At 73.9% G+C, this 57,505-nt stretch carries 46 protein-coding genes (2 of these 46 only partly in view); 18 read left to right on the top strand and 28 right to left on the bottom strand.

The annotated features are described in order from the left end of the window. The 4 genes from ACWERV_RS06650 to ACWERV_RS06635 all read right to left on the bottom strand — a co-directional run. Positions 1 to 312 carry the 5' end (the start) of an MFS transporter gene (locus ACWERV_RS06650; protein ID WP_452929591.1) on the bottom strand. It extends 933 nt beyond the left edge of the window, so only the first 312 of its 1,245 coding nucleotides appear in the window; its start codon is at positions 310 to 312; the stop codon falls past the left edge of the window. 144 nt (positions 313 to 456) lie between these two features. Next, entirely contained in the window at positions 457 to 981 is a 525-nt protein-coding gene (locus tag ACWERV_RS06645) for a GNAT family N-acetyltransferase (RefSeq protein WP_452929589.1), read from the bottom strand. A 22-nt stretch (positions 982 to 1,003) separates the two neighbouring features. Next, positions 1,004 to 1,594, bottom strand: coding sequence for a GNAT family N-acetyltransferase (locus tag ACWERV_RS06640; protein ID WP_452929587.1), 591 nt, complete (start codon positions 1,592 to 1,594; stop codon positions 1,004 to 1,006). A gap of 63 nt (positions 1,595 to 1,657) precedes the next feature. Beyond that, positions 1,658 to 2,965 carry an MFS transporter gene (locus tag ACWERV_RS06635; protein WP_452929584.1) on the bottom strand — a complete coding sequence of 436 codons (1,308 nt, stop codon included), beginning with the start codon at positions 2,963 to 2,965 and terminating at the stop codon, positions 1,658 to 1,660. Between the two features lie 151 nt (positions 2,966 to 3,116). Here ACWERV_RS06635 and ACWERV_RS06630 point away from each other — a divergent pair, with 151 nt between their 5' ends. After that, the gene (locus tag ACWERV_RS06630) at positions 3,117 to 3,896 is read left to right on the top strand and encodes an AraC family transcriptional regulator (RefSeq protein WP_452929583.1); all 780 of its coding nucleotides are present in this window, start codon (positions 3,117 to 3,119) and stop codon (positions 3,894 to 3,896) included. Here ACWERV_RS06630 and ACWERV_RS06625 read toward each other — a convergent pair. After that, positions 3,838 to 4,704, bottom strand: coding sequence for a helix-turn-helix domain-containing protein (locus tag ACWERV_RS06625; RefSeq protein WP_452929580.1), 867 nt, complete (start codon positions 4,702 to 4,704; stop codon positions 3,838 to 3,840). The genes ACWERV_RS06630 and ACWERV_RS06625 overlap by 59 nt on opposite strands. A 473-nt stretch (positions 4,705 to 5,177) precedes the next feature. Here ACWERV_RS06625 and ACWERV_RS06620 point away from each other — a divergent pair, with 473 nt between their 5' ends. After that, positions 5,178 to 9,272 carry a DUF7507 domain-containing protein gene (locus tag ACWERV_RS06620; protein WP_452929577.1) on the top strand — a complete coding sequence of 1,365 codons (4,095 nt, stop codon included), beginning with the start codon at positions 5,178 to 5,180 and terminating at the stop codon, positions 9,270 to 9,272. Between the two features lie 65 nt (positions 9,273 to 9,337). Here the strand turns inward: ACWERV_RS06620 and ACWERV_RS06615 are convergent, their stop codons facing one another. Both ACWERV_RS06615 and ACWERV_RS06610 read right to left on the bottom strand, forming a co-directional pair. Beyond that, positions 9,338 to 10,084 carry a dienelactone hydrolase family protein gene (locus ACWERV_RS06615; RefSeq protein WP_452929576.1) on the bottom strand — a complete coding sequence of 249 codons (747 nt, stop codon included), beginning with the start codon at positions 10,082 to 10,084 and terminating at the stop codon, positions 9,338 to 9,340. Positions 10,085 to 10,295: 211 nt separating this feature from the next. Further along, a complete protein-coding gene (locus ACWERV_RS06610; RefSeq protein ID WP_452929574.1) occupies positions 10,296 to 10,799 on the bottom strand; it encodes a DinB family protein in 504 nt (167 codons plus the stop codon). A gap of 137 nt (positions 10,800 to 10,936) precedes the next feature. On the opposite strand from ACWERV_RS06610, the gene ACWERV_RS06605 reads away from it, so the two are divergent. Beyond that, positions 10,937 to 12,181, top strand: coding sequence for a DUF4032 domain-containing protein (locus ACWERV_RS06605; protein ID WP_452929571.1), 1,245 nt, complete (start codon positions 10,937 to 10,939; stop codon positions 12,179 to 12,181). A gap of 9 nt (positions 12,182 to 12,190) precedes the next feature. Here ACWERV_RS06605 and ACWERV_RS06600 read toward each other — a convergent pair whose 3' ends face one another. Beyond that, positions 12,191 to 13,396: a Gfo/Idh/MocA family protein gene (locus ACWERV_RS06600; RefSeq protein ID WP_452929568.1), complete on the bottom strand. Its 1,206-nt coding sequence runs from the start codon at positions 13,394 to 13,396 to the stop codon at positions 12,191 to 12,193. Between the two features lie 193 nt (positions 13,397 to 13,589). On the opposite strand from ACWERV_RS06600, the gene ACWERV_RS06595 reads away from it, so the two are divergent. Continuing rightward, the gene (locus tag ACWERV_RS06595) at positions 13,590 to 14,597 is read left to right on the top strand and encodes a LuxR C-terminal-related transcriptional regulator (RefSeq protein WP_398183202.1); all 1,008 of its coding nucleotides are present in this window, start codon (positions 13,590 to 13,592) and stop codon (positions 14,595 to 14,597) included. Positions 14,598 to 14,701: 104 nt separating this feature from the next. On the opposite strand, the gene ACWERV_RS06590 is transcribed toward ACWERV_RS06595, so the two are convergent. The 4 genes from ACWERV_RS06590 to ACWERV_RS06575 all read right to left on the bottom strand — a co-directional run bounded on the left by ACWERV_RS06590 (position 14,702) and on the right by ACWERV_RS06575 (position 17,152). Further along, on the bottom strand, positions 14,702 to 15,133 hold the full coding sequence (locus tag ACWERV_RS06590; RefSeq protein WP_398183199.1) for a hypothetical protein: 432 nt from the start codon (positions 15,131 to 15,133) through the stop codon (positions 14,702 to 14,704). A gap of 168 nt (positions 15,134 to 15,301) precedes the next feature. Next, entirely contained in the window at positions 15,302 to 15,505 is a 204-nt protein-coding gene (locus ACWERV_RS06585) for a hypothetical protein (protein WP_452929565.1), read from the bottom strand. A 418-nt stretch (positions 15,506 to 15,923) separates the two neighbouring features. After that, positions 15,924 to 16,415, bottom strand: a complete 492-nt coding sequence (locus tag ACWERV_RS06580; protein WP_452929564.1) for a glutathione peroxidase — start codon at positions 16,413 to 16,415, stop codon at positions 15,924 to 15,926. Then, the gene (locus ACWERV_RS06575) at positions 16,412 to 17,152 is read right to left on the bottom strand and encodes a pentapeptide repeat-containing protein (RefSeq protein ID WP_398183190.1); all 741 of its coding nucleotides are present in this window, start codon (positions 17,150 to 17,152) and stop codon (positions 16,412 to 16,414) included. Before ACWERV_RS06575 ends, ACWERV_RS06580 begins: the two co-directional genes overlap by 4 nt. Positions 17,153 to 17,516: 364 nt before the next feature. Between ACWERV_RS06575 and ACWERV_RS06570 the strand changes: the two genes are divergently transcribed. Next, positions 17,517 to 18,947 carry an FtsW/RodA/SpoVE family cell cycle protein gene (locus tag ACWERV_RS06570; protein ID WP_452929561.1) on the top strand — a complete coding sequence of 477 codons (1,431 nt, stop codon included), beginning with the start codon at positions 17,517 to 17,519 and terminating at the stop codon, positions 18,945 to 18,947. Beyond that, a complete protein-coding gene (locus ACWERV_RS06565; RefSeq protein ID WP_452929558.1) occupies positions 18,944 to 20,419 on the top strand; it encodes a penicillin-binding transpeptidase domain-containing protein in 1,476 nt (491 codons plus the stop codon). The genes ACWERV_RS06570 and ACWERV_RS06565 overlap by 4 nt, the downstream gene beginning before the upstream one ends. A 46-nt stretch (positions 20,420 to 20,465) precedes the next feature. Here ACWERV_RS06565 and ACWERV_RS06560 read toward each other — a convergent pair whose 3' ends face one another. The 3 genes from ACWERV_RS06560 to ACWERV_RS06550 form a co-directional block, all read right to left on the bottom strand. Continuing rightward, complete coding sequence (locus ACWERV_RS06560; protein ID WP_452929556.1) at positions 20,466 to 21,371, bottom strand: polysaccharide deacetylase family protein; 906 nt, start codon at positions 21,369 to 21,371, stop codon at positions 20,466 to 20,468. 231 nt (positions 21,372 to 21,602) lie between these two features. Beyond that, complete coding sequence (locus ACWERV_RS06555; RefSeq protein ID WP_452929553.1) at positions 21,603 to 22,781, bottom strand: CapA family protein; 1,179 nt, start codon at positions 22,779 to 22,781, stop codon at positions 21,603 to 21,605. Positions 22,782 to 22,798: 17 nt separating this feature from the next. Then, positions 22,799 to 23,911 carry a ferritin-like domain-containing protein gene (locus tag ACWERV_RS06550; protein ID WP_452929550.1) on the bottom strand — a complete coding sequence of 371 codons (1,113 nt, stop codon included), beginning with the start codon at positions 23,909 to 23,911 and terminating at the stop codon, positions 22,799 to 22,801. A gap of 124 nt (positions 23,912 to 24,035) precedes the next feature. Here ACWERV_RS06550 and ACWERV_RS06545 point away from each other — a divergent pair, with 124 nt between their 5' ends. Beyond that, the gene (locus ACWERV_RS06545) at positions 24,036 to 24,932 is read left to right on the top strand and encodes an AurF N-oxygenase family protein (RefSeq protein WP_452929547.1); all 897 of its coding nucleotides are present in this window, start codon (positions 24,036 to 24,038) and stop codon (positions 24,930 to 24,932) included. Positions 24,933 to 24,947: 15 nt separating this feature from the next. Here the strand turns inward: ACWERV_RS06545 and ACWERV_RS06540 are convergent, their stop codons facing one another. Continuing rightward, the gene (locus ACWERV_RS06540; protein ID WP_398183440.1) at positions 24,948 to 25,646 is read right to left on the bottom strand and encodes a TetR/AcrR family transcriptional regulator; all 699 of its coding nucleotides are present in this window, start codon (positions 25,644 to 25,646) and stop codon (positions 24,948 to 24,950) included. Between the two features lie 82 nt (positions 25,647 to 25,728). Here ACWERV_RS06540 and ACWERV_RS06535 point away from each other — a divergent pair, with 82 nt between their 5' ends. The 3 genes from ACWERV_RS06535 to ACWERV_RS06525 all read left to right on the top strand — a co-directional run bounded on the left by ACWERV_RS06535 (position 25,729) and on the right by ACWERV_RS06525 (position 29,390). After that, positions 25,729 to 25,968: a hypothetical protein gene (locus ACWERV_RS06535; RefSeq protein WP_452929545.1), complete on the top strand. Its 240-nt coding sequence runs from the start codon at positions 25,729 to 25,731 to the stop codon at positions 25,966 to 25,968. Between the two features lie 134 nt (positions 25,969 to 26,102). Next, positions 26,103 to 27,743 (top strand): chitinase, encoded by a 1,641-nt coding sequence (locus ACWERV_RS06530; RefSeq protein ID WP_452929543.1) that lies wholly within the window; start codon positions 26,103 to 26,105, stop codon positions 27,741 to 27,743. Positions 27,744 to 28,028: 285 nt separating this feature from the next. Next, complete coding sequence (locus ACWERV_RS06525; RefSeq protein WP_452929540.1) at positions 28,029 to 29,390, top strand: NlpC/P60 family protein; 1,362 nt, start codon at positions 28,029 to 28,031, stop codon at positions 29,388 to 29,390. Between the two features lie 22 nt (positions 29,391 to 29,412). On the opposite strand, the gene ACWERV_RS06520 is transcribed toward ACWERV_RS06525, so the two are convergent. From ACWERV_RS06520 to ACWERV_RS06505, 4 genes are read right to left on the bottom strand one after another with little or no spacing between them, the layout of a single operon-like run. Next, complete coding sequence (locus ACWERV_RS06520) at positions 29,413 to 30,021, bottom strand: GTP-binding protein (RefSeq protein WP_398183151.1); 609 nt, start codon at positions 30,019 to 30,021, stop codon at positions 29,413 to 29,415. After that, the gene (locus tag ACWERV_RS06515) at positions 30,002 to 30,337 is read right to left on the bottom strand and encodes a hypothetical protein (RefSeq protein ID WP_398183147.1); all 336 of its coding nucleotides are present in this window, start codon (positions 30,335 to 30,337) and stop codon (positions 30,002 to 30,004) included. Before ACWERV_RS06515 ends, ACWERV_RS06520 begins: the two co-directional genes overlap by 20 nt. After that, positions 30,337 to 30,819, bottom strand: a complete 483-nt coding sequence (locus tag ACWERV_RS06510; protein WP_452929653.1) for a roadblock/LC7 domain-containing protein — start codon at positions 30,817 to 30,819, stop codon at positions 30,337 to 30,339. The genes ACWERV_RS06515 and ACWERV_RS06510 overlap by 1 nt, the downstream gene beginning before the upstream one ends. A gap of 14 nt (positions 30,820 to 30,833) precedes the next feature. Beyond that, entirely contained in the window at positions 30,834 to 33,455 is a 2,622-nt protein-coding gene (locus ACWERV_RS06505; protein ID WP_452929536.1) for a nitrate- and nitrite sensing domain-containing protein, read from the bottom strand. Between the two features lie 481 nt (positions 33,456 to 33,936). Between ACWERV_RS06505 and ACWERV_RS06500 the strand changes: the two genes are divergently transcribed. Beyond that, positions 33,937 to 34,707: a hypothetical protein gene (locus tag ACWERV_RS06500; protein WP_452929534.1), complete on the top strand. Its 771-nt coding sequence runs from the start codon at positions 33,937 to 33,939 to the stop codon at positions 34,705 to 34,707. Between the two features lie 39 nt (positions 34,708 to 34,746). On the opposite strand, the gene ACWERV_RS06495 is transcribed toward ACWERV_RS06500, so the two are convergent. Beyond that, positions 34,747 to 35,229 carry a MarR family winged helix-turn-helix transcriptional regulator gene (locus tag ACWERV_RS06495; RefSeq protein ID WP_398183137.1) on the bottom strand — a complete coding sequence of 161 codons (483 nt, stop codon included), beginning with the start codon at positions 35,227 to 35,229 and terminating at the stop codon, positions 34,747 to 34,749. A gap of 152 nt (positions 35,230 to 35,381) precedes the next feature. Here ACWERV_RS06495 and ACWERV_RS06490 point away from each other — a divergent pair, with 152 nt between their 5' ends. Beyond that, entirely contained in the window at positions 35,382 to 36,248 is an 867-nt protein-coding gene (locus ACWERV_RS06490) for a lysozyme (protein WP_452929531.1), read from the top strand. 79 nt (positions 36,249 to 36,327) lie between these two features. Here ACWERV_RS06490 and lon read toward each other — a convergent pair whose 3' ends face one another. After that, a complete protein-coding gene (lon, locus tag ACWERV_RS06485) occupies positions 36,328 to 38,760 on the bottom strand; it encodes an endopeptidase La (protein WP_452929528.1) in 2,433 nt (810 codons plus the stop codon). A gap of 161 nt (positions 38,761 to 38,921) precedes the next feature. Between lon and ACWERV_RS06480 the strand changes: the two genes are divergently transcribed. The 6 genes from ACWERV_RS06480 to ACWERV_RS06455 all read left to right on the top strand — a co-directional run bounded on the left by ACWERV_RS06480 (position 38,922) and on the right by ACWERV_RS06455 (position 49,170). After that, positions 38,922 to 39,746, top strand: a complete 825-nt coding sequence (locus tag ACWERV_RS06480; RefSeq protein WP_452929525.1) for a nucleotidyltransferase domain-containing protein — start codon at positions 38,922 to 38,924, stop codon at positions 39,744 to 39,746. 557 nt (positions 39,747 to 40,303) lie between these two features. Beyond that, positions 40,304 to 42,499 (top strand): RNA polymerase recycling motor ATPase HelR, encoded by a 2,196-nt coding sequence (gene helR / locus ACWERV_RS06475; protein WP_452929522.1) that lies wholly within the window; start codon positions 40,304 to 40,306, stop codon positions 42,497 to 42,499. Between the two features lie 9 nt (positions 42,500 to 42,508). Next, on the top strand, positions 42,509 to 43,186 hold the full coding sequence (locus ACWERV_RS06470; RefSeq protein WP_452929519.1) for a spermidine synthase: 678 nt from the start codon (positions 42,509 to 42,511) through the stop codon (positions 43,184 to 43,186). A 68-nt stretch (positions 43,187 to 43,254) separates the two neighbouring features. Beyond that, positions 43,255 to 43,980, top strand: a complete 726-nt coding sequence (locus ACWERV_RS06465; RefSeq protein ID WP_031522433.1) for a response regulator transcription factor — start codon at positions 43,255 to 43,257, stop codon at positions 43,978 to 43,980. 56 nt (positions 43,981 to 44,036) lie between these two features. Then, a complete protein-coding gene (locus ACWERV_RS06460) occupies positions 44,037 to 45,110 on the top strand; it encodes a HAMP domain-containing sensor histidine kinase (RefSeq protein WP_398183434.1) in 1,074 nt (357 codons plus the stop codon). A gap of 238 nt (positions 45,111 to 45,348) precedes the next feature. Then, a complete protein-coding gene (locus tag ACWERV_RS06455) occupies positions 45,349 to 49,170 on the top strand; it encodes a multifunctional oxoglutarate decarboxylase/oxoglutarate dehydrogenase thiamine pyrophosphate-binding subunit/dihydrolipoyllysine-residue succinyltransferase subunit (protein ID WP_452929515.1) in 3,822 nt (1,273 codons plus the stop codon). 89 nt (positions 49,171 to 49,259) lie between these two features. Here the strand turns inward: ACWERV_RS06455 and fxsT (ACWERV_RS06450) are convergent, their stop codons facing one another. The 6 genes from fxsT (ACWERV_RS06450) to fxsT (ACWERV_RS06425) all read right to left on the bottom strand — a co-directional run. Beyond that, positions 49,260 to 52,223: an FxSxx-COOH system tetratricopeptide repeat protein gene (fxsT, locus tag ACWERV_RS06450; protein WP_452929651.1), complete on the bottom strand. Its 2,964-nt coding sequence runs from the start codon at positions 52,221 to 52,223 to the stop codon at positions 49,260 to 49,262. 551 nt (positions 52,224 to 52,774) lie between these two features. Continuing rightward, positions 52,775 to 54,151, bottom strand: a complete 1,377-nt coding sequence (locus ACWERV_RS06445; RefSeq protein ID WP_452929512.1) for a CHAT domain-containing protein — start codon at positions 54,149 to 54,151, stop codon at positions 52,775 to 52,777. A gap of 119 nt (positions 54,152 to 54,270) precedes the next feature. Then, complete coding sequence (locus tag ACWERV_RS06440; RefSeq protein ID WP_452929510.1) at positions 54,271 to 56,103, bottom strand: magnesium chelatase; 1,833 nt, start codon at positions 56,101 to 56,103, stop codon at positions 54,271 to 54,273. Then, on the bottom strand, positions 56,100 to 57,053 hold the full coding sequence (locus ACWERV_RS06435; RefSeq protein WP_452929507.1) for an AAA family ATPase: 954 nt from the start codon (positions 57,051 to 57,053) through the stop codon (positions 56,100 to 56,102). The genes ACWERV_RS06440 and ACWERV_RS06435 overlap by 4 nt, the downstream gene beginning before the upstream one ends. Further along, entirely contained in the window at positions 57,050 to 57,421 is a 372-nt protein-coding gene (locus tag ACWERV_RS06430) for a CU044_2847 family protein (RefSeq protein ID WP_452929505.1), read from the bottom strand. Before ACWERV_RS06430 ends, ACWERV_RS06435 begins: the two co-directional genes overlap by 4 nt. Before the next feature lie 81 nt (positions 57,422 to 57,502). Next, positions 57,503 to 57,505, bottom strand: partial view of an FxSxx-COOH system tetratricopeptide repeat protein gene (gene fxsT, locus ACWERV_RS06425; protein WP_452929503.1) — the 3' end only. It continues 3,000 nt past the right edge of the window; only the last 3 of its 3,003 coding nucleotides appear in the window; the start codon falls outside the window, past its right edge; its stop codon occupies positions 57,503 to 57,505.

The following is a 57,505-nucleotide window of genomic DNA, read 5'->3' as shown; positions in this document are numbered from 1 at the left end:
CAGGAACACGAACACGCCCAGCATCAGCCGCCGGTCCACCCGCGCCGTCGCCACGGTGACGACCGGCGCCGAAAGGGCCGCGAGGAACCCGGGCACGGTCATCATGAGCCCCGCCGTGCCGTCGGAGAGGGCGAAGCTGGAGCCGATGTCGGTGAGCAGACCGATCGGCAGGATCTCGGTCGTGACGATCGAGAAGATTCCCAGCGTCACCGACACCACGGCCAGCCACCCCAACGCCGGGGTGGTCGTGGTGGTCGGGATGGTCTCGGGGATCTCGGCGCGTGTCGAGGTCTCAGTGGGTGTCGAGGCCATGGGGTCCGTCCTGTGAGGAGCCTGCCGTCTCGTGACGAGTGCAGCAGGACCCGCACGCGGAAGGCTGGCAGGTCGGCGACATCACCCTCGTGCGGCGACGGTGATGTCGCGGAACCGCCGACCCTGCCCCGGGGCGGACGGCCTTTACGCGCCGCCGGCGCTCAGGTCCTTCTCCAGGAGCGTGAACGACTTCGGCTCGGCGCCCGGCTGGGGCTTGCCCGCCTTGCGGCCCACCACCTGGTAGCCGTCGGCGGCGTAGTAGGCGGTCAGGCGGGCGTTGGAGGCCAGGCAGTCGAGGCGGACGAGGGAGCGTCCGGCCTCGGTCACCCGGCGCTCGGCGGCGCGCAGCAGGTGGCGGCCCGTGCCGGGGCGGGCGGCCGCGCGGTCGACCATGAGCCGGTGGACGTACCCGGCGACCGGGGGCTGCGGGCCCCAGGCGGCCTCGTCCTGCCACCACAGTTCCCACGCGCCCGCCGGGCGGCCGCCGGACTCGGCGAGCCAGACCTCGCCGTGCGACATGACGCGGCGGAAGTGGTCCTCGTCCAGCTCGCCGGGACGCCACTGGCCGGTGACGCCACGGGTGAGCATCCAGCGGGCGGCGTCGTCACGCAGCCGGACGAGGGTGGGCAGGTCGGAGGCGTCGGCACGGCGGAAGCGCAGGGCGGTCACGCCGTGATCCTCGCACGCGCGTTCAGCCGGACGGCGGGGTCCAGACCCCGAGCCACTGCTCCGCGCCGTACTCGGGGAAGCGCTCCACCTCCGCGAAGCCGAGCTTCTCCGCGACGCGCAGGGAGCGGACGTTGGCGGTCTGGGCGGTGAGGAGGACGGGCTCACCGGGGTGGGCCGCGGCGAACCACGCGAGGGCCGCGGCGCAGGCCTCGGTGGCGTAGCCGCGGCCCCAGGCGTGGGGCAGGAACATGTAGCCCAGCTCGTGCTCGCCGCGTTCGGGGCGGACGTGGCCGGGGCGGGCGGGGTCGCGGACGTCGAGGGTCGTCATGCCGATCGTCTCTCCGTCCAGCTCGGCCACGAAGAAGCCGGGCCGCCTGCCGGGCACCTCGGGCATGGTGCGCTCCAGCTCCGCGCGCGGCTGCGCACCGCCGACGTACGTGCCGACCTCCGGCGAGGCGAACAGCTCGACGAAGGCGGCCCGGTCGCGCGCCTCGGAGGCACGCAGGACGAGCCGCGCGGTACGGATCGGACCGGGCGGCCACGCGACGCCCCCGCCCGCTCCCCCGTCTCCCCCCGCTCCCCGGACGCCCGCGGACTCCCTGGCTTCGCTCATGGCGGGCAACCTAGCGCACACCCACGGAAGCCGGGGAGCGTTCGTACGAGCCCGGGGCCGCAGCTACGGCTGGGTGGGGAGGGCGGGTTCGGGGAGGGGGCGGGTGAGGAGCCAGCCGAGGGCGGGGAGGGCGATCAGGGGGAGGAGGGCCGTGCGCAGGGACGTCGCGTCGGCCAGGGCGCCCACCGCGGGGCTCAGGACGCCGCCGACGCTCACCGCAAGGCCCAGCGTCACGCCGCTGGCGGTGCCGACGCGGGAGGGGAGGTAGTCCTGGCCCAGGGTCACCTGGAGGGAGAAGGGGACGTAGAGGCCCGCGGAGGCGAGGGCGACGAAGAGGTAGATCGCCGGGCCCGGGACGAGGACGACGCCCGCGACCGCCGCGATGCTCGCGACGTACGACCAGCGCACGACCCGGACCCGGGTCCAGCGGGCGGCGAGCGAGCTGCCCAGCACCGTGCCGACCGCGCCGCCGAGGTAGAGCAGGAAGAGGGCCGCGGCCCCGGCCGCCGTGCCGCCGCCGGTGCGCTGGCGCGCGTAGAGCGAGATGAAGCTGCCGAGGACGACGAAGACGACCGACCGGCACACGATCGCGAGCGTCAGGCGGACGAAGGAGCGGCGGTCGTCGGGGCGCTCGTCGGCCTTCGCCGTACGCGTCCCGCGCCCCTCCGCGGCGGCCGACCCACGGCGTACGGCCATCAGCGCGAGCGCCGCGCCCAGCGCTGCGGGCAGCACCAGTACGGGTGTGGCCCCCAGGCCGCCCGCCCCGATCACGGGCGTGACCAGCAGCGGGGCGAGCGCGAAGCCGATGTTGCCGCCGAGCGAGAACCAGCCCATCGCGGTGTGGCTGCCGCGGCTCGCGATCCGCGCGACCCGCGCCGACTCCGGGTGGTACGCGGCGATCCCGACGCCCGCGATCGCGACGCACAGCAGCGTCAGCGCGTACGAGTTGCCGACGCCGCTGAACGCGATGCCGATCCCGCACAGGGCGGTGCTCAGCGGCAGCAGCCACGGCATGCTCCGCCGGTCGGTGAGCGCGCCGAACGCGGGCTGCACGAGGGAGGAGAGCAGCGAGGCGGCGAGCACGACGCCGGACGCGGCGGCGTAGGTGTAGTCGCGGTCCGCGACGAAGAAGGGGACGAGCGCGGACACGGCCCCCTGGTAGATGTCCACGCACGCGTGCCCGACGGAGAGGGTGAGGATCGCCCGCCGCTGCTTGTCGCCCGCGGGCGGCTTGTCGACCGCGGGCAGCTTGTCGCCCGCGGGCGGCGGCGGTTCGGGCGGGGCGCCCCCGGCGGGGCCTGTGACGAGTGCCGGGGCGGGGCCGGTGGCGAGCGGTTCGGGGGGCGGGCCGACAGGCCGTGAGGTGGTCATGACGTCGATCGTGGCCCGCGGGCCGAGGTCACCGCTTCCGGCAGAATGCCGGATGCTGTCGAAAAACCGCCAGGGGTGGGACGGGCCCCGCCCGGCACCCGCGAGCCGCCGCTCCAGGGGACCCGCCCGCCGCGCCGCGTACAGTGCGGCCGTGCCGAGAACACCCCGCCCGCCCGCGGCGACGCCGCCGCCGCCCGAGACGACGGTCGCGCCGCCCACCTCGGTCCGGCCGCTCATCGCCGGGGAGGGGATCGACGCGCATGTGCACCGGGCGCACCAGATCCATTACGCGGGGCGCGGTGTCCTCACCGTGACCACGGACGCGGGGACGTGGATCGCGCCCGGCAACCGGGCGCTGTGGGTCCCGGCGGGGACCGCGCACTCGCACCGCGCGCACGGGCGGCTCGACCTGCACACCATCGGGCTGCCCGCGTCCGTCAACCCGCTGGGCCTGGACGCGCCCGCGGCCCTCACCGTGGGGCCGCTGCTGCGGGAGCTGATCCTCGCCTACACGCGGGAGGACGAGCCGGTCACGGGGGCCGAGCGGCGGCGGATGCGGGCGGTGCTGCTGGACCAGTTGCGCGCCTCGCCGCAGCAGCCGATGCACCTGCCGATGCCGTCCGACCCGCGGCTGGCCGCGGTCTGCGCGCTGCTCCAGCGCGATCCGGCGGACGGCCGCTCGCTCGCCGGGTTCGGTGCCGCGGCCGGTGCCGGGGAGCGCACGCTGAGCCGGCTCTTCCGGGACGAGCTGGGCATGACCTTCCCGCAGTGGCGCACCCAGCTACGGCTCTACCACGCCCTGGTGCTGCTCAGCGAGGGTGAGCCGGTCACGGCCGTCGCCGCGCGCTGCGGCTGGTCCTCGCCGAGCGCCTTCATCGACGTCTTCCGGCGGGCGTTCGGCCGGACGCCGGGGAGCCGCCCGCGCGAATGAGCCGCGCCCACACGGCGGTTGTGGCCGGGTCCGGCTCGGGACTGAGGACGACGACGCGGTGGTGCGGGTCGCCCGGCAGGTCGAGGTTCTCGTAGTGCAGGTGCAGCACGCCGTAGTCGGGGTGGTGCACGATCTTGGTCCCGGAGGCGCGCAACTCCACGTCGCCCGCGGACCAGTACGTCCGGAAGGCGGGGCTTCCCGCGTCCAACTCCGCCATGAGCGCGGCCAGTTCCGCGTCCTCGGGCAACAGGGCGCGTACGAAACGGAGTTGGGCGGCGGTGACGGCGGCGACCTCGTCCCAGTCGAGGTAGAAGTCCGCGGCGGACGGGTCGAGGAAGATGTGCCGCGCCAGGTTCGGCATCGCGCCGGGCGCCGCGCTGGGGCTCGTCAGCACCGGCGCGAAGAGCAGGGCGCCGAGCGCGTTCGCGGCGACGACGTCGAAGTGGTCGTCCACGACCGCGGCGCCGACCTGCCCCATGTGGTCGATCATGCGCCGCAGTTCGGGCCGCAGCTCGGCGGGCGCGGCGGCCTCGGTACGGCGCGGCGGGCGCGCGAGGGCCAGCAGGTGGGCGCGCTCGACCGCGTCCAGCCGCAGCACCCGCGCGAGAGCGTCCAGCACCTCCGGCGAGGGCGCGGCGGACCGGCCCTGCTCCAGCCGCTGGTAGTACTCGACGCTGATCCCGGCGAGCTGCGCGACCTCTTCGCGGCGCAGCCCCGGCACCCGCCGCCGGGCGCCCGACGTCAGCCCGGCCGACTCGGGGGCGACCCGGGCCCGGCGCGACCGCAGAAAATCCCCCAGGTCCTCCATGGCGTCCAGTATGGCGGCCCAGGGTGGCCCTCGCAGTACCCGTACAGGCAGGGCCTGGGCCGTCACCCCGCCGCACCCCAGACTTTCCGGGTGGTGCGGGACGCACGGGCCGGGGGGGCTCGTGCGCAGCGCGCGGGCCGGGCACGGGGGACGCGTCCGGCCGTACCGGGCCGGGCAGGCGCGGGGAGGCGCTCCGGGCCACGCCGCCGTCCCCGGGCCGCGCGGGACGGCGCCGAAACCGCCCCGCCCCTCCGCCGCCGCCGAGCCACCGACCGGCCCGGCGGCGGCAGGAGTCCGCCAGTCCACACGGCCCGCTCAGCCCCGCCCTTCCCCCACCCGGCCGCCCGCCCACTCGCCTCTTCGGGCGGAATTGCCGCGAATTCACCGGATAGGCCGTACCCGGCTCCCGCACCCCCCGCCCGCGCCCTGCTCTCCTCGTAGCGACCCGTCACCGTTCGCACAGGGAGTTGTTGATGAGACGTCAGTTGTGGCCGGGCAAGGGGTGGGACGGACCGCGCTCCGGCCGGATCGCGCGGCGCCGGGCCCCGGTCTGGGTGGCGGCCTCGGCCGTGTCGCTGGTCCTGACGGCCGGTCAGGGCCTGGCCCTGGCCGCCCCCGCCGCCACCCCGGGCGGCACGACGGGCGGCGCCGCCGACCGGGCTGCCGCCGCCGCGGCCGCGCTCCCCGCGTGGAACTGCCCGGACCGCTTCGCGGGCTACACCTTCGACAGCGTGTCGATCATCAGCCGCGCCCTGATCCAGATCCAGCGCGTCGACCCGGCCACCGGTGCCGTGTCCGGCGCCGGGGTGACCTCGGTCCCGCTCGACGCGGTGGGCTACAACACCCTCGACGACTACTTCTACGGCGTCACCCCGGGAACGGGCACCGTCTACCGGATCGGCCAGGACGGCGCCCTCGCGACCATCGGCGTGACGCTGCCGCTCTCCCCCGTGGCGGGCGACATCGACCCCGACGGGCACTGGTGGGTCGTGGACGCGACCGGCCGCGTCGCCGAGGTCGATCTCGCGCCCGGCTCGGGCACGTACGGCCAGATCCTGCGGCAGGGCGCCTTCGACACCTCCGCGCTCCAGGTCCCCGGCGACTGGTCGTACCTGGAGAACGGGCCCGCGGGCACCGGCCTGTACGGGCTCAGCCGTACGACCGGCGCGGGTCAGCCCGCGCACCTGGTGTTCGTCGACACCGGCAACCTCACCGACCACGACCTCGGCCCGGTGAGCGGCGGCTACTCCGCCGCGCCCTTCGCCGCCACCTTCACCGACGGCACCTTCCTCTACGCCTCCGCGGACGACGAGGTCTACCGCGTCGACCTGAACGCGCGCAGCGCCCAGCCGGTCGCCAGGGTCAACCCGGCCCCCGCGGACGGCGCGCAGTGCGCACGCCTGGGGACGCCGACCCGGCTGTCGGTCGTCAAGACCGTGGACCGGCGCAACGATCCGGGCGACCAGTTCAAGATCGGCGTCTTCGACGAGGACGGCAACCTGCTGACCTCGGCGACCACACAGGACGGCGAGGACAGCGTCGCCACCCCGCCGGTGGACGTGGTGCCCGGCCGGACGTACCACCTCTTCGACCACCTGACGAACGACTACCTGCCGCCGCGCCCGGAGTTCTACCACTCCGACGCCTTCTGCACGGACGCCGAGGGCAACCCGGTGCCGTTGCGGGGCGGGTCCGGCGACTGGTCGTTCCAGGCGGTGCGCTCCGGCGAGATCCGCTGCGACATCAAGAACGTCGGCGTGGGCCACACCGACCTGAAACTGGACAAGGAGGTGGTGGGCAACCCCGGCGGCACCGTGGGCGACCCCGTCCATTACCGCTTCCACGTGATCAACACCGGCACCACCACGCTCCAGCACGTCACCGTGGACGACCCGCGGCTCGGCGCGCACTTCGACTGCGGCGGCCCGCTGCCCGCGGGTGCCGCGTTCTTCTGCGGCGACTTCGTCTACGTGATCTCCCCCTCGGACGCCGCCGACGGCATCATCGTCAACACCGCGCACGCGCACGGCGAGGACGCCTTCGGCAACCCGGCGGACGCGGAGGCGAGCGCGGCCGTCCCGGTCTACCGCCCGACGCCGGGGCTGAGCATCACCAAGAGCGCCGAGCCGACCGACATCGACACGGCCGGCGACCGGGTGACGTACCACTTCGAGGTGCGGAACACCGGGCAGGCCGTGCTGCACGACGTGAAGGTCACCGACGGGTACTTCAGCGGCACCGGCGGCTTCCCCGCCGTCCAGTGCCCGACCGGTACGCTCCCGCCGGGCGACGTCATGGACTGCACGGCCGACTACACGGCCACGCAGGAGGACATCGACTCCGGGCGGATCGTCAACACCGCGGGCGCCACCGCCGTCAGCGAGCTGGGCGACCATGTCGAGGCGGGCCCCGCCGAGGCCGAGGTGGCGACCCACCCGCGGCCGGGCGTGAGCATCACCAAGACCGCCGAGCCCGGCACGGTCGACCACGCGGGCCAGCCCGTCCGCTACACCTACACCGTCGAGAACACCGGCACCACCACGCTCCACGGTGTGGAGGTCACCGACCCCGGCTTCGACGGCCACGGCGCCCTCGAACCGCTGGACTGCGGCGCCTGGGACCACACCCTGCTGCCCGGCGAGCCGGTCACCTGCACCGCGCTGTACGAGGTCACGCAGGAGGACGTGGACGCGGGCGCGATCCACAACACCGGGCAGGTCACGGCCTACGCGCCGGACGGCACCGAGCTGACGGACACCGACGCGCAGACCGTGCGGGCCACCCGCACCGGGGGCCTGAGCCTGGTGAAGTCCGCAGAGCCGGACGCGCCCGAGGACTTCACCGCCGGGCAGGAGATCACGTACTTCTACGAGGTCGTCAACACCGGCAACACCACGGCGGACGACATCGCGATCGACGAGACCCGGTTCACCGGCAACGGCACCAAGGGCGACGTGACGTGCCCGGAGGCGTCACTGCCGCCGGGCGGGCGCGAGGTCTGCCGCGCCACGTACACGCTGACGGCCGAGGACGTCGCGCAGGGCAGCGTCGCCAATACCGCGCACGCCACCGGCACCGGTCCGGCCGGGGCGCTCACCTCCGAGGACAGCTCGGTCGTCCTGGAGGGCCCGCCCGCCAACCCCGGCCTGGAGCTGGAGAAGTCGGTCAGCCCGGCCACCGTCGGCGCCGCCGGGCAGCAGGTCACCTACCGCTTCCACGTCACCAACACCGGCAACACCGCGCTGCACGGGCTGCACATCACCGAGAACCACTTCGGCGGCACCGGCGGCCCGCTCGACATCAGCTGCCCGGCCGGCACGCTCGGCGCCGGGGACGACACCACCTGCACCGCCACGTACACCGTGACGCAGGAGGACATCGACGCGGGCACGGTGGACAACACCGCGAGCGCCGACGCCCTCGACCCGGCCGGAGCCGACGTCGGCTCCGGGCAGAGCAGCGCCGAGCTGACCACCACCGGCACGGGCGCGCTGCGCCTGGCCAAGACCGCCGCGCCCACCCGGGTGTGGGCGGCGGGCGAGCAGGTGGGCTACGAGTTCACCCTCACCAACACCGGCACCGCCACGCTGCTGGCCCCGGCCGTCGTCGAGACGTCCTTCAGCGGCAGCGGCGACCCGCTCGACGCGTCCTGCCCCGAGGAGCCGATCGCTCCCGGCGACAGCGTCCTGTGCACCGCGTCCTACACCGTCACCGACGCCGACGTCACGGCCGGGCGGATCACCAACACCGCCCGCGCCACGGCCGCCCGCGCCGACGACGGCACCGCCGTCACCTCGAACGAGGACAGCGCGACGGTGACCGTGAACCGCTCCGGGCTGAGCATCGACAAGAGCGTCAGCCCGGCGCTGGCCGCCGCGGGCGACACCGTGACCTACTCCTTCAAGGTCACCAACACCGGCAACACGCCCGTGCACGACCTGGCGATCGCCGACGACGCCTTCGGCGGCAGCACCGGCCTGCCGCCCGCCGCCTGCCCGGTGGACGAGCTCGCGGCCGGCGCCACGACCACCTGCACCGCGCGCTACACGGTGACCGCCGAGGACGCCACGGCCGGGCACATCGACAACACCGCGCACGCCACCGCCGTCAACGGCTCCGGCGCCCCGGTCGCCTCCGGCACCGACTCCGCCCGCCTCACCGTCACCTCCGAGCCGCAGACCGGCTCGCTGAAGCTGGTGAAGAAGGCGGAGGTCGAGCACAAGGGCGGCGCCGGGTACGGAGCGGGCGGCTCCGGTGACACGGCCCGCCCCGGCGACGTCATCCACTGGACGCTGACCGTCACCAACACCGGCGGCAGCACGCTGCACGACGTCACGGTCGACGACCCGACCGCGGGCGAGGTCAGCTGCCCGAAGTCGACGCTCGCCCCCGGTGAGTCCATGACGTGCACGGCGCCCCCGTACACCGTCACCGAGCAGGACGCGCTGCGCGGCTGCGTCTCCGACACCGCCACCGCCACCGGGCTGACCCCCGACGGCACGAAGGTCACCTCCCCGAAGGCCACCGCCTCGGTCACCGTGACCTCCTCGGGCGGCAAGGACTGGTAACCCCGCGCACCCTCCGCACGACCGGACGGCCCGCCCCCCACCGGGGGGCGGGCCGTCCGCCGTCGTCAGACCAGGTGGCGGGCCAGGAAGCGGGCCGCGTCCGCCGGTTCGTCCGCCGGGAGCGGCGTGGAGTGCGGACCGGGGTGGGCGTGCAGGGACTTGTCCGCCGCGCCGAACGCGTCGAAGAGGGCCAGCCCCTCTGCCCGCGGGATCCGCTCGTCGTCCCACGCCAGCAGGAACCGTACGGGGACGGTGATCCGCGCCGCCGCGTCCGCCAGCGCCCGCGCCCCGCTCAGCCCCAGCACGGCCGCCCGCACCCGGGGTTCGGCGGCGGCGAAGGGCACGCCGAGCCCGCAGCCCAGCGACACCCCCCAGTAGCCGACCGGCCCCGCCCCGACGTCCGGCAGCCCCTGGAGGGCGTCCAGCACCGCCCGCCACTCCGGCACGGTGCGGCGGGCGACGAGCGCCTGGAAGTCCGCGATCAGCGGGTACGGCTGCGCGCCCGCCGCGATCCGCTGCCCGTTCGCGGTGGCGAGCGCGTCCAGTTCCGGGTCGGTGGGCCGGTCCCCGTGCCCCGGCACGTCCACGGCGGCGGCCGCGAAGCCGCACTCCCGCACGAAGTGCTCCGCGCGGGCGGTCACCAGCGGGGCCAGCTTGTGCTGCCCGCCCCCGTGCCCGACGAGCACGAGCGGCCGGGTGCCCGGTGCCGCCCCGTCCGGGGTCCACAGGACGCCGGGGATCTCACCGAGAGAGAAATGCCTGCTCCGGACGCCGTCGGCGACCGACGAATCCGGGCGGAGAGTGAAACGCATGGCGTTCACGCCTTTCGGGATGCCTCACGCGCGTCGCGCGTGCGCGGGCGCTCCCTCAGCCATGCGCGAGGAGAGGGCGGGCCCGACCTGTCAGTACGCTGATCGGTCTCACCTCCTCCGGTCGTCATCGATGCACGGCGCCGCCGACGCTAGCACGCGGTTCCCCGCCGGGTCACCGGGCCGCGTCACCGAGCCGGATCACCGAGCCGGGTCACTGGCCCGTCGTGCCGTCGGCCAGTTCGCGCAGGATGTCGAGGTGGCCGTTGTGGCGGGCGGTCTCCTCGACGAGGTGCATCAGGACCCAGCGCAGGTTGACATGGCTGCCGTCCCGGATCGGGCGGCGGGCGAGGTCGTCGAGGGAGTGGGCGGCGGCCGTCGCGCGGTGGCGCTCGGCGTCGGCGGCGTAGGCGGCGAGGACGTCGGCGAGGGGGAGGCCGAGGTCCACGGTGAACTCGCGGTCGGGGTCCTCGTCCGTCCACGGGCCGCGGTCCTCCTCGCCGAGGAAGATCACGTCGAACCACCAGTGCTCCACCCAGCGCAGGTGGTTGATCACACCGGACAGCGTCATGAGCGGGGAGCCGGGCAGCGGGGCGCCGCGGCCGTGCTCGTCGGTGGCGCCCTCGCACTTCTCCCGGGCGGTGTCGCGGGCGTAGTCGAGGAAGGTCGTGAGCGTGGTGCGCTCGTCGCCGGTGGGCGGCAGGTCTGTTCTGGTCATGAGCAGGCATGCTCTTCGATCCGCGGGCCCGCTGTCGACCGTATTCCCGCCGACGGCCCCGCGTGTCGCGCATGGCACCATCGAAGCTGCGGCGCCGCGCCGCCCCGTCCCCCTCCCGAGGAAGCCGAGCCGCCGCCATGCCGCTGCAGATCAGGGCCTTCGACGCCGACCACCCTTCCGCCCTGCTGGACCTGGAGTGGCACCTGCCGCTGGAGCAGTGGTCGGACGCGTCGCTCGTCGCGCTGCCGCGCGGCATCTCCCGGCACGTGGTGCGCTTCGCGCGGGCCGGGGACGAGGTGGTGGCGGTCAAGGAGGTCAGCGAGTGGGCGGCGGTGCGCGAGTACGGGCTGCTGCGCGACCTGGACCGGCTCGGCATACCCGGGGTCGACCCGATCGCCGTCGTCACCGGGCGGGAGGCCGCGGACGGCACCCCGCTGGAGCCCGCGCTCGTCACCCGGCACCTGAACGGCTCGCTGCCCTACCGCTCGATGTTCGAGACGACGATGCGGCCCAGCACCGTCAACCGGCTGCTGGACGCGCTCGCGGTGCTGCTCGTGCGGCTGCACCTGGTCGGCTTCGCGTGGGGCGACTGCTCGCTGTCCAACACCCTCTTCCGGCGTGACGCGGGCGCCTTCGCCGCCTACCTGGTGGACGCCGAGACCGGGCAGATCCAGCCGGAGCTGACCGCCGGGCAGCGCGACTACGACATCGACCTGGCCCGGGTGAACATCGCCGGTGAGCTGATGGACCTGGAGGCGGGCGGCTCGCTGCACCCGGCCGTCGACCCGGTGACCTTCGCCGAGGCCATCTGCTCGCGCTACAACGACCTGTGGCACGAGCTGACCCGGCAGTCCGTCTACCCGGCCGACAAGCGGCAGTACATCGACCGCCGGATACGCCGCCTCAACGACCTCGGCTTCGACGTCGCCGAGATGCAGATCCAGCGCTCCCCCGAGGGCGACACCATCACCTTCCTGCCCAAGGTCGTGGACGCCGGTCACCACCAGCGGCAGCTGCTGCGGCTCACCGGCATGGACACCGAGGAGAACCAGGCCCGCAGCCTGCTCAACGACCTGGAGTCCTGGATGACCACCCAGGACGACTACGCCCCCGGCGACCCGCTGGGCGCCCGGCCCGAGGTGCTCGCGCACCGCTGGGTGCGGCAGGTCTTCCGGCCCGCGGTGCGGCTGATCCCGGTCGAGCTGCGGCGCAGCCTGGACCCCGCGCAGATCTACCACGAGCTGCTGGAGCACCGCTGGTACATGTCGGAGGAGGCGGGCAAGGACGTCGGCCTGGAGGCGGCCGTCGCCTCGTACCTCGCCGACGTCCTGCCGCACGTGCCGGACCCGACCGCGATCAAGCCCGAGCCCGAGGCCGAGTGAGCCCCCGCCTCACGTCAGCCGCAGCGCCGCCTCCCTGACCGCGAGGGTGTCCGCGCGCACCTCGCGCAGCCCCGGCAGCGGCCAGATCCCGCGGCGCGGGGCGGGCGGGCCCTCGGCGCCGGGAGTCCACGCGACGCTGCGGGCCCAGGCCCGCAACTGCTCGCGGAAGCCCGTCACCGCGGGCCCGGAGCGGTGCGTGGTGCGGGTGGCGGCGCCGGTGTCCGGCTCCCACGTGTCGATGTGCAGCGTCGCGCCCTCGTCGCGCGCGTACGGCGAGGGCAGGGTGAGGGTCGCGACGGTGTCGGTGCCGGTGAACTCGATCGTCTCGCGGTAGCGCCGGTGCTCGGGCAGCCGCAGATGGCTGACCTCGACGAGCAGCCCGTCGTCCGGCCGCCACCGGCAGCTCACCGCGCTGCCGCCGGCCCACTGCACGCTGTGCTCCAGCGACCCGTGCAGCGTGCGCCCGGTTCCCTCCAGCGCGGCGTGCACGATGTTGACCTGGTGGATGAGCGAACCGCCCAGGCCCCGGGCGTACACCTCGCGCTGCGTGCCGCTCGCGCCGGGGCCGAGCGCCCGGCCGAGCGCCTCCTGCGCGGCGGGCGGCTGCGGCCCGTAGGGCGGGGCGGGGTACGGGACGAGGTGATCGACCAGGTGCGGGGCGTTGGGGTCGTGGATGTCGACGCTGATCCGGCGGGCGGTGGCCGCGTTGTCCCGGCAGTGCTCGACGAAGAGCTGCACGACCGGATCGTGCCGCTTCATGTAGCCGGCGGTCACGGGCACACCGGTGCGCCGTTCGGCGGCGGCCAGTTCGTCGATCTCCGCCGGGTCCAGGCTCACCGGCTTCTCGCACAGCACCGGCAGCCCGGCCTCCAGGCAGCCGAGCACCGCGTCCCGGTGGGTCCACCACGGGGAGAGCACCAGCGCGGCCTGCGCCCCGGCCCACACCGCCTCCTGGGCGGTGGTGCACACCGCGACCCGGTCGAATCCCGCCATCACCGCCGCGCGGTGCGCCGGGTCCGGGTCGATCACCGCCGCGGGCCGGATCACCCGCGGCAGGTCGCGCATCTCGCGCAGATGCGCGGCGTGCGCGACCTTCCCGGCCCCGACGACGACGACCGGGACCGGCGCGTGCCCCGGCCCGTCCGCCCCGGTGAGGCCTCCGCCATGCTCGTCGGCGGTCTCCTCCGGCAGCCCCTGCCGCCCCGTGTGACGCATCGTGCTCATCCTTTCGCCCGGCCGGCTCTCGTTCCTACCAGGAAACGTGGCGCGACCGCGACGCCGGGGTGTCCGAACCGTGATCTCACCCCTGGCAAGGGGGCCATCCATTGCTAGAGTCGGTATAGGGTGCGGTTGCCACCTTGCAGGCAGCTGCACGTTTCGGCGCACCGCGCGACGAAAGAGGGAATCCGTGGCCAATTCGGTGAGGGGCGGTGGGCCGAATGCGGCCGACATCGGGCTCGCCCTTTATCAGACACTGCGCAGCCAGGGGGCCGTCGCCCCGGACAAGGCCGCGGCGGCGCTCGGCCTGACCGAGGCCGAGTCCGAGGCGGGCTGGCAGGAGCTGGCGGAGCTGGGGCTCATACGCCCGACCGAGGGCGCCGACACGGTGGACGCGGTCGAGCCGGACACCGCGCTGATCGAGCTGCTGGCCCGGCAGCGGGCGTCGCTGCGGCGCCAGCGCGACGAGCTGACCTCGATGGTCGAGGCCGCGGAGTCGCTGATGGAGCGCTACCGCCCCGCGGTGCTGCGGGAGAACGCCGAGATCGAGGTCGAGCTGATCACCCGGGACCACCGGCGGCGCCGGTTCCTGCGGGACTTCGACGCGACGATCACCGAGACGGCCAGCTGGATGCACCCGGGCCCGCTGCCGTCCAGCGAGGTCCTGGCGAGTTCCCTCACCGCCGACAGCGAACTCATCGCACGTGGCATCAAAGTGCGCGCCATTTATGGCCAGAGCATTAATTCAGCACCCCGGCAACGTAAATACCTGTCGGATCTCACTGCCGCGGGAGTGGAAGTCCGGCTCGCCCCGCAGGTTCCTTTCGACCTCCTGATGGCCGATACACACAGCGCTTTGGTATTGGCGAATCCGGATGAGCCGCTGGGCCCCGCCATTGTCATCCGCGGGCCCGCCCTGGTGCGTTCGTACGTGGCCATGTACGAGGATTGCTGGCTGCGCTCGGTCCCCTACAGCGCGAACACGCCGCCGAGCCTGGAATCCGACAGCGAGCTGACCGAGCAGCACCGTACGACCATGAGGCTGCTGGCCAACGGCTTGACGGACGAGCGGATCGCCCGGAAACTCGGGGTGTCATTGAGGACAGTGAGTCGCCTGGTTTCCGAGATCATGCGCTATCTTGAAGCAGACAGCCGATTCCAGGCCGGAGTCCTCGCCGCGGCCCACCGTCTGATCTGACGTCCTCAGGTGACGCGATCAGACCGGCGTATTCACGCCATGGCAGAGATACGCACATGCACTACCTGGTTCGATGCAGGTTGCATTTGCCATCATTAGGAAAGTCATGTGTCCCTACTCCATAGTGAGCACGTCACTTCCTCTGCCCACCTAAGGATTAAGATGTCGCGGATCCGGCGTTCGACCCATGTCTCCGCTGTAGCAGCACTGGTGCTCGCTCTGTCGTCGGCTGCCGGCACGGCTGTTGCCGCCGACTCCTCCTCCGCGCCCGCGCCTGCGCCCGCACCCGTCGCCAAGACCGGCACCGTCTCGCCCGACGGCTGGTTCCCGAGTGTGACGCCCGCCGGTTGGTTCCCGAGTACTACGACGGTCACCCCCGACGGGTGGTTCCCGAGCGTTTCGCCCGCTGGTTGGTTCCCGAGTACTACCACGGCCACGCCTGCCGGGTGGTTCCCGAGTGTCTCGCCCGCGGGCTGGTTCCCCAGCACGACCACCGCCACGCCCATCGGCTGGTTCCCCAGCACCACCACGGCCACGCCTGCCGGGTGGTTCCCCAGCACCGTTCAGGTCTGAGGGCGATCGGCCCGTACCGCGGCGGACACAGCACCGCGCGGCCCGTGATGATTCGCGGACCGCGCGGTGCTTTGTGCATTTTTGTGGGGGGATGATTCCCTACGGCCGGTGGGCCTGGGTCGGGGCTCGGGTCAGGACCCGACGGCGGCCGTCGCGGCCATGAGGGCTTCGTGCGGCCTGGCGACGGCCAGGGCGCGCTGGAGCACGGTGTCGATGTCGGTCGCCGCGTCGTCGGCCGCGGGATGCACCGCGAGCCAGCCGAGATGGCGCCGGAGGAAGGCCGCGAGGGCCGGCACCGTCCGCAGGGGGAGGCGGACGGTGCGGCCCTCGACCATCAGATCGGCCCAGGAGGTCAGAGTGTCTCGAATAGCGGCGCGCGCCTCGACTGCCGGCCCGTTCAGGGGGATGCCGGGCCGGTCAGTACCGGACAGTCTGTCGCCGGGGTCCTGCGCTGCTACGAGTGCGACCTCAAGCTCGCCGTATACCCGGGGAAGCAAGGCGAGCTGCCGATCCAAACGCTCCTGGCAAGGAACGCAGAGTGCAGGGTCCGTGTCGACACACAGGTGGCCGGTGCGGAACCCGTAGTCGTGCACTCCACTGTCCCTTCTCGTTGCCGGGGCGGTGATTACAGAAAACCAGCACGGCCGGTTCCGGACAATGTCCTGGAACCGGCCGGATCCTGCCATGGCGCGTTCGCGCATCTAGGCATCTTCGCCGCTGGTCAGCCGGGTGATCGCCACCACGGCCGGTGGGTCAGCGGGGCAGGTTTGCCTCGATCGCACCAATCACCTCGTCAGCCTCGGGAACGACACGCGGACGGAACCGGGCCACGGCCTCGCCCGAGCCGCTGATCAGGAACTTCTCGAAATTCCAGGTGATATCTCCCGCTTCGCCCTCGGCGTCGGCCACCTGCGTCAGCTCGGCGTAGAGCGGGTGCCGGTTCGCACCGTTGACGTCCGCCTTGGCGAGCAGCGGGAAACTGACGCCGTACGTCGTCGAGCAGAAGGTTGCGATCTCCTCGGCGCTGCCGGGCTCCTGGCCGCCGAACTGGTTGCAGGGCATGCCGACGACCGTGAAGCCGCGGTCCCCGTAGCTCTTCTGCAACCGCTCCAGGGCCTCGTACTGCGGGGTGAGACCGCACTTGGACGCGACGTTCACGAGCAGCACGACCTTGCCTGAGTGCTCGGCGAGCGTCGTCGCGGTGCCGTCGAGGGTCTGCAGCGGGATGTCGTGGAGGGTGCTCATCGGCGGGGGCTCCTTCTGCTTGCGGCCCGGGTCCGGGCGCTGGACGCGCGCCCGGCGGGCGCGGCGGGCTCGGCCACGGTCAGGCCGAGGGTCTGGGCGAGGGCGGGCGCGAGGTCGAGCAGCTGCGCGGGAGTGATCACCGCGCCGCGCAGCGACTCGTAGCCGTCGGCCAGGTCGATGGTCAGGGCGCCGCGCAGATCGGCGTTCTTGAGCACGGCCCGCCCGAAACGGGCCTGCTCGATCCGGCTGCCCGGGAAGGTCACGCCCTCCAGCCGGGCCTCGCCGAAATCGACGTCGCGCAGCACGCAGTCCTCGAAGACGACGTCGTGCAGCGCGGTCGCCCGCAGGTTGACGGAGTCGAGCTTGCAGCGCACGAACGTGACGCGGCGCAGCACCGCGTCGTACAGCTCGACACCGGCGAGGGAGCTGCCGAGGACGGCGGTGTCGAGCCACTGACCTCCGGCCAGGGTGCAGCCGGTCAGGCGGCAGCCCGACAGCCAGGCGTCGTTGAACCGCGCCCCGCGCAGGTCCGTGCCGGCCAGCACGCAGTCGCTGAGCGCGGACTCCAGGAAGCGGGCCCCCGCGGCCCGCGCGCCCTCGGCCACGTCCAGGCCGTCGAGGTGCACGGTGTCGTAGTCCCCCTCGACCTCCAGGGGTCCGCTGTACGGGACGAGCGCGGAGGCGTACGGGAGGTCGGCGAGCGTCTGGGCGATCTCTCCGCGAGGCTGTGCGTTCACCCCGCCACCCTACGCGCGGCCGCCGACAGCCCCGGGGCTCGCCCCGGGAGGCCCCGCGTGCGCCTGCCGCGCCGGGCACCCCCAGGGGCGCGGGGAACTGCGCGAGCAACCCACCACCGGCCGGTGGTCCGGAGCGGACCGAACTGCCCCTTTCGGCCGGTTGCCTACCCGCGCCCCGGTGGGGGCTTGTCGCGCAGTTCCCCGCGCCCCTGAAAACGAGGGCCCCGCGCGGCACGCGCAGCCTGAAAACGGGTGCCCGGCGCGGCACGCGCATGCTCCAGAGCCTCTGGGGGGCGGGGCGCCCCGCGGGGCATCGCGGGGGACATGACGGACATGTCGGCAACGGCTTGCTAAGTTGCGAGGCATGAGCGCTACCTCGGCGAGAACCGCCCCCGCGAAGGGGCCGGTGGTGGCGGGGCCGCGGCGCGGGCGCGGGGTGGAGCTGTCGCTCACCGTCGCGGCCGTGCTGGTGTCGGTGTACGGCTACGCCGAGGTGGGGCTCGCGACGTCGGGCGCGGTCCCGCGGGACGCCGCCGGGTACGGCGCCGGGCTCGCGCTGCTCGCGGTGCTGGCGCACCTGGCCGTACGCGCCCGCGCCCCGTACGCCGATCCGCTGCTGCTGCCGATCGCGGTGCTGCTCAACGGGGTGGGCCTGGTGCTGATCTACCGGCTGGACCTGGAGCCGGTGCTCGGGCCGCGGGCGGCGCCTGCGCAACTGGTGTGGTCGACGCTGGGCATCACGCTGTTCGTGCTGGCGGTGCTGGCGCTGGACGACCACCGGGTGCTGGCCCGCTACTCCTACCTGGGGGTGACCGCGGCGCTCGTGCTGATGGCCGCGCCGATCTTCTTCCCGGCCGTGAACGGCGCGAGGATCTGGATCCGGGCGGCCGGGTTCTCGATCCAGCCGGGCGAGTTCGCGAAGGTGCTGCTCGCGGTCTTCTTCGCCGCCTACCTCGCGGCCAACCGGGCGGCGCTGGCGTACACCGGCCGTACCGTGCTGGGGCTGCGGCGGCTGCAGTTGCCGACCGGGCGGGTGCTGGGGCCGGTGCTGACGATCTGGCTGCTGAGCGTCGGGGTGCTGGTGCTGGAGCGGGACCTCGGCACCTCGCTGCTGTTCTTCGGGCTGTTCGTGGTGATGCTCTACGTGGCGACCGGGCGGACCGGCTGGGTCGCGGTGGGGATGCTGCTGAGCGCGGCGGGCGCGTTCGCGGTCGGCTCGCTGGAGCCGCACGTGCACAGCAGGGTCGAGGACTGGCTGCACCCCTTCGCGAGCGTCCGCGCGGGCCTGGGGCCGGGGCAGCTCGCCCAGTCCCTGTACGCGTTCGGCGACGGCGGGGTGCTGGGCACAGGGCTGGGCCAGGGGCATTCGGCGCTCATCGGCTTCGCCGCGAAGTCCGACTTCGTCCTGGCGACTGCGGGCGAGGAGCTGGGCCTGGCCGGACTGTGCGCGCTGCTGGGCCTGTACGCGCTGCTGGTGGCGCGCGGTCTGCGGGCCGGGCTGGCGCTGCGCGACCCGTTCGGGCGGCTGCTCGCGGTGGGGCTCGCGGCGATCGTGGCGCTCCAGGTGTTCGTGATCGCCGGCGGGGTGACCGACCTGATCCCGCTCACCGGTATGGCGATGCCCTTTCTGGCGCAGGGCGGTTCGTCGGTCGTGACCAACTGGATCATCGTGGCGCTGCTGATCCGGCTGAGCGACAGCGCGCGCCGCCCGGCGCCGCCGCCACCGCCACCACCACCACCGTCGCCATCGCCGTCGCCGTCGCCGTCGCCGCCGGGAGAGGACGTCCCCCTGTGACCCGCTGCATCCGCCGCTGCGCGGTGCTGATCCTGCTCCTCGCGCTGGCGCTGCTGGTCAACGCGGTGCGGGTGATGGTCGTCGAGTCCGGCTCGTACGCCGCCGACCCGGCCAACCGCCGGATCGCCATCGCCCGCTACGCGCATCCGCGCGGCGCGGTCATGGTCGGCGGCAGGTCCGTCACCGGCTCGCGCGACACCGGCGGCCAGTTGGCGTACGTGCGCACGTACCGCGACGGGCCGCTGTACGCGCCCGTGACCGGCTTCGCGTCGCAGACGTACGGCACCTCGCTGCTGGAGGGCACCGAGGACGGGCTGCTGTCCGGCACCAGCGCGCGGCTGGCGTCGGTGCCGCTGTGGAGCGAGATCACCCGTGACCGGCAGCGCCCCGGCGACGTCCACACGACGATCGACGCGGCCGCCCAGCAGGCCGCCTACTCCGGGCTCGCGGGGCGGCGCGGCGCGGTCGCCGCCCTGGACCCGGCGACGGGCCGGATCCTGGCGCTGGTCTCGTCGCCGTCCTACGACCCGGGGCTGCTGTCCGGTACGGGCGCGGCGGTGGCCGAGCGGTGGCGCGCGCTCAACGACGACCCGGCGCAGCCCATGCTCAACCGGGCGATCCGGCAGACCTACCCGCCGGGCTCGGCCTTCAAGGTGGTCACGGCCGCGGCGGCGCTGGAGTCGGGCGCGGTCACCGATCTGACGGCGCCGACCGACTCCCCCGACCCGTACCGGCTGCCGGGCACCGCCTGGTCGCTCACCAACGAGGGCCGCGGCTGCGCGGACGCGAGCGTGCTGGACGCCTTCCGGGTGTCGTGCAACACCGTCTTCGCCAAGCTCGGCGCCGACGTGGGGCTCGGGGCGATGGTGCGGCAGGCGCAGGCCTTCGGTTTCAACGACACCGGCCTGCGTGTCCCGCCGGGGGTCGCGAAGAGCAACTTCGACACGGCGATGAGCCCGGACCAGGTCGCGCTGTCCTCGATCGGGCAGTTCGACACCACGGCGACGCCGCTCCAGATGGCGATGGTCGCGGCGGCGGTCGGCGACGGCGGCGAGCTGATGCGCCCGTACCTGGTCGACAAGGTCACCAACCACTCCGGCGCGGTGGTGTCGCGGACCGAGCCCGAGCGGCTGCACCGGGCCGTGTCGCGGTACACCGCCGGGCAGTTGCAGCAGCTCATGGAGGCCGTCGTGACGGACGGCACGGGCACCAACGCGGCGATCCCGGGCGCGGTGGTCGGCGGCAAGACCGGCACCGCGCAGCACGGCGTGGGCAACAAGGGCACCCCGTACGCGTGGTTCATCAGCTACGCCCGGCCGCAGGGTGCGAGCCGGGCGGCGGTGGCCGTCGCCGTGGTCGTGGAGGACGCGGAGGCGGCTCGGGCGGACATCTCCGGCGGCGGCAGCGCGGCGCCGATCGCCCGTGCGGTGATGCGGGCGGTGCTGGCGGCGCCGCGGCCACCGGGCGGCTGAGCCGGGCGGTTCGTGCGGGCCGTGCGGTTCGTGCGGGCCGGAGCGGTCAGCGGACCTTCGGGAAGCTGAAGGTGTAGTGCTGCTGCGCGAGCCAGGTCAGCGTCTGGTCGAGGGCGGCCACGGTCTGCGCGCGGTCGCCGCCCCCGTCGTGGAAGAGGATCGTCGGGCCGTTGGAGATCTCCGACTTGACCGTCGCCACGATCGTCCCGACGCCGGGCCGGGAGAAGTCCTTGGTGTCGACGTTCCAGCCGAGCGGCCGCATGCCGTGCTGTGCGGCGAGCTGGCGGCTGGCGGGTGTGAAGGCGCCGCCGGGGGCCCGGTAGTACTGGACGGGGGCGTTGCCGGACGCCTCCTCGATCATCGCGAGGGCGTCCAGGATCTCCTTCTGCTGGTACGCGAGGGGCTTGTGGTCCATCGACTCGTCGTGCGAGACGGTGTGGTCGCACAGCCGGTGCCCCCCGGCCACGACCCGGCGCACCAGGTCGGGGTGGGCCTTGGCCTGCGGGCCGATCATGCAGAAGGTCGCGTGCACGTGGTGCTTCTTGAGCACCTCCAGGACCTTGGGGGTCCACACGGGGTCGGGGCCGTCGTCGATGGTGATGTTGACGGCCTTGCCGGGGGCTTCGGCCGCGTGCACGATGTCGACCGGCACCGGGGGGACCGGCGGCGCGGTCCTGGACGGCTTCGACGACGGCTTGTGCGGGGACGTGGAGTGCCCGCCGCCCTTGCCGTCGCCCGTCCCGCCGCCGTCCTTCGCGTTCTTGCCGTTCGCCGTGCTCCCCGTCGTCGCGGCCGCCGCGGTGCCGCTGCTGCCGCCGCCGGGCGCGACCAGCGCCGACACCACCGCGGCGAGCACGACCACCACGACGGCCACCCCTATCACCAGGGCTCGCGGTGCGCTCTTGATCCGCTCCGGTGTCAGCCGCCCGGCCGTTGTCCGCCAACCCGTCATGGTGTGTGACCGCCCGCCCACTTCGTCGCCCGAGGTCCCGATTCCGCGGCCCAGCGTCCCTCACCTGCTCCGCGAACGGATAGATGCGGCCGCCCACGGTACGGTTCCGCGACGACGACGCAACCAAGGGGTCGTTACAGGATCCGGACGTATCGTCGTATCACCGCATGTCCGCGTCATGAGAGGTGGCCGAAATCGCGCTGTCGACGGGCGGGCGACCGGCCGCGCGGCTCAGCTCGGCGGGGCCTTGAGGCCGGTGCAGCCGCGCAGGCCCTCGTAACGGTCGGTGATCGTCCGGCCCGCGGCTCCCGTCTGCGGCTCGGGCACGCCGTGGCCGTCGACCAGGGCCGGGGTGAAGACCGCCTTGGCGACCTTGCCGCCGGTGACGGTGAGGGTCGTCACGCCGGTCTGGTCGGAGTGCGGGTAGGGCGAGGAGCCGTACCAGAGGAAGTTGCCGAAGCCGTAGGCGACATAGGTCGGGCCGAGCATGCCCGAGCCGAGCATGACGTGCGCGTGCGTGCCGACGACCGCGGTCGCGCCCGCCGCGGACAGGTCGGCGGCGATCGACTTCTGCTCCGGGCCGGGGCAGTTCTGCCCCTCGGTGCCCCAGTGCAGGTAGACCACGACGACGTCGGCCTGCTTGCGCGCGTCCCGCACCGCGGCCAGCAGCTTGGGGCGGTCCAGCGCGGAGGCGATGCCGGGGCGGCCGGGCCCGGCGCGGAAGACCTGGTTGGTGTAGTCCTGCACCTGGCTGGCGGCGACGACGGCCAGCCGCACGCCGTTGACCGTCGTGACGTACGGGCGGTAGGCGGCGGTGTCGTCGGGGCCGATGCCGACGACGGGTATCGGCGAGTCGCGCTGCGCCGCGAGGCTGTCGGTCAGCCCCTGCGGGCCGTAGTCGACGGCGTGGTTGTTGGCCATCGTCACGGCGTCTATGCCGGAGCGCTGGAGGGCGCCGAGCGCGTCGGGCGAGGTGCGGAAGTGGAACTTCTTCGGCTGCGGGGTGCCGCGGGTGGTGATCGCGGTCTCCAGGTTGACCATCGAGAAGTCCGCGGCCCCCAGCGCCTGCGACATCGGGCCGAGCGCGGGATCCACGCCGAGCCGGTTCGCGGTGCGCTCGGTGAAGTGCACGTCGCCGGCGAAGGCGAGGGTGATCGTGCCGGACGGCTCGTGCGCGGCCCCGGTGGCGGTCGCGGACGCGGTGGCCGGGCCGGACGGCGCCCCGGTGGCCGTCGCCCGCGGGGTGGCCGCGGCTCCGGCGGGGCTGCCGCCGCGGCCGAGTACCGCCCAGCCGGTCGCCACGGCGGCGACGACGACCACCGACAGGCCGACCGCCGTGTTCCTGCGGCGCCTTCGGCGCGCTCTGGCCCGGCGGGCGGCACGCCGCGATATCGGCCCTTCACTGGTCATCGGACAAGCGTACGGTCCTACGCCGGAGCTTCCTCCCCCTGGGTGATGGTTTCGGTTACTTCGGTCACCCGGGCCTGCTCCTCGGCGGCGAAGCGCTCGGCGTCCATCCGCTCGGCGATCTCCTCGTCCTGCGTCATCAGCAGGTCCAGGTTGGAGTCGCCCAGCTCGAAGACACCGAGATCGACGTACGCCTGCTGGAGCCGCGGGCCCCACAGGCCGATGTCCTTCACGCACGGCACGATCCGCGAGAAGAGCAGCTTGCGGAAGAGCCGCAGGAAGTCGGAGGACTCGGTCAGCTCGGCGGCCTCGGCGGCGGGGATGCCGAAGTTCTCCAGCACCTCCAGGCCGCGCAGCCGGTTGCGCATCAGGTAGCAGCCCTCGATCACGAACTCCTCGCGCTCGCGCAGTTCGGCGTCGGACAGGTGCCGGTAGTAGTCGCGCAGCGCCATCCGCCCGAAGGCGACGTGCCGGGCCTCGTCCTGCATGACGTACGCGAGGATCTGCTTGGGCAGCGGCTTTTCGGTGGTGTCGCGGATCATGCCGAAGGCGGCCAGCGCCAGGCCCTCGATGAGCACCTGCATGCCGAGGTAGGGCATGTCCCAGCGGGAGTCGCGCAGGGTGTCGCCCAGCAGCGACTGGAGGTTGTCGTCGATCGGGTAGAGCATCCCGATCTTCTCGTGCAGGAAGCGCCCGTAGATCTCGGCGTGCCGGGCCTCGTCCATGGTCTGGGTCGCGGAGTAGAACTTCGCGTCCAGGTCCGGCACCGACTCCACGATGCGCGCGGCGCACACCATCGCGCCCTGCTCGCCGTGCAGGAACTGGCTGAACTGCCAGGAGGCGTAGTGCTGGCGCAGCAGCGCGCGGTCGGCGTCGTTCATCGCGTCCCAGTAGCGCGAGCCGTACAGCGACATGACCTCGTCGGGGGTGCCCAGCGGGTCGTGCGGATCGACCTCCAGATCCCAGTCGATCCGGCGCATACCGTCCCACTGCTTGTCCTTGCCCTTCTGGTACAGGGCCAGCAGCCGGTCACGGCCGTCGTCGTACTCCCAGGTGAAGCGGGCGGCGCCGTGCGCCGGCACCTGCCAGGACCACTCGGCGGGCTCGGTGGTGTAACGGCCTTGCGTCGACATGGGGCGGCTCCAATCGCCTGTGCCGGGCGGCGGTTCGTGCGCGGGGTCTTGACGGGCTTGTTGACACAGAGTCTCATAAGACCCGTACCGCTGGTAACCCTCGTGCACCGGAGGCCTGTTCGGCATGGACGCCACACTGACCGACCGCGAGAAGACCGCGGAACGCCTGCTCGCGGCGTCCGCGAAGCACTCCTTCGATCCCGACACGGAACTCGACTGGGACGCGCCCTTCGAGGAGGGCCGCTGGTTCTGGCCGCCCGAGTTGCTCTCGCTCTACGACACCCCACTCTGGCACCGGATGACCGACGAGCAGCGGATGGAGCTGAGCCGACACGAGGCCGCGTCGCTGTGCTCGATCGGCGTGTGGTTCGAGACGATCCTCATGCAGCTGCTGCTGCGCCACACCTACGACCTCGACCCGACCAGCGGCCACGTCCGCTACGCGCTCACCGAGATCGCCGACGAGTGCCGGCACTCCAAGATGTTCGCCCGCGCGGTGACCAAGCTGGGCACCCCCGCCTACCGGCCGAGCCGCTTCGACCAGCAGCTCGGGCGCGTCCTCAAGACCGTCTCCACCACGCCCGGTTCCTTCACCGGCACCCTGCTGGCCGAGGAGATCCTCGACTGGATGCAGCGGCTGACCTTCCCGGACGAGCGCGTCCAGACCCTCACCCGCGGCATCACCCGCATCCACGTCGTGGAGGAGGCGCGGCACATCCGCTACGCCCGCGAGGAGCTGCGCCGGCAGATGGTCACCGCCCCGCGCTGGGAGATCGAGGCCACCCGCCTCACCTCCGCGCAGGCCGCCAAGGTCATCGCCCGCTCCCTCATCAGCCCGCAGGTCTACGCCGAGGTCGGCCTCGACGTGAAGGAGGCCGTCGCGGCCGCCCGCACCAGCCCGCACCGGCAGGACGTGATGCGGCAGTCCGCGAAGCGGCTGATGGACTTCTTCGACGAGATCGGCCTCATCCGCGGCCCCAGCCGCCGCATCTGGAAGGCCTCGGGGCTGACCTCCGCATGACGGCTCCCGCCGCGGTCACGCCTTGTCGAACAGGTGCGCCGCGGCGGGCGCGAGGGCGCCGAGCCGGGCGAGCAGCACGCCCGCCGGGCTCTCGCCCGTCTCCTGCGGCAGCGCCTCGGCCGCCGCACGGGCCGCCTGCGGGTCGGTCGTCGCGGTGACCAGCAGCAGGCCGGTGAAGTGGTCCACGAGCCAGTCGCGCAGCTCGACGCGGGACGGCTTGCGGCCCTCGTCGATCCACATCAGCGACACCGCCTCGACCGACGCGATCCACGAGCGCACCATCATCGCCAGCCGCGGGCCCGGTTCGGTCACCCCGAGGTGGTGCAGCACCTGCTCCGCGGCGCGGCGCCGCACCCCGTCCACGATCGCGTCCGTACGGCTCGTCTCGGCGACACTGCCGCCGCCCAGCAGGGCGCCGTACGCGGGGGCGTGCTCCTCGACGTACGCGAGGTAGCGGTCGAGCGCGGCGGACAGCCGCCCGGTGGGCGGGCCCTCCGCGGCGACCGCGAACCGGCCGATCAACTCGTCGGCCGCGCCGAGCACCGCGGCCTCGTAGATCTGCTGCTTCCCGCCGGGGAAGTAGCGGTAGACCAGCGGGCGGGACACGCCCGCGGCCGCGGCGACCTCGTCGATCGAGACGTCCTCCGGCCGCCGGTGGCCGAACAGATCGACGGCGGCGGCGAGCAGCTGCGCACGGCGGGCCTCGACGTCCATTCTCCGGTAAGCCACCGCCCCACCTTATGGCCTCCGGCCCGGAAAGACGTTCGGGTGGCGCACCCCGTGGCAGGGTGGGCGCATGAGGCATGAGGAGACGGAGTTCGTCGGGGGGCCGCTGGACGGGCGGGTCATCGAGGTGGTGGTGGGGATGACCGGGCAGCCGCCCAAGGAGTACGTCGTGCCGGTGGAGGGGCAGCGGTACGTGTACCACCGTGTCCCGGGGGTGAAGGGGGAGAACCGGACGCCGTGGGTCTTCCGGTGGGACCCCGAGGGCAAGCGGGCGCCCGGCCCCAAGTGGCCCTGGTCGCGGTCGCGCTGACGGCGCGGGGGATTTGGTCCGGACCATTGACACGATTGGTCTAAACCTGTTTGCTGCGCGGTGAGCCTACGCACCACCGCACCGCACCCTCCCCCGCACCGCACCGCACCGCACCCGCGAAGGAGCATCCCCCCATGCTCAGCACGCTCAGCAGGAAGAGACCACTGGCCGCGGCGTCGGCCGCGCTGGCCGGGGCGCTGGCCGTCGGCGGCCTGGTCGCCCTCGCCCCGTCCGCGAGCGCCGGGGAGTTCCTGGCGAACGGCGGCTTCGAGTCCGGCAACCTGACCGGCTGGACGTGCGACGCCGGCGCCTCCGCCGTCACCGGGCAGGCGCACAGCGGCTCGTACGCGCTGAAGGCGACGCCCTCCGCGTCCGCCACCGGCCAGTGCAAGCAGACCGTGAGCGTCGCCCCGAACACCACGTACACGCTGACCGCGCAGGTCAACGGCTCCTACGTCTACCTCGGGGTGGACGGCGGCACGAGCACCTGGACGCCGGGCACCAGCGGCTACACGCAGCTCAGCGTGTCCTTCACCACCACGGCCACGCAGACCAGCGCCGGGGTCTTCGTGCACGGCTGGTACGGGCAGCCCGCGTACTTCGCGGACGACATCTCGCTCCAGGGTCCCGGCGGCGGCACCACGACCCCGCCCACCACCCCGCCGACGACGCCCCCGACCACCCCGCCGACCACGCCTCCCACGACGCCGCCGACGACCCCGCCCACCACTCCCCCGACCACACCGCCGGGCGGCGGGACCCTGCCGACGCACGCGCTCGTCGGCTACCTGCACGAGACCTTCGCCAACGGCTCCGGCTACACCCGCCTCGCGGACGTGCCCGACAGCTGGGACGTCATCGACCTGGCCTTCGGCGAGACGTCCTCGCCGACCTCCGGGCAGATCCACTTCAACCGCTGCTCGGTCAGCGAGTGCCCCTCGGTCGAGTCGGACGCCGACTTCAAGGCGGCGATCAAGGCCAAGCAGGCCGCGGGCAAGAAGGTGCTGCTGTCGATCGGCGGCGCCAACGGCGAGGTCCAGCTCACCACGACCGCCGCCCGCGACGCCTTCGTGTCGTCGGTCGCCGCGATCGTCGACCAGTGGGGCCTGGACGGCATCGACATCGACTTCGAGGGCCACTCGCTGTCGCTCAACACCGGCGACACCGACTTCAAGAACCCGACCACCCCGGTGATCGTCAACCTGATCTCGGCGCTGAAGTCCCTCAAGGCCCGCTACGGCAGCGGCTTCGTGCTGACGATGGCGCCCGAGACCTTCTTCGTCCAGCTCGGCTACCAGTTCTACGGCTCGGGTCCGTTCGGCGGCCAGGACCCGCGGGCGGGCGCGTACCTGCCGGTGATCTACGCGATGCGGGGCGACCTGACGCTGCTGCACGTCCAGGACTACAACTCCGGGCCGATCATGGGCCTGGACAACCAGTACCACACCATGGGCGGCGCGGACTTCCACATCGCGATGACGGACATGCTGCTCACCGGCTTCCCGGTGGCCGGCAACACCGCCAACATGTTCCCGGCGCTCGCCCCCTCCCAGGTGGCCATCGGCCTGCCCGCCTCCACCACCGCGGGCAACGGGTACACCGCGCCCGCCGCGGTGGACCAGGCGCTGGACTGCCTGACGAAGAAGACCAGCTGCGGCGGCTACACCACCCACGGCCAGTGGCCCGCCCTGCGCGGCCTCATGACCTGGTCGATCAACTGGGACCGCTTCAACAACGCGGAGTTCTCCAAGAACTTCGACAGCTACTTCGGCTGACCCCGCGGTAGCCCCCCAGACGCGTACGGCCCGGTCCCGAGGGCGGTGACCGGGCCGTACGCCCCATCCCCCCACGCCTCCCCCGAACCCGTGTCCCCGGCGCCCCGCCGCCGTGGACACGGGTTCGAACGTTTTACGGCTCCCCGGTGTGTCGCTGCGGGTACGGAACCGTGCGCGCGGGGAGGCTCGTGGAAGACATGGGGCAAGCGATGAGGCAGTTCTGCGGAACCGGGCGACTCCCCGGAGCGGAATGACACGTTCCGGCAGTCGAAGATATGACAACCTATGACACGCTCACAACGGCTCGTCATGTGGGAGGACACGTACATGCCGGTGGCTCGCAACACCAGGTCCTGGCAGCGCTCGGCGGCTGTGTGCAGCGCGCTGCTCGCGACGGCGGCGCTGTCGCTGAACGCGGGGCAGTCCGCGTCCGCCCGCCCGTACGAACCGCCGCCGGCACCGCCCGCCACCACGCCCCCCACCACGCCGACGGCCACCCTGGGCTCGCTGCCCACACCCGGCGCCACCGCCGACCCCGACTCGCTGCCGCAGCTCCTGACGCAGTTGCAGACGCTCTACCAGCAGTCCGAGGCGGCCACCGAGTCGTACAACCAGGCCAAGGTCACCGCCGACCAGCAGCGCACCAAGGCCCGCGCACTGGACGGGCAGCTCGCGACCGCCCGCGCCAAGGTCGCCGCCGGCAAGGACCAGGTCGGCCTGCTGGCCCGGCAGCTCTACCGCACCGGCGGCCTCTCGCCGTACATCGCCATGCTGGGCGGCGAGGATCCGCAGGACTTCTTCGGCAACCTGCACCTCGCGCAGCACACGGTCGAGACCCAGCAGGCGGCGGTCGACAGCCTGACCGCCGAGCAGGACCGGCTGACCGGGCTCAACGCGCAGGCGCAGAAGGCCCTGGACGCCGCCCAGACCGCGCAGAACACGCAGGCGGCGAAGAAGACCGAGATCGAGACGAACCTGCGGCAGGTCGAGTCGCTGCTCGCCGGGCTCAGCGGCGTCCAGATCAGCGAGCTGGAGGCACTGGAGCAGCAGGGCGCGGACAAGGCGCAGCAGGAGTTCATGGACTCCAAGCCGCTGGGCCGGGACGCGGCCGTACGCGCCCCCTCCGCGAAGGGCGACGCCGCCATCGCGTACGCCTTCGCGCAGCTCGGCAAGCCCTACGTGTGGGGCGCGGTGGGCCCGGACTCCTACGACTGCTCGGGCCTGACCTCGCAGGCGTGGGGGCACGCGGGCGTGCCGATCCCGCGCACCGCGGAGGAGCAGTGGGCGAAGCTGCCGCGCGTGCCACTGTCGCTGCTGCGGCCGGGCGACCTGGTCATCTACTTCCCGAAGGCCACCCATGTGGCCCTGTACATCGGCAACGGCCTGGTCGTGCAGGCCCCGCACACCGGCTCGTACGTGAAGATCTCGCCGATCGGCGCCAACCCGGTGCTCGGCGCCGTCCGCCCCGACATGGGCGCGCAGCCGCTCGCGCACTACAAGCCGCGCAAGGTGCCCGCGGTGAAGGTGCCCACGGCGGCGAAGACCGCGAAGACTGCGAAGTCCGCAGCGTCCACCGCGCCCGGGAAGGCCCCGGCCTCCGGCAAGGGCACACCGGCGGGCAAGTCCGCGGCGGCGCCCCGCAAGTGACGGGGCGACAGCGGTCCCGCCACTACAGCGGCTGGTCGGCCAGCGCGTGCGTGACGAGGGACAGCAGCGCGTCCACGACGGAACGGCGCTCGCGCGCGTCGATGATCTGCACCGGGATGTGCGACGGCACGGCGAGCGCCTCGCGCACGTCCTCCGAGGTGTAGGCGTACGTCCCCTCGAACTGGTTGACGGCGACGGTGTAGGGCAGGCCCGTGCCGTCGAAGTAGTCGAGCGCCGGGAAGCAGTCGGCGAGCCTGCGGGTGTCGGCGAGCACGATCGCGCCTATCGCGCCGCGCACCAGGTCGTCCCACATGAACCAGAAGCGCTGCTGGCCGGGGGTGCCGAAGACGTAGAGGACGAGGTCCTCCTCCAGCGTGATGCGGCCGAAGTCCATCGCGACGGTCGTGGTGACCTTGTCGGGAGTCGCGCCCAGGTCGTCCAGTCCCTCGCTGGCCTGCGTCATCACCGCCTCGGTGGTCAGCGGGGTGATCTCCGACACCGCTCCCACGAAGGTGGTCTTGCCCACGCCGAAGCCGCCGGCCACCACGATCTTGGTGGAGACCGGCGCGCGGTCACGCTCAACCGGCCAGGCGTGCAGGCCGTTCTGGCGGTCAGAGCCTGCGTAGTCCACTGAGCACCCTTTCGAGCAGCGCGCGGTCGGGGCGTACGGACCCGTGACCGGTACCGTACACGCGAATTCTTCCCTGCCCGGCGAGATCGCCGAGCATCGGGCCCCCGGCATTGCCGGCGAGCGCCCGGCGGCCCGTCAGAGCGTACGGGCGCACCCTGTGTGACCTGCGGTCGGCGCGTTCCGTCCGGGCGAGGTGCGGTGTGCGGCGCGGCAGCGGAACGTACGGCTGCTGCGGCGGTACGTACGACAGCGGGCCGTACGGCTGCCGCGGCGGTACGTACGACAGCGGGGGCGGCCCCCAGGCGGCCGCCGCCATCAGCGCGCGCCCCCGCCGCCCGACTGGCGCAGCTCGCTGCGCAGCGCGGGTGTCAGGACGTGTCCGGCGCGGCCGACGAACAGCGCCATCTCGTAGGCCACGACGCTCAGATCGCAGTCGGCGGTGGCGTGCGCGCCGAGCAGCGAGCCGTCGCTGATCGACATCACGATCAGCACCCCGCCGGACATCGCGACGGTGGTCTGCCGGACCCGCCCGCCGTCCATGAGCTGCGCGGCGCCCACGGTGAGCGAGGCGAGCCCGGACACCACCGCGGCCAGGTCCATCCGGCCGCTGCCGGCCAGGCCCGGGTGCGCGGGCGGGGTGTCGTCCGGGCCCGGCCCCTCGGCGTCCGGCTCGGAGCCGCACAGCAGCAGGCCGTCCGAGGACACCACCGCGACCGAGCGGATGCCGTGCACCTCATGGACCAGGTTGCGCAGCAGCCACCGGAAGTTGCGGGCCTCATGGCTGATCGCCCCGGTCATCGTGTCGACCACGCTCAACGGGTCGCCTCCTCAACGGATCCTGCGGTGTCGGTGTGCCCCTGCTGCGTCCGCGGCCCCTGCCGCGGCTCCCCGCCGGGCGCCGCGCCGCGCTCACGCGCGGCGTCGGCCTCGCGTACGGCGTCGGCCCGCCCGGCCTGCAGCCCGCGCTGCAACCCGGCGAGCCTGCGCCGCAGTTGGTCCGCGTCGACCGGAGCCGCGGGCGGCGCGGCCACCGGCCGCACCGCCCCGCCCGCGCCGCGCGGCACGCGCTGCGGAAGCCCGTGCGGGCCGGTTATCGGCGCCGTGGGCGCCGTGGGGCCCGCGGCCTGCGCGTGCTCGGGCGAGGCCGTCTGCGGGGCGGCAGGGGCCGCCGGAGGGGGCGTGGGGCGCGCCGCGAGGGGCGTGCCGTGCGCGGGCGTCGGCGGCCCGGCGGGCGCGGGGTGCCCGGGTACGGCCTCGGCGCGGCCCGGGTAGGGGGCGGGCGGCTCGCCGGGTGACGCGGTGAACGGCCCGTCCGGGTGCGGCACTTGGGCCGGGACGTAGGGGGCCGGGGCCTGCGGGGCGTACGACTGCGGCACGGCGGCGTGCGGGGCGTACGGCTGCGGCGCCGGGACGTACGGGGACGGGAACGGGGCGTGCGGGTGCGGGGACGGGTGGCGGCGGGGGTCGCCGCCGCTGAAGCCGGTGACGGCGGTCTCCAGCGGCACGAAGGGCGGCTCGTCCGGGCCGACCGGCGGGACGATCAGGCCCGGCAGCAGCACCACGGCCTGCGTGCCGCCCGACGGCAGCGCGTGCAGCCGCACCTGGACGCCGTGCCTGCGGGCCAGCCGCGACACCACGTACAGGCCCATGCCGGCCACCGCGCCGGGCGGCGCCGGATCCGGGTCGGCGAGCAGCGCGTTCAGCTCGGCGAGGCGCTCCGCGGGCACGCCGATCCCGGCGTCCTCGACCGCGACCGCGACCTCGCCGGACTCCAGCACCCGCCCGGACAGCAGCACTTCGGTCTCGGGCGCGGAGAAGCCGGTGGCGTTGTCGAGGAGTTCGGCGACCAGGTGGGCCACGTCGTCCGCCGCCCGGCCCGCGACCCGGGCACCGGGCAGCACCTGGATGCGGACCCGCTCGTAGCGCTCGATCTCCGAGATCGCACCGCGTACGACGTCGATGAGCGGCACGGGGCTCGCGGTGGCGCCGTGGCTGTGCTCGGTGCCGCCGAGCACGAGCAGCGTCTCGCTGTTGCGGCGCATCCGCGTCGCGAGGTGGTCGAGCTGGAAGAGCGTGCCGAGCCGGTCCGGATCCTGCTCCTGGTCCTCCATGCTCTCGATGAGGGCCAGTTGGCGCTCCACCAGGCCCAAGGTGCGCAGGGAGAGGCTGACATGGGACATGTGGGCCGCGTCCCGGGTCGCCGCTGCCGTCAGCTCGCGGTCCAGGTCGGCGACATGGGCGACCATCTCGTCGTGGGCGCGGCGCAGCGCGTCCTTCTCCGCGACCGCGCCGGCCAGCGCGCCGCGCGTGCTCTGCGTGGTGCCGCGCTGCGCCGTCAGCTCGTTGCCGAGGTCGGCGGTACGGGCGCGCAGCGCCTGCGCCTCGTGCGTGAGGGCGTTGGCGCGGCGGGCCACGGCGGCGAACTCGTCCTGCCCGACGATCTGCGCTCCGCGCCCGCTCGCGGCCTCGGAGCGGGCCCACACGTGCAGGGCCGCGAGCGGCCGGGTCAGGCTGCGGAAGAGGGCGACGAGCACTCCGGCGAGCAGCAGCAGGCACCCGGCGGCGAGGGCGATCCGCAGCTCCAGCACGGTGACCGTGTGGTCGCGGTGGGCGGCTGCCGCGGCGGCCCGGTCGGTGGCCACCGACGCCTCGACGCTGCGGATCAGCGCGAGCCGGGCGGTGAGGTCCCCCCGGACCCGCTCGGCGCCCATCGCCCGGTCGGAGCCGGTGAGTTCGGCGGAGTCCAGCAGCGCGGTGGTGTCCTTGTCGGCGCGCGCGGCGTCCGGGCCGGTGACGGTGCTGTCGTAGCGGTCGCGCAGCGCACCGTCCGCGGCGGCCCGGAAGTCGGCGACGGCGGCGCGTTCCTGGAGCCGGGCGGCCTGCGCGGCGGCCACCAGCTCGGGCTGCCCGCCGCCCGCGCCGAGGGCGCCCGTGAGCAGCCCGCGCTGCACGGCGGCCGCGTCCGCGGCGCGGGTGAGGGCGGCGGCGGCCGGATCCGCCGCCCGGCGGGCGAGGGCGTCCAGCAGCGGCTGGTAGGCCGTCACGACCGCCTGTACGCCCGCCCCGCCGCCCGCCGCGCCCAGGGCGGCGCGGCGCACCCCGGGCAGCGTGCCGAGCGCGGCCCGCAGCTCCCTGTCCGGTCCCGCGCCGAGCACGTCCCGCACCTGGCGGTCGGTGCGGGTGCCGTCCTGCGCGGGCACGGCGGCACCGGGCCGGCCCGCGGCGACGAGGGATGCCACGTCGTCCCGCTCGTCCCCGAGGTCCTGGGCGAGCACGGTGGTGCGCTGCGCGAGCCGGGCGGCGGCCGCCCCGTCCTGCGCCGACGTCAGGTCGCCGACGCCGAGGGCGACCCCGGGCGCCGCGGCGGCCAGCACCGTGCCCGCGCACACCAGCAGGGCGGCGAGCATGCGCTGCCTGACCCGCCGTTCACGCACTTGACGTCGTCTACGCACTTCGGGGCTCGCAATCACGTATCGCCGGCGGGGGATTCCCCAGGGAATATGCAGGGGCTGATCCGACCCTTGCAGTCCCGCCAGGAGGGGAGCCACGCCTCCCTCCTCCGGACACCCGAACGAGTGAATCGCACGGGTGTCGCGGCGGACAACCCGGCACACGCCCCGAGTTGCCCACCAGCCCCACCCGTATCCCGGCCGTACTGGCGCGCCGGACCCCGTCTCTGCCAGGATGCCCTCCCCTGCCGGGTCCTGACGGCCCGTCCGCCTCCGCGGCCGCCGCTTCCGCTTCCGGCCCGCCGCCGGACGGTTTGCCTGCCGGGCACGCTCCGGTGCCACCGCGGCCCGCACGGGCCCGGCGCCCGCGGGGCGGCACCCCGCCGCGGTTTGCCTGCCGGGCACACCGGGCCGCCGCCCGCGCCCTGCCGGGGGCGGCGCTCACGCGTCGCGCACACTGGACGACATGCGAATCGAGACGGCGACCGCGCCGGGAACACCCGGGGCGCCCAACGAGGATTTCGTGGCGGCCGCGATGCCCGCCGGGGGCCACGGCGGGGCAATGGTGCTACTGGACGGGGTCACTCCGCCGCCCGACAACGGAAACTGCGTGCACTCCGTCCCCTGGTTCACCGCCCGCCTCGGCGGCCACCTGCTGGAACTGTCCGTTTCGCGACACGATCTGACGCTTGCGGAGTGTCTGTCCGACGCCATCCGCGTGACGGCGGATGCCCACCGGGGCACGTGTGACCTTTCTCACCCTCTGACGCCGCAAGCCACCGTCGTGGCGGTGCGGTGGGACGCCACCGAGCTGGAGCACCTCGTCCTCTCGGACTCGGTCCTGCTCCTGGAGGACACCGACGGCAAGGTGACCGCCGTCCTCGACGACCGCATCGACCGGCTCCGCGCCGCGGGCCGCCGGGTCGCCCCGCTGCGGAACCTGCCGGGGGGCTTCTACACCGCCGCCGCGGATCCGGCCGTCGCCGGGAAGGCGGTGACCGGGCGCACACCGCTCTCCGCGCTGCGGGCGCTGGCCGCGCTCAGCGACGGGGCCGCGCGGGGGGTCGAGGTCTTCGACCTCGACGACTGGGCGGGAACCTTCGCGCTGCTGCGCGACCGCGGCCCCGAAGGCCTCCTCGCCCGCGTGCGCGCCGCCGAGTCCGCGGACGCCGACGGCACCGCCGTCCCGCGCGGCAAGCCGTTCGACGACGCGACGGCGCTGCTGCTCGAGCTCTGAGCCCCCCGCGGAGGTGGTCTCCCCCGGATGGGGGACCGCTCAGAGGATGTCCGCCGTGGACTCGTTCAGGGCGTGCAGGAGGCGGGCGAGGTCCGCGCGGTCGGACGGGGCCCAGGCCGCGAGCTGCCGGAGGTACACCGCGCGGCGGGCGTCGCGGACGCGGGTGAAGCGGGCCCGGCCCTCCGGGGTGAGGCTCATCAGGTAGGCGCGCCCGTCGGCGGGATCGGGCTCGCGGGCGACGAGCCCGAGCGCCTCAAGTGCCCGCAGCTGCCTGCTCATCGTCGCCTTGCCGACCCCGAAGTAGGAGGCGAGGTCGGTGGCCCGTTCGGGTTCCGCTTCGTGCAGCCGGACGAGCAGCCCGTAGGCGGCGGGTTCGAGGTCGGGGTGGACGGCGGCGGCCAGCTCGCCCGAGGCCGCGCGGGCCCGCCGGAAGAGGACGGTCAGCTCGCGTTCGAGGGCCTCCGTCGACGCGTCCGTTCCCGTCGCATCTGCCGCATCTGCCGCATTGCGCGCGTCGGTCACAGCATTCCCGCTTTCCACGCCTGAGAGTTGTCCTCACACCCGGTTGTTTCCGCAGCCCGTCAAGTATTTCGCAGGAGTAGACCGACGACGGTCACAGGACCCCTTCCCCGCGCGTAGCGCCGCACGTACGAGTCCCCCACCTGGAGGCACGCATGTCCCGCGGAGATCTCTCCGTCATGCACGGCAACGGCTCGGTCCGGGCCAGGCTCACGCTGTTCACCGGACTCCTCGCCACCATGTCCGCGCTGGTTCTCGCCGCCCCCGGGACGGCCCACGCGGCGAGTTCCGGCCACATGACCCACCCGGACCTGGACTGGCTCGGCTCGCAGATCAAGATCCACGAGGGCGCCGACGCCGCGGGCGACTCCAAGGTCGTGTCCGCCTCCAAGGTCACCCAGACCCCGGGCATGGACGTCTCCAGCCACCAGGGCGACGTCAACTGGTCGGGCGCCTGGTCCAAGGGCGCGAAGTTCGCGTACGTCAAGGCGACCGAGGGCACCTCGTACACCAACCCGTACTTCGCGCAGCAGTACAACGGCTCGTACAACGTCGGCATGATCCGTGGCTCCTACCACTTCGCGCTGCCCGACGTGTCGAGCGGCGCGGCGCAGGCCGACTACTTCGTGGCGCACGGCGGCGGCTGGTCGGCGGACGGCAAGACGCTGCCCGGCGCGCTGGACATGGAGTACAACCCGTACGGCGCCAGCTGCTACGGGAAGTCCGCGAGCGGCATGGTGAGCTGGATCCAGTCGTTCTCGAACGAATACCACGCCAAGACGGGCCGCTACCCGACGATCTACACGTCCACCAGCTGGTGGACCACCTGCACGGGCAACAGCGGCGCCTTCGCGGCGCACAACGCCCTGTGGATCGCCCGCTACTCCAGCACCATCGGCACGCTCCCGGCCGGGTGGAGCTACCAGACCTTCTGGCAGTGGGCCGACACCGGCACCTTCCCCGGCGACCAGAACAAGTTCAACGGCGCCCTGGACCGTGTGAAGGCCTACGCCAAGGGCTGAGCCCGGCCGCGCACGGCCGTGTGGCCCCTTCCCCGCGCGGGGAAGGGGCCACACGGCCGTCACACGCCGTCACCCGCCGTCAGGCGGCCACGGGCACCGTGCGGACGTCCGCGGCGGCCGGCTCCAGGGCGAGCGCCAGCACCTGCCGGACGTCGCCGACCGGGTGGACGTCCAGGGCCTCCAGGACCTCGGCCGGCACGTCGTCCAGGTCGGGCTCGTTGCGCTTGGGGATCACCACGGTGGTGATCCCGGCGCGGTGCGCGGCGAGCAGCTTCTGCTTGACCCCGCCGATCGGCAGCACCCGGCCGGTCAGCGACACCTCGCCGGTCATGGCCACGTCCGTCCGCACCCGGCGGCCGGACAGCAGCGAGGCCAGCGCGGTCGTCATCGTCACACCGGCGCTCGGGCCGTCCTTGGGCACCGCGCCCGCGGGGACGTGCAGGTGCACCCCGCGGTCCTTCAGGTCGCCGACCGGCAGCTCCAGCTCGGCGCCGTGCGAGCGCAGGAAGGACAGCGCGATCTGCGCCGACTCCTTCATGACGTCGCCCAGCTGGCCGGTGAGCTGCAGCCCGGACCCGCCCGTCTCCGGGTCGGCGAGCGACGCCTCGATGTAGAGCACGTCACCGCCCGCTCCCGTGACGGCCAGGCCCGTCGCGACACCCGGCACCGCGGTGCGCCGCTCCTGCGGATCCTGCGCGGACTCCGGCACGTGGTGCGGGCGCCCGATCAGGCCGCGCAGGTCGTCCGGGCCGACGGTGTACGGCAGCTCCTGCTCGCCCAGCTCGTGCCGCGCGGCGATCTTCCGCAGGATGCGGGCGACCGTACGCTCCAGGTTCCGCACCCCGGCCTCGCGGGTGTACTCGCCGGCGAGCCTGCGCAGGCTCTCCTCCGCAAGCGTCACCTCCTCGGCGTCCAGACCCGCGCGCTCCAGCTGCCGGGGCAGCAGGTGGTCGCGGGCGATGACGACCTTCTCGTCCTCGGTGTAGCCGTCCAGCCGGACCAGCTCCATCCGGTCCAGCAGCGGCTCGGGGATGGCTTCCAGGACGTTCGCGGTGGCCAGGAAGACCACGTCGGACAGGTCCAGCTCGACTTCCAGGTAGTGGTCGCGGAAGGTGTGGTTCTGCGCCGGGTCCAGTACCTCCAGCAGCGCCGCGGCCGGGTCGCCGCGGTAGTCGGAGCCGACCTTGTCGATCTCGTCGAGCAGCACCACCGGGTTCATCGACCCGGCCTCCTTGATCGCCCGCACCACACGGCCGGGCAGCGCGCCCACGTACGTACGGCGGTGGCCGCGGATCTCCGCCTCGTCACGGACACCGCCGAGCGCGACCCGGACGAACTCGCGGCCCATCGCCCGCGCCACGGACTCGCCGAGCGAGGTCTTGCCCACCCCGGGCGGGCCCACCAGGGCCAGCACCGCGCCGCCGCGGCGGCCGCCCACGACGCCCAGGCCCCGGTCGGCCCGGCGCTTGCGCACCGCGAGGTATTCGGTGATGCGCTCCTTGACGTCGTCCAGCCCCGCGTGGTCGGCGTCCAGCACCGCCCGCGCGCCCGCGACGTCGTACGTGTCCTCCGTCGTGACCTTCCACGGCAGTTCCAGGACGGTGTCCAGCCAGGTGCGGATCCAGCTGCCCTCGGGCGAGGCGTCGGAGGACCGCTCCAGCTTCTCGACCTCCTTCAGCGCGGCCTCGCGCACGTTGTCCGGCAGGTCGGCGGCCTCGACACGGGCCCGGTAGTCACCGGCCTCGTCGTCCGGCTCACCATTCAGCTCGGACAGCTCCTTGCGCACCGCCTCCAGCTGCTGGCGCAGCAGGAACTCGCGCTGCTGCTTCTCCATGCCCTCCTGGACGTCCTTGCGGATCGTCTCCGCGACGTCCTGCTCGGCCAGGTGGTCGCGCAGCCACTGCACGGCGAGCTTCAGCCGCGCCACCGGATCCACCGTCTCCAGCAGCTCCACGCGCTGCTCGGCGGTCAGGAAGGGGCTGTAGCCGGAGTTGTCGGCGAGCTGGCCCACGTCCTCGATCTGCTGGACGCGGTCCACCACCTGCCAGGCGCCGCGCTTGCGCAGCCAGCTCGTGGCCAGCGCCTTGTACTCCTTCATCAGCTCGGCCACCGTGCCCGGCGACTCGGCGGGCACCGGCTCCTCGATGACCGTGCCCTCGACCCACAGCGCGGCACCCGGCCCGGTCGTCCCCGCGCCGATCCGCACCCGGGTACGGCCCTTGATGACCGCGCCCGGATCGCCGTCGGACAGGCGGCCGACCTGCTCCACGGTGCCCAGCGTCCCGACGCCCGCGTACGTGCCGTCGATCCGCGGCACCAGCAGGACGCGCGGCTTGCCCGCCGCCCCCGTCCGGTGCGCGGACTGCGCCGCCTCCACGGCGGCACGGACCTCGGAATCGGTGAGGTCGAGCGGCACGACCATGCCGGGCAGCACGACCTCGCCGTCCAGCGGGAGGACCGGCAGCGTCAGCGTCGAACCGGCGGGGTTGGAAGGAACAGACTCAATCGGCATGATCGCTCCTCGGGCAAGCAAGTTGAGTACATGAGGCTCAATGCACGGAGGGTCCCCGGTGTTCCCGGGAACGTGTTCGCTCTCGGCGATCGGCTGCGCTGGGCGGGTGAGGACTCCGTGACCTGCGAAAAGCGCTTGCGCCCCGGCATAGGTTGGAGCGCATGGAACCTCTCGGACACGGTGTGGGCCTCGGGCCCGACGGGACGATCCTGCGCGAGGGTTCGCTCGCGCGGGTCCAGCCGGAGTTCGCGCCGCTGCTCGACGCGGTACGCGAGCGGGTCCCGGCCGCGTACCCGGGCGGGCGGCTGCACAGCGCGTACGTCTACGGCAGCGTTCCCCGGGGCACCGCGCGCGCCGGGATCTCCGACCTCGACCTCGTCGTCGTCCTCCACGACCCGCCGACCGCGGCCGACCGCGCCACCGGCGAAGCGCTCGCCGCGGACCTCGACGCGCGCTTCCCCGTCGTCGACGGCGTCGGACTGCTGCTCTTCGACACCGGGACGCTGCTGAGCGAGCTGGAACGGCACGACCTCGGGTTCTTCGTGGCCTGCCTGTGCACACCGCTGCTCGGGCCGGACCTCGCGGACGCGCTGCCGCGGTACCGGCCGGACGGGCTGCTCGCCCGGGAGACCAACGGCGACCTCGCGCTCGCCCTCCCCGACTGGGCCGAACGGTTCGCCGCCACCACGTCGGACGCGGAGCGCCGCGTGCTGTGCCGGGGCGTGGCCAGGCGGATCGTGCGGACGGGGTTCACGCTCGTGATGCCGCGGTGGGGCGGCTGGACCAGCTCCCTGCGCGAGCAGGCCGCGGCGTTCGCGGGCTACTACCCCGCGCGGGGTGAGCAGATGCGCCGGGCGGCTGAGCTCGCCCTCTCCCCGTCCGGGGCCCCGGCGGACCTCGGCTTCCTCCTCACGGACCTGGCTCCGTGGCTGGCGTCCGAGTACGTCGCCGTCCACGGGGAGAAGACGCCGCGGGCTGCGGCGTGAGGACGCTCCGGGGGTGCCTGTTGCGGTAGGCGTCGCGATCTTCCCTACGTGGGGGCTTGTCGCGCAGTTCTCCCCCAGGCTCCGCCTGGGAGGTGCCCCCACGCGCCCCTGGTGTCACCCGGCGGGGCATCGCGCTTTCTGTCCGGGGGGTGGGTCGGGTGCCGGCACGGAGCACCTCCTCGGAATGCGCCTTCACCCTCTTACCGAGCTGGCGAGGCACTCCCAGCGCATTCCTGCGGGGGCACCCCGCACCGTCCCCCTCCGGCCGGACTGGCGACTGCCTGCCGGGCGGGGGTGGATGCGTGAGGGACTGCGGCTCGCCCCCGACGGCGAATGCGCCCCGCAGGGGGACCGCAACTGTCGCTACTACCTGCACGGGTGGTGGGGGTGGGAAACACCCGCGGGCACCCCCGCGGCGGGAAGCCGACAACGCAGGGGGCAGGCGGGACTCCCGCCGTTAATAAACGTATAGCGGAGTGGGGGGCTTGCCGCAAGGCCCCCACCTTGTCGCAGAATGCTCCGCCGTGGGCGGATTCGGCAAGGCGGACGGGGAGCACGTGACGGCACGTCAGGGTTATGACACGGAGCTGGACGACGAGCGCGGCTACGTAAAGGCGCTCTACGCGCGGCTGGACGCGCGCCGCGCGCGGGCCAAGGCGGCGCACGACATCGCGCTCAAGGAGCACGGCGGGACCGCCGTGGAGCGGGACGTCGCGGTGCGCGAGCTCGCGCGCGAGGTGCGGCGGATGGACGTCGCGGACAGCGGTCTGTGCTTCGGGCGGCTGGACGCCGTGGAGGGCGGGGCCGCGTACATCGGGCGGCTGGGGCTGTTCGACGAGGGGGAGGCTCATGAGCCGGTGCTGCTGGACTGGCGGGCTCCGGCGGCGCGGGCCTTCTACACGGCGACGGCGGCGAGCCCGGAGGGCATGCGCAGGCGGCGGCAGTTCCACGCGCGGGGGCGGGAGCTGACGGGGTTCACCGACGAGGTGCTGGGCGGTGTGGAGGGCGCGAGCGGCGGGGACGCCGCGCTGCTGGCAGCGGTGAACGCGCCGCGGGGGCCGGGGATGCGGGACATCGTCGCGACGATCCAGGCGGAGCAGGACCGGATCATCCGGCTGGATCACCCGGGCGTGCTGGTCATCGAGGGCGGGCCGGGCACCGGCAAGACGGTGGTGGCGCTGCACCGGGTGGCGTATCTGCTCTACACGCAGCGCGAGCGCATGGAGCGGCAGGGCGTGCTGGTGGTGGGGCCGAACCCGGCGTTCCTGGAGCACATCGGGCGGGTGCTGCCGTCGCTGGGCGAGTCGGACGTGGTGTTCATGACGACCGGGGACCTGGTGCCGGGGCTGGCGGTGACCGCGGAGGAGGCGGAGCCGCAGGTCGCGGTGGCGAAGGGTTCGCTGGGGATCCTGGAGGTGCTGGCGGCGGCGGTCGCGGACCGGCAGCGGGTGCCGGACGTGCCGCTGCCGGTGGAGCTGGGCGGGGTGACGGTGCGGCTGGACGCGGCCGTCGCGGAGTGGGCGCGGCAGGAGGCGCGGGACAGCGGGCGGCCGCACAACGAGGCCCGGGAGGTCTTCCGGGACGTCGTGACGTGGGCGCTGTCGGAGCGGGCGGTGGGGAAGGCCGGGCGGGAGTGGCTGGACCGTTCGGACCGGGCGCTGTGGGAGCGGTTGCGGGCGGACATGCTCAAGGAACTGCTGGACGACGACGTGTTCATGGCCGGGCTGGACGCACTGTGGCCGGTGCTGACCCCGGAACAGGTGCTCGCGGAGCTGTACGGGTCGGCGCGGCGGCTGCGGGCGGCGGGCGCGCCGGAGTCGCTGCTGCGGGCCGAGGGGGACGCCTGGACGGTGTCGGACGTGCCGCTGCTGGACGAGCTGGTCGATCTGCTGGGGAAGGACCCGGCGGCGGAGCGGGCCGCGGCGCGGGCGGCGGAGCAGGCCCGGCGGGAGGAGGCGGAGTACGCGGCGGGCGTGCTGGAGATCATGGCCCTGGACCGGCGGGACGACCTGATGGACGACGAGGACCACCTGCTCGCGCAGGACCTGGTGCACGCGGAGGGTCTGGCGACGCGTTTCGAGGAGGTCGACACGCGGGATCTGGCCGAGCGCGCGGCCGCGGACCGGGAGTGGACCTACCGCCATGTGGTGGTCGACGAGGCGCAGGAGCTGTCGGCGATGGAGTGGCGGGTGCTGATGCGGCGCTGCCCGCTGAAGTCGTTCACGGTGGTCGGCGACCTGGCGCAGCGGCGTTCGGCGGCGGGCGCGGTGTCGTGGGAGGCGGCGCTGGAGCCGTACGCGCCGGGGCGGTGGCTCTACCGCTCGCTGACGGTGAACTACCGCACACCGGCCGAGATCATGGCGGTCGCGGGCGCGCTGCTGGGCGAGTTCGCGCCGGGTGTGCGGCCGCCGGAGTCGGTGCGGGCGTGCGGGGTGCGCCCGTGGGCCCGGCAGGTCACGGCGGCGGAGCTGGGCGCGCAGGTCGAGGCGTTCGTGCGGGCGGAGGCGGAGCGGGAGGGCACCAGCGTGGTGATCGGCCCCCCGGGGGTGCCCGGCGCGGTGCCGCCGTCGCAGACCAAGGGCCTGGAGTACGACGCGGTGCTGGTGGTGGCCCCCGAACGCATCCTCGCGGACGGCCCGCGCGGCGCGGCGGAGCTGTACGTGGCCCTGACCCGCGCGACCCAGCGGCTCGGCGTGCTGCACCTGGATCCGCTGCCCCCGTCGCTGGCGGGCCTGGAGCCGGGCACGGCCTAAGGTGGACGGATGCTTGAGGACGAGACGGTGACCGTGCTGGACCGGCGGGAGGGTGTCGCCGGGGAGCTGGCGCTGCGGTACCGGGGCGGCGCGGGGACGTACGAGATCATCGCGAACGGCTGCTTCCTGATGGACACCTCCGACGGGCGCTCCGAGCGGCTGCTGGTGGACGCCGCCCTCGACGCGCTCGCCGGGCGGCCCGCGCCGAGCGTGCTGCTGGGCGGGCTCGGGGTCGGGTTCTCGCTGGCCAGGGCGGCGGAGGCCGACTGGGGGCGGATCGCGGTGGTGGAGCGCGAGGCCGCGGTGGTGGCGTGGCACCGCGAGGGGCCGCTCGCGGTGTACTCCGCGGGCGCGCTCGGCGACCCGCGGGTGACGCTGGTGCTGGAGGACCTGCTGGCCCACCTGCACGGCGGCGGGGAGCCGTACGACGCGCTGTGCCTGGACATCGACAACGGGCCGGACTGGACAGTCACGGAGAACAACGGCAGTCTCTACAGTCCCAGCGGCCTCGACGCATGCCGGAACCGGCTGACACCGGGCGGCGTCCTCGCAGTGTGGTCGGCGCAGCCGTCGGCCGCGTTCGAGGACGCGCTGCGGTCGGCAGGATTCGAACGGGTTCGCACCCTGGAGATTCCGGTGGCCCGCGGGGTGCCGGATGTCGTGCACCTGGCACACCGGGCGGCTTAGGGCGGCGCTGGTGTGATGGTCACGGCGGCGCCCCGCCCCGTACGCTGCCGGATAGCCAGGACGATTTTATGGGGCGGATTGTGGACGGCACGCAGACGACCGGCGCGCAGCGCCGGGTGCTGGTGGTCGAGGACGACCAGACGATAACGCAGGCCATCGCGGCCCGCCTGCAAGCCGAGGGCTTCCAGGTGCGCACCGCGGGCGACGGCCCGGCAGCGGTCGAGGCCGCCCGCTCCTGGCAGCCCGACCTGCTGGTGCTGGACGTGATGCTGCCGGGCTACGACGGCCACGAGGTGTGCCGCCGGGTGCAGGCCGACCGGCCGGTGCCGGTGCTGATGCTCACCGCGCGGGACGAGGAGACCGACATGCTCGTCGGCCTCGGGGTGGGCGCCGACGACTACATGACCAAGCCGTTCTCGATGCGTGAGCTGGCCGCCCGGGTGCATGTGCTGCTGCGCCGGATGGAGCGCGCGGCGACGGCCGCGCACAGCCCGCGCGGCGCCGCGATCCAGCTCGGCGACCTGGAGATCGACCACGCGCAGCGCCGGGTCCGCGTCGCGGGCGCCGACGTGCACCTGACCCCGACCGAGTTCGAGCTGCTGGTGTGCCTGGCCCAGCAGCCCAGGGCGGTGCTGTCGCGCGAGCAGCTGCTGGCCGAGGTGTGGGACTGGGCCGACGCGTCCGGCACCCGTACCGTCGACAGCCACGTCAAGGCGCTGCGCCGGAAGATCGGCGCGGACCGGATCCGTACCGTGCACGGCGTGGGGTACGCGCTGGAGACGCCGTCGGCGTGAGTCGCGGTGAGGGGGTGACGAGCCGCGCGAAGGCGGTGCCCGCCGGACCGGGCGGGGTGCTGCGGCGCTGGTGGCGGCAGGCGTGGGAGGCGCTGCGGCCCTGGGACCCCTTCCGCTCGATCAAGGCCGCGCTCGCCGCGCTGGTGCTGGTGTCGGTGCTGATCACCACCGGCCTGGTGTTCGTGGCGATCCGCTCGGCCACCGGGCTGCGGGTCATCACGATCTTCTCGATCATCGCCTCGCTGCTGATCACCCAGATCGTCGCGGACAACCTGACCGCGCCGCTGCGCGAGATGACCGCGGTCGCGCGGGCCATGGCGGGCGGCGACTACAGCCGCCGGGTCGCCAGGACACGCCGGGACGAGGTCGGCGAGCTGGCCGAGACGTTCAACCGGATGGCCGCCGACCTCGCCGCGGCCGACCGGCACCGCAAGGAGCTGGTGGCGAATGTCTCGCACGAGCTGCGCACGCCCATCGCGGCGCTGCGCGCGGTGCTGGAGAACGTCGTGGACGGCGTGTCGGCCGCCGACCCGGAGACGATGCGGCTGATGCTCCAGCAGACCGAGCGGCTCGGCAAGCTGGTGAGCCAGCTGCTGGACCTGTCGCGGCTGGACAGCGGGGCGGTGCGGCTGGACGCCAAGCGGTTCGAGGTGTGGCCGTACCTGTCGGCGGTGCTGAAGACCGCGAGCCTGGGCATGGGCTCGGGCGGCTCGCGCTCCCGGGCCCGCGCGGACGTGCCGCTGCACCTGGACGTCGCACCGCCGGGCCTGGTCGCGTACGCGGACGGGGAGCGGCTGCACCAGGTGGTGGCCAACCTCGTCGACAACGCGGTCAAGCACAGCCCGCCGGGCGGCCGGGTAACGGTACGGGCACGGGCCGGGGCGGCGCCGGGGTCGCTGGAGCTGGACGTCGTGGACGAGGGTCCGGGCATCCCGGAGGCGGACCGGGGACGGGTCTTCGAGCGCTTCCACCGCGGCTCCCAGCCGGGCGGCGACGGGGGGACGGGACTGGGGCTGGCCATCGCGCGCTGGGCGGTGGACCTGCACGGCGGCCGGATCCAGGTGGCCGAATCACCCCGTGGTTGCCGCATACATGTGACTCTTCCGGGTAGCGGAACGGCGACGCCTTGACGGCCTTGCCCCGGCGGTGCCCGCAGTTCATGTGACGTTCATCCCGGGCACAGCGGCCACTTCCGGTCGGACAACCCTCAAGAGGGACCAATTTCCCGCCATGAAGGGCTCCGAAACCAGATTTTCGGTGTGACGTACACGACGACTGGCCCCCGGGCCTGCGACGCAGGGCCAGGTAGGCGTAGCCTTTATTTCCGCTGTCCACCATCTTGTGAAGCGGAAGAGGGCGGTTGCCGCCGTGTCGCCACAGTCCCCCAATAGCTCTAGTGTCACGACCGACCACGAAGCGCAGGGCGAGGGCCCCGCAGGGGGTTTCGGCCCCAATGAGTGGCTGGTCGATGAGATCTACCAGCAGTACCTCCAGGACCCGAACTCGGTAGACCGAGCCTGGTGGGACTTCTTCGCCGACTACAAGCCGGACGGCTCCGCCGCTCCGGCGGCCCCCGCCGGCCAGGGCGGCGCCTCGGGCGCCGCGGCCCGTGCGAACGCCGCTCCGGCGCCCGCCGCCGTCCCCGCGGCGCCGCCGGCCCCGGCCGCCGCCGCGCCCGTACAGCCCCCGGCTCCGGCTCCGGCCCCCGCGCAGCCCGCGGCCCCCGCCGCGCCGGCTCCGGCCGCCCCGGCGCCCGCCGCTCCTGCCGCGAAGCCCGCGCCCGCCGCGAAGGCCGCCGCCGCGGCCCCGGCAGACGCCGCCACCGCGACCGAGTTCCAGACGCTGCGCGGCCCCGCGGCCGCCGTGGCGAAGAACATGAGCGCGTCGCTGGAGCTGCCCACCGCCACCTCGGTGCGGGCCATCCCGGTGAAGCTGCTGTTCGACAACCGCATCGTCATCAACAACCACCTCAAGCGCGCCCGCGGCGGGAAGATCTCCTTCACGCACGTCATCGGCTACGCCATGGTGCAGGCGCTCAAGGCGATGCCGTCGATGAACCACTCCTACGCGGAGAAGGACGGCAAGCCGACCCTGGTCAAGCCCGAGCACGTCAACCTGGGCCTGGCCATCGACCTGGTCAAGGCGAACGGCGACCGCCAGCTCGTCGTCGCGGCCATCAAGAAGGCCGAGACGCTGAACTTCTTCGAGTTCTGGCAGGCCTACGAGGACATCGTGCGCCGCGCCCGCACGGGCAAGCTCACGATGGACGACTTCCAGGGCGTCACGGCCTCGCTGACCAACCCCGGCGGCCTCGGCACCGTGCACTCCGTGCCGCGTCTGATGCCCGGCCAGTCGATGATCCTCGGCGTCGGCTCGATGGACTACCCGGCGGAGTTCCAGGGCACCTCGCAGGACACCCTGAACAAGCTCGGCATCTCCAAGGTCATGACGCTGACCAGCACGTACGACCACCGGGTGATCCAGGGCGCCGCCTCCGGCGAGTTCCTGCGGATCATCAGCCAGCTGCTGCTGGGCGAGAACGACTTCTTCGACGACATCTTCGCGTCGCTGCGCATCCCGTACGAGCCGGTCCGCTGGCGCACGGACATCGACACCGCGCACGACGACGACGTCACCAAGGCCGCGCGGGTCTTCGAGCTGATCCACTCCTACCGGGTCCGCGGCCACGTCATGGCCGACACCGACCCGCTGGAGTACCGCCAGCGCAAGCACCCCGACCTGGACATCCTGGAGCACGGCCTCACGCTGTGGGACCTGGAGCGGGAGTTCGCCGTCGGCGGTTTCGCCGGCAAGTCGCTCATGAAGCTGCGCGACATCCTGGGCGTACTGCGCGACTCGTACTGCCGCACGGTCGGCATCGAGTTCATGCACATCCAGGACCCCAAGCAGCGCAAGTGGATCCAGGACCGCATCGAGGGTCCGCACGCCAAGCCCGAGCGCGAGGAGCAGCTGCGCATCCTGCGCCGGCTGAACGCCGCGGAGGCCTTCGAGACGTTCCTGCAGACGAAGTACGTCGGCCAGAAGCGCTTCTCGCTGGAGGGCGGCGAGTCGGTCATCCCGCTGCTGGACGCCGTCATCGACGCGGCCGCCGAGTCGCGGCTGGACGAGGCCGTCATCGGCATGGCGCACCGCGGCCGGCTCAACGTGCTGGCGAACATCGTCGGAAAGTCGTACGCGCAGATCTTCCGCGAGTTCGAGGGCAACCTCGACCCGAAGTCGATGCACGGCTCCGGCGACGTCAAGTACCACCTGGGCGCCAACGGCACCTTCACCGGCCTGGACGGCGAGCAGATCAAGGTCTCGCTCGCCGCGAACCCCTCCCACCTGGAGGCGGTCGACCCGGTCCTGGAGGGCATCGCCCGCGCCAAGCAGGACATCATCAACAAGGCCGGCACCGACTTCACCGTGCTGCCCATCGCGCTGCACGGCGACGCGGCCTTCGCCGGCCAGGGCGTCGTGGCCGAGACGCTCAACATGTCGCAGCTGCGCGGCTACCGCACCGGCGGCACCGTGCACGTGGTCATCAACAACCAGGTCGGCTTCACCGCCGCCCCGGAGTCGGCCCGCTCGTCGATGTACGCCACCGACGTGGCCCGCATGATCGAGGCGCCGATCTTCCACGTCAACGGCGACGACCCGGAGGCCGTGGTCCGCGTGGCGCGGCTGGCCTTCGAGTACCGCCAGGCGTTCAACAAGGACGTCGTGATCGACCTGATCTGCTACCGGCGGCGCGGTCACAACGAGTCCGACAACCCGGCCTTCACCCAGCCGCTGATGTACGACCTGATCGACAAGAAGCGCTCGGTGCGCAAGCTCTACACCGAGTCGCTCATCGGCCGCGGCGACATCACCCTGGAGGAGGCCGAGCAGGCGCTGCAGGACTACCAGGGCCAGCTGGAGAAGGTCTTCACCGAGGTCCGCGAGGCCACCGCCGCGCCGTCCGAGCAGGAGCAGTCCGGCAACCAGTCGCAGTTCCCGGTGTCGGTGCCGACCGCGGTCTCCTCCGAGGTCGTCAAGCGCATCGCGGCCTCGCAGGTCAACATCCCCGAGCACGTCACCGTCCACCCGCGGCTGCTGCCGCAGCTCCAGCGCCGCGCGGCCATGGTCGAGGACGGCACGATCGACTGGGGCATGGGCGAGACGCTGGCGATCGGCTCGCTGCTGCTGGAGGGCACCCCGGTCCGGCTCGCCGGCCAGGACTCGCGCCGCGGCACCTTCGGCCAGCGGCACGCGGTCATCATCGACCGGGAGACCGGCGAGGACTACACCCCGCTGCTCTACCTGTCCGAGGACCAGGCCCGCTACAACGTCTACGACTCGCTGCTCAGCGAGTACGCGGCGATGGGCTTCGAGTACGGCTACTCGCTGGCCCGCCCGGACGCGCTGGTGATGTGGGAGGCGCAGTTCGGCGACTTCGTCAACGGCGCGGCCACCATCGTCGACGAGTTCATCTCCTCGGCGGAGCAGAAGTGGGGCCAGACCTCCGGGGTGGTGCTGCTGCTGCCGCACGGCTACGAGGGCCAGGGCCCGGACCACTCGTCCGCCCGTATCGAGCGCTTCCTCCAGCTGTGCGCCCAGAACAACATGACGGTGGCCGTCCCGACGACCCCGGCGCAGTACTTCCACCTGCTGCGCTGGCAGGTGCACAACCCGCACCACAAGCCGCTGATCGTCTTCACCCCGAAGTCGATGCTCCGGCTGAAGGCGGCCGCGTCCAAGGCCGAGGACTTCACCAACAGCTCGTTCCAGCCGGTCATCGGTGACCACTCGGTCGACCCCGAGGCCGTCCGCAAGGTCGTCTTCTGCTCGGGCAAGGTCTACTACGACCTCGTCGCGGAGCGGGAGAAGCGCGGGGCGAACGACGTGGCCTTCATCCGCATCGAGCGGCTGTACCCGCTGCCCGGCGTGGAGATCCAGGCGGCCATCGCGCCGTACACGAAGGCGCAGAAGTTCGTGTGGGCGCAGGACGAGCCGGCGAACCAGGGCGCGTGGCCCTTCATCGCCCTCAACCTGATCGACCACCTGGACCTGCTGCTCGGCGCGGCCCCCGACAACGCGGACCGGCTCCGCCGCGTCTCCCGCCCGGCGTCCTCCTCCCCCGCGGTCGGCTCCGCCAAGCGCCACCAGGCGCAGCAGGAGGAGCTGGTCAACGAGGTCTTCGAGATCTGACGCCGCGGCGCCCGGTCGCACGACGACGGCGGGTGGCCCGTACCGGTTCGCCGGTACGGGCCACCCGCCGTTTCGCGGGTGCGGGCCGGTCAGGTGGTGAAGGGCTCGAAGTCCCAGAAGGGCCGGCTGCGGGAGCGGGCGGCGAGGGTGTGCGGGTGCCGTGGGCCGAGGGTCGCGGCCAGGCGCCCGAGTGCCTCCTCCTCGACGGTGTCGGCCTCCGGTCCGCGGCGCAGCGCGCGCAGGTCGGCGGCCAGCGCGATGCGGCACGACAGTGTCAGCGGATGCTCCCCGCCCAGGGCGGCCGCGGCGCGCCGGGCGGTCTCCCGGCTCAGCTCGGCGGCGCTCCGCGCATCGCCCGCGAGGGCGCGGGCGGCGGTGGCGTTCAGGGCGCAGGCCAGCGTCCAGGGGTGGTCCTCGCCGACCGCGGCCGTCATGGTGATAAGCGCGGACTCGATCTCCCGCTGCGACTGCCGGCGCTCACCGGCCGCCCGCAGGATCAGCCCGTGGTTGCCGAGCAGGCCCGCGGTGTAGGGGTGCTGCTCGCCGAGCCGGCCCCGGTACTCCCGCAGCACGTCCTCGCCCATCTCGCGGGCCTGGTCGAGGTCGCCGTGCTCGCGGGCGAAGGCGGAGAAGCTGGCCTCGACGCGCAGGGTGAGCGGGTCGGTGTCGCCGAGGACACGTTCGCAGCGTTCCAGCAGGCGTGTCATGAGCCGGGCCGCGCGGGGGCGGTCGCCGCCGCTGTGGTAGCACTGCGCGAGGTTGTACTCGGCGCGCAGCGTCTGCGGGTTGTCCGCGCCGAGGACGCCGCGGTGCGTGTCGCAGTTGCGCTCCTGGACCGAGGTCGCCTCCTCGTAGCGGCCCAGCAGGCGCAGGTCGTGGGCGAAGGAGTTCTCCGACGACAGGGTCCAGTTGTGCCGCCCGCGCAGGATCTCGCGCCGCGCCTGGAGCGTCCGCCGGTCCAGTTCCAGGGCCTCCTGGTAGCGGCCCAGCAGCCGGTAGGTGACGGCGAGGTTGTTCTGTGCGCTGAGGGTGCGCGAGTCCTGCGCGCCGAGCATCTCCAGGTAACCGTCACGGGCCTGCCAGGAGAGGGTGAACGCCTCGTCGTAACGGCCGAGACTGCGCAGGTCGGCGGCGAGGTTTCCGGCGGCGCGCAGCACCAGCGGGTCGCGGTCGCCGCGGTCCTCGCGCAGCCGCTCGTAGGCGTCCCGATCGAGGGCCTCGGTGGCGCGGAAGTCGCCGATGGCACGCAGCAGGTTGGTCCGGTGGTGGATCAGGTCCCACAGCTTCGGATGCCCGGCGGGCAGCAGCCGCGGCCACTCGGCGGCGGCGACCTCGGCGATCCGCAGACCGGTGCCGTACTCCCCGGACAGGTACAGATAGCGCAGGCAGTTGAGCACCGTGTCCTGGGTCGCGGGATCGGTGCTCGCGAGTGCGCCGGACGCCTCCAGGTGCGGCACGATCTCGGCGTAGCGCGGCCACTCCCGGGCGTCGGCGGGACGCGCCGGGTCGGCCGCGGCGAGCATGTCGCGGACGACCCGGGAGGAGACCTCCTGCTCCTCGGCGGGCATCTCCTGCCGTACCGCCTGGTGCACGAGCCGGTGCAGCTGGATGGCCTCGCCCGCCGCCTCGTGCGGCTCGGTCTGGATCACCGACCACTGCGCGAGCTTGTTCAGCGCCGCGCCCCACACCAGCGGATCGCGCAGCAGTCCGGTCAGCGGGGAGGGCAGGTCGTGGATCCGCGTCTCGCGCAGCAGGCGGACGGGGATCGGGCCCGGGGCGAAGAAGACGCACAGCCGCAGCAGGTCGACGGTCTCGGGCCTGTCCTCACGGAGCCGGTTGAGCAGGATCGAGAAGGCCGTGTAGTAGGTCATCTGGAAGTCGGCGGCGACCTTCAGCCCCGGTTCGACGTCCGCACCGCGGCGCAGCAGTTCGATGTACTCGTCCACGGGCGTGGCGGAGTCGTCGAGCGCGCCCGCGTTCTGGTCCAGGGCGAGCGCGAGGTCGCCGAGCGCGTCGGCGAGCCGGTCCGCCTCCGCCTCGCCGACGCGCGGTGCCCGGCGGCGCACGAAGTCCACCGACTCCACCCGTTCGAAGACGGGCACCTCGACGAGCGAGCTGTTGTGCTCGCCCCACTCCCGGTTCTGCGAGGTGATCAGTACGTGCCCCGGCCCGCTGGGCACCAGGTCGTAGATGTCGTCGGGCTGGTCGGCGCCGTCCAGCACGACCAGCCAGCGCCAGTACGGTTTCCCGCGCCGCAGCGCCTCGCGTACGGTCCGCAGCCGCTCGCCGTACTCCTGACCCGTGACCAGGCCGAGGGCGGGGGCGAGCGCGGAGAGCTTCTCGCGCAGGGTGCCGCGCTCGGCGGCACGGACCCACCACACCGCGTCGTACTCGGCCTGGAAGCGGTGGACGTACTCGGTCGCGATCTGCGTCTTGCCGACGCCGGACAGGCCCAGCAGGGTCACCACACCCGCCCCCTGCTCGGCCTGCTGGAACTCCTGGGCGAGCTGGGTGAGGACCTTCTCGCGGCCGGTGAAGCGGGTGTTGCGGCGCGGCACCCCGCCGTAGACCGCGGGCTGCTCCAGCGGGAAGCGCGGACCGCCGGTGCCGCCGAGACCGCTCCCGGCGGTGTGCGAGGGGGGGACGCCGAGCCGGGCGAGCAGCCGCCGCTCGGCCTCCACGGGGCCCGTGCCCCGCAGGTCGGCAGGGACGAGCAGGGCGGTCGCGGCGGGCAGCACCTCGGAGGAGACGGCGACGGCCCGGAAGCGGTCCGGGCGCGGGGCCACCACCTCGTCGAGAGCCGCCTGCCACTCCGCCTCCGTGCGCCCGCCGAGCGCGAAGTACCAGGCGCTCAGCACCAGGAGGACCTGGTCGCGGGAGAGCAGCAGATCGCGCAGGCCGTCGGCGAGGGAGGCGCCGGGGGCCACGTCCCAGCGCTGGAGCACCGCGTGGACGCCGTGCCGCTCCAGGACGCCCGCGGCCCAGGAGGCCCAGGCCCGGTTGTAGCCCGCGAAACTGATGGTGACGCGGCCTCCGGAGGCGAGGGCGGGCACGGCCTCGGGTTCGGGGTCCGGCTCCGGGACTGCGCGCGGGACGGGCCGCGGGCCGGGGATCCCCAGAAGGGGCCTCGCCGGGCCGTGCGCGGTGACGTCGGAGGCCGGGCCGGGCGCCGTGCCCGCGGCCGGGTAGGGCACACCGACGGGCGCGCTGCCCGTGGTGTCCGGGGCGGAGGGCGCGGGCAGCACGTCGAGTCGCAGCCGCGCGGTGCGCACCGGCACGCCCCAGCCGTTGGAGACGGTCAGCCGCAGTTCCGCGGGGCCGACGTCCTGACCGGCGGTCACCAGGAAGCGCGCCGGGCCGTACGTGTCGCCGAAGCGGTGCAGCACCACACCGGGGTGGCCCAGCGCCTCGCAGCGCAGCCGCGGCTGCCCGTCGAGGGTGATCCCGAAGGCGAACTCCTCCTCCTCGTACGGCCATCCGCCGTCCGCGCCCGCGCCCCGCAGGTCCACGGTGACGAGGTAGGCCTGCCCGGCGTACGCGGTACGGGGGCGGCTGACGACGGGTTCGATCCGCAGCCCCGCCCCCTCGGTGCCGCCCGCGGCCGTCACGCGGCACCGTCCGCGGCGGACGGGGACAGCCGCAGCGTGGTGTGCGGGTGGCCGTAGTAGACGTACATGAAGGGGTACAGGAAGCGCAGGACCGCGCGCTGGCCCCTGAGGTCGACCGTGCCGTCGCCGCCCCGGGCGCGGGGCAGCGGGTGCGGGAGCGTGTCGGTCGCGCGGGCCCGGAAGTCGCGCAGCATCAGCGCCAGGGAGCGTTCCGGCGTACGGCCGGTGTGGTCCATCAGGTGCGCGAGCAGCTCGCGCGCGATCGTGTCGTCCACCGCGCCGCCGACCGCGACGCACGCGGTGGCCCCGCCCCGCAGGAACAGCTCGGTGAAGCCGCGGAGCGCGTCCTCGCCGCCGCCGTGGTTGGCGACGACCCGCCCGGCGTGGCAGACGTTCAGCACGACCGCCGTGCCGCCTGCCGCGAGCGCGGGCATGGCCTGCTCGTTCAGCTCGTACCAGGTGAGCCCGCCGAGGCTCAGATTCTCCAGGCTCGCACCGTGCTTGCCGTGGGCGCCCAGGTAGACCAGGCCGGTCGGGGTGTCGCCCGCGCCGCCGAGGGCGGCCAGGAAGTCGTCCCGGGTGGCGCAGGGGCGGTGCGCGACGTGCCGGAAGGCCTCGCTGTCGCCCGCCATGTCGGCGTCGAAGTAGCTCAGGACGCCGCCCGCGCAGTCAGCGGGCCCCGTCAGCAGCGGAGCGGCCTCCTCGCACGTCGTCGTCCAGCGGGCGACGGGGACGACCGCGCCGAGCGGCACCCCGCCGGGTGGCGCGGGGTCCGGCCCGCGCGCGGGCGGTACGGCTGCGGGGGCCGGGTCGTCCGCCGGGGGCAGGGTGAGGAGTTCCCAGGGGATCTCGAACTCCGTGTCGTCCCAGACGACGAGGTGCAGGGCCTCGCCGTGCCGGGCGCGGAGGTCGGTGAGCCAGGCCACCAGGGGCCGCTGCCGGCTCTGCTGCGACCAGTGCCGGACGGCCCGGTAGACCTCGCTCGGCATGCCCGCCGCGGTGCCGTCCCCGCTGCCCTGCTGCTGGAGGCGGGAGAGCCGGATGTCGGTGGGCGGCAGGTGCGGCCCCGCCGCGGAGAGCGGCGCGCTGTCGTCCGCGGTGCCGGTGAGCAGGTAGCCGCTGCGGCCGTCGGCGGTCCTGGCGGGCTGGACCAGCAGCTTCGCCATGCCCGGCGGGAGCCTGCGGCGCGGGTCCGCGGGGAGGCTGCCGAGACCGGTGGACTCGTTGCGCCCGGCCTCCGCGTCCGCCGCCCCGGGCACCTCGGGCCGCTTCGGCGCCGACACGGCCACGGGCCGCGGCGACCGGAAGGCCCCCCACGCCCCGGCCAGCCACCCGCCCCCGGTCCGCCGTATCCGCCCCTCCTCATCGCCCACCGTCCACCTCCGCACTCCCCGTACGCCCGCCCGTGCGACGCGCGTCCGCCGCGCCCGGCACCGCGCGGACCGCCACCACCGCACGCCGGGCCGGCGTCGGCGCCGTCCGGGCGCCGTGCTCAGTCGTCATCGGCGGGCTCCCCGTCGGGGCCGGCGACCGTCAGGGCGCCCAGGGCGTCGGCCAGGGTGAAGGGAAGGTCGGGGTAGGGCTCGGCTCCGGCGTCGACGACCACCGTGTGGAGGCGCATCCGGTTGAGGGCGCCGAGCTGGGCGGCGGCGGTGAGGGCGTCGTCGATGCCGCGGCGGCCGACGGGCGGGGTGAGGCGGCCGGTCAGGCTCGCGCCGAGGGGGACGTTGCCGCGGCCGTCGGTCACGGCGACGAACCACGCCTCGGCCAGCGCGGTGGGCTGCTGCTGGAAGGCCCGGCGGACGAACTGCCCGGCCAGCAGCAGCCCGTGGGCGAGCGGGCTGGAGCGGCCGGGGCGGCGGTGCAGGGCCGCGGTGAGCCGGGGCTCCAGGACGTTGCGGGCGAGGAAGGCCTCGGCCCGCAGTTCGTCGGGGGCGCCCGCGCCGCCGACCTCGACGACCGCTGCCGCGGCCCGGCCGGTGTAGGCCCAGCGCAGGTAGGGGGCGAGGACGGCCTGCCAGTCGCGGCCGCGGCGGCAGGTGTGGTCGAGCAGCAGGACGAGCATGCGGTCGGGCTCGGCGGCGCGGACGTGGCTGCGCAGGTCCTCGGCGGTGACGGTGAGTTCGCCGCGCAGCCGCCGCTTGGAGGCCGCGGCGACGACGGTCGGGACGAGCGCCAGGTCCCGCAGGTCGGAGGCGCGCCGCACACCGACGACGGGCCCGCGCTCGCTGTGCACGGTGCGCCGCCAGGCACCGCGCAGCGGCGCGTGGTCGTGCAGCGGTTCCGCGTCGTCCTCCGGGTAGGGCGGCCCGGCGGGGCGGTCGGGCCCGGCGGCGGCGGGCTGCGGCTCCAGGCTCTCGGCGGGCCCTCCGGTGTGCGCCAGCCGCGTGGTGGTGCCGCCGCCCGCGGTGCCCGGTGTTCCGCCGGTGCCCCGTCCTGCGGTGGCGGGCGGCGGCGGGACCGGCGGCAGGCCCGCCTCGTCGGGTGCGGCGGCCTGCGGCGGGGCCTCGGCGGGCAGCCCGATGAGCCGGGCGGCGGCGTCGACGTGGCCGGGCTCCGCGGTGCCGGCGCCGTCGAGACGGGCGAGGGCGCGGGCGATCCGGCCGAGCGCGAGGGCCCGGCGTTCGCCGCCGCCCGCGGCGGGCGCGGCCTGCGCGACCCGCTCCAGCGCGGCGGCCCCGACCCGTACCGGTGCGACGCCGACCGCGAGGGCGTGGTCCAGCGCGGCCCGTTCGGCGCTGCCGCGCCACAGCTCGCCGGGTGTGCCCGGCTCTGCGGGCAGGACCAGGCCGGGCAGCGACAGCCGCAGCGGGAAGCGGTCGAGGAGGTGCGGGGAGATGCGTCCGGCGTCCGCCGAGCGGCAGAAGGCGAGCCACCGGGCGCGCGGCCGCCAGACGACGCCGACGCCGTGCCGCTGCACGGACGCCACGTCCGCGCCGACGAGTGTCACGGCGGCCCGCAGTCCGGGCAGGCCGAGCCGGGCGAGGTCGGGGACGACGGCGGTGGCGGGCGCGGCGCCGGGGTCGTCCTCGACGAGGGCGCCGCGCCGGGCCCGTACGGTGAGGCCGCCGTCGCCGGGTTCGAGGCCGATCCGGGTCCACAGCTCGTCCTCGCGGGCGGCGGCGCCGAGCACGACGGCGGGCGTGTCGCGTCCGAAGACGGCGGCGAACAGTGCGGTGACGGTGTCGAGCGCGTCGTCGGGCACGTCGAAGAGCAGCACTCCGGCGAGCCCGGGTTCCACCGCCGCGCAGGCGAACGCCCGCAGGAGCCGGGCGAGTTCCGGCCGGTCGGCGGGCGCCCGGCGCGGGAGCGCGGCGGAGGTCATGACAGCAGTCGCTCCAGCACGTCGTCGTCCTCGGCCGACCAGTCGACGGGGCCGCCCTGGGCGGATTCGGCCTTGCGGTGGCGCAGCGCGAAGGGGGCGACGGTGCGCAGGTGCCGGGCGGTCACGGCGGTGTCGCCCTGGAGGGCGGCGTACGCGCGGGCGGCCTGGACCATGACGACCTCACCGCGGTGGCCCACGGTCCGCAGTTCCCGCCCGACGGCGACGGCCAGCGCCTCGACGGCGTCGGGCACCTGCACCGCGTAGAGCCGCTCGCGGGCGGCGCGCAGCCGCTCCCGTACCTCGGCGTCCTGCGCGCGCCAGCGGGCGACCGATCCGTCGGTGCCGCCGGGGTGGGCGTGCTCCTCGTCGAAGCGCAGCACCGCGTGCAGCATCGCCCGGCGCTGGGTGTCGTCGAGTTCGGTGGCGACGGCCATGAGCCCGAAGCGGTCGAGCAGTTGCGGGCGCAGCCCGCCCTCCTCGGGGTTCATGGTGCCGATGAGGCCGAAGTTGACCTTGCGCACGGTGTCGATGCCTTCGCGCTGCACGGACAGCACACCGGTGGAGGCGACGTCGAGGATGATGTTGACGACGTGGTCGTTGAGGAGGTTGACCTCGTCGACGTAGAGCAGCCCGTCGTCCCCGGCGTTCTCCAGCAGGCCGCGTTTGCGGGTGGTGCGGCCCTCCAGCAGGTCGCCCAGCTCCCAGCCGCCCAGCACCCGGTCGTCGGTCGCGTCGATGGTGAGGGTGACCGGCAGCCGGCCCTGCACCATGAGCGAGAAGGCGCGGACGACGGTCGACTTGGCGGTGCCGGGTGCCCCGGCGAGCAGCACCCCGCGGATCGACGGGGCGATGTGGTTGAGCTCCAGCGCGAGCTTGAGGTCGTGCTGCCCGACGACCTGGCTGTAGGGGAGGATCGCGATGCCGGCGCCGGTCTCCTCGGCGGCGGTCACGGGGTGCCGCCGCCCGGTGTCCAGCGGAAGGTCACCTGCAACTGGGCCTCGGCGCCGCTCTGGACGAGGAAGGCGCCGAGCGTGGCGTCCAGCTTGACCGCGAGCTGCATCTCGATCTCGGCGGGCCGGACCGCCTCGTCCATCCCGGCGAAGCGGCGGGCCGCCTCCTCGGCGAGCCTGCGGGCGAGGTCGAGCCCGTCGCCGTAGACGTCCCGGGCGGCGTCCATGACCCGCTGGGCGGGGCTGGCGCGGGTCTCGATGCCGTCGTAGACGCCCGAGGCGTCACCGGCGGCGGCGGGCGGGCCGTCCACCTCGATCAGGAACGGTGTCCCGCCGGACTCGCCGGCGGGTAAGCGGACTATCGCCACGGGTGCGTCTCCCCCACTGCTCTGTCACTGCTCTGTGCGGTCGGTGTACGGCCCGCGGACGGATCCGCGGGCCCGGTGCGGTCA

Source organism: Streptomyces sp. NPDC004031 (assembly GCF_053604375.1).
The sequence above is the reverse complement of the archived record's forward strand: the minus strand, read 5'-3'. Positions and strand labels throughout refer to the sequence as shown.

Bases quoted from the DNA above. Each gene is read 5' to 3' on its own strand.
- ACWERV_RS06640 (WP_452929587.1), bottom strand. From the start codon at position 1,594: ATGAGCGAAGCCAGGGAGTCCGCGGGCGTCCGGGGAGCGGGGGGAGAC.
- ACWERV_RS06635 (WP_452929584.1), bottom strand. From the start codon at position 2,965: ATGACCACCTCACGGCCTGTCGGCCCGCCCCCCGAACCGCTCGCCACC.
- ACWERV_RS06625 (WP_452929580.1), bottom strand. From the start codon at position 4,704: ATGGAGGACCTGGGGGATTTTCTGCGGTCGCGCCGGGCCCGGGTCGCC.
- ACWERV_RS06620 (WP_452929577.1), top strand. From the start codon at position 5,178: ATGAGACGTCAGTTGTGGCCGGGCAAGGGGTGGGACGGACCGCGCTCC.
- ACWERV_RS06615 (WP_452929576.1), bottom strand. From the start codon at position 10,084: ATGCGTTTCACTCTCCGCCCGGATTCGTCGGTCGCCGACGGCGTCCGG.
- ACWERV_RS06610 (WP_452929574.1), bottom strand. From the start codon at position 10,799: ATGACCAGAACAGACCTGCCGCCCACCGGCGACGAGCGCACCACGCTC.
- ACWERV_RS06605 (WP_452929571.1), top strand. From the start codon at position 10,937: ATGCCGCTGCAGATCAGGGCCTTCGACGCCGACCACCCTTCCGCCCTG.
- ACWERV_RS06600 (WP_452929568.1), bottom strand. From the start codon at position 13,396: ATGCGTCACACGGGGCGGCAGGGGCTGCCGGAGGAGACCGCCGACGAG.
- ACWERV_RS06585 (WP_452929565.1), bottom strand. From the start codon at position 15,505: ATGGTCGAGGGCCGCACCGTCCGCCTCCCCCTGCGGACGGTGCCGGCC.
- ACWERV_RS06580 (WP_452929564.1), bottom strand. From the start codon at position 16,415: ATGAGCACCCTCCACGACATCCCGCTGCAGACCCTCGACGGCACCGCG.
- ACWERV_RS06570 (WP_452929561.1), top strand. From the start codon at position 17,517: ATGAGCGCTACCTCGGCGAGAACCGCCCCCGCGAAGGGGCCGGTGGTG.
- ACWERV_RS06560 (WP_452929556.1), bottom strand. From the start codon at position 21,371: ATGACGGGTTGGCGGACAACGGCCGGGCGGCTGACACCGGAGCGGATC.
- ACWERV_RS06555 (WP_452929553.1), bottom strand. From the start codon at position 22,781: ATGACCAGTGAAGGGCCGATATCGCGGCGTGCCGCCCGCCGGGCCAGA.
- ACWERV_RS06550 (WP_452929550.1), bottom strand. From the start codon at position 23,911: ATGTCGACGCAAGGCCGTTACACCACCGAGCCCGCCGAGTGGTCCTGG.
- ACWERV_RS06545 (WP_452929547.1), top strand. From the start codon at position 24,036: ATGGACGCCACACTGACCGACCGCGAGAAGACCGCGGAACGCCTGCTC.
- ACWERV_RS06540 (WP_398183440.1), bottom strand. From the start codon at position 25,646: ATGGACGTCGAGGCCCGCCGTGCGCAGCTGCTCGCCGCCGCCGTCGAT.
- ACWERV_RS06535 (WP_452929545.1), top strand. From the start codon at position 25,729: ATGAGGCATGAGGAGACGGAGTTCGTCGGGGGGCCGCTGGACGGGCGG.
- ACWERV_RS06530 (WP_452929543.1), top strand. From the start codon at position 26,103: ATGCTCAGCACGCTCAGCAGGAAGAGACCACTGGCCGCGGCGTCGGCC.
- ACWERV_RS06525 (WP_452929540.1), top strand. From the start codon at position 28,029: ATGACACGCTCACAACGGCTCGTCATGTGGGAGGACACGTACATGCCG.
- ACWERV_RS06515 (WP_398183147.1), bottom strand. From the start codon at position 30,337: ATGGCGGCGGCCGCCTGGGGGCCGCCCCCGCTGTCGTACGTACCGCCG.
- ACWERV_RS06510 (WP_452929653.1), bottom strand. From the start codon at position 30,819: ATGACCGGGGCGATCAGCCATGAGGCCCGCAACTTCCGGTGGCTGCTG.
- ACWERV_RS06500 (WP_452929534.1), top strand. From the start codon at position 33,937: ATGCGAATCGAGACGGCGACCGCGCCGGGAACACCCGGGGCGCCCAAC.
- ACWERV_RS06490 (WP_452929531.1), top strand. From the start codon at position 35,382: ATGTCCCGCGGAGATCTCTCCGTCATGCACGGCAACGGCTCGGTCCGG.
- lon (WP_452929528.1), bottom strand. From the start codon at position 38,760: ATGCCGATTGAGTCTGTTCCTTCCAACCCCGCCGGTTCGACGCTGACG.
- ACWERV_RS06480 (WP_452929525.1), top strand. From the start codon at position 38,922: ATGGAACCTCTCGGACACGGTGTGGGCCTCGGGCCCGACGGGACGATC.
- ACWERV_RS06470 (WP_452929519.1), top strand. From the start codon at position 42,509: ATGCTTGAGGACGAGACGGTGACCGTGCTGGACCGGCGGGAGGGTGTC.
- ACWERV_RS06465 (WP_031522433.1), top strand. From the start codon at position 43,255: ATGGGGCGGATTGTGGACGGCACGCAGACGACCGGCGCGCAGCGCCGG.
- ACWERV_RS06440 (WP_452929510.1), bottom strand. From the start codon at position 56,103: ATGACCTCCGCCGCGCTCCCGCGCCGGGCGCCCGCCGACCGGCCGGAA.